The following is a 57,671-nucleotide window of genomic DNA, read 5'->3' as shown; positions in this document are numbered from 1 at the left end:
TTTAAGTCGAAGGAAACGTCATAAAGAATATGGCTATCTCCATAAAAGGCATTTAAGCCCTCAACCCTCAAAATAGCATCAGTGGCCAAGATATATCTCCTTGGTACGTGGATCATTCACCACTTCTTGACGCGTGCCACTTGTAATCACTTCACCGTAGTGCAATAGCGTCACTCGATCTGCAAAGGCCAAGGCAACTGCCATATCGTGCTCAATCATCAGTATGGTGATGCTACGATTGATCCCCTGAAGTAATGCGGTAATCGTTTCACGCTCTTCGGTAGACAGGCCTGCTAAAGGCTCATCAAGCAATAAAATAGTTGGGTTTTGAGCTAGAGCCATAGCAATCTCAAGTCGACGCTTCTCACCGTACGATGTTTGCTCTAAAGGTAAATAAGCTTTGGAGACCAGCCCCACCTTTTTTAAAATATCTAGTGCTTTTTTGTCTAAAGCACGTTCCGTCGAGAATGCACCCCAACACTTCCAACGTAGCGGCATTTTTCCTAACAATGCTAATTTCACATTCGAGATTAAATTATCCTTACCAAAGAGTGTCAGGATTTGATAAGTCCTAGCCAGATCGAGTTGCGCACGCTTGGCAGTCGTGAGCTTAGTAATATTTTTTCCATTTAATTTAATGGAGCCTGAATCGGAAGCCAAATCTCCTGCGATTAAATTAAATAATGTTGTTTTGCCTGCGCCATTTGGCCCAATTAATAGATGCCGCTCTCCTGGGTTCACAGTGAGGTTAACTCCTTTGGTGACCTTGAGGCCACCAAAAGACTTACTTAAATTAGAAACTTCAAGAATAGGACTCATTTTTACTTGGGCGTATTAATTGCGTTTTTAATGCGCATGAATCCAGCAACAATCCCACCTGGAATAAACATCACAATGAAAATAAATACTAAGCCGAGGAGAGTGACCCAATGGTCAATATATTGACTTGCCACATTCTTGAGTAGCATCACCAAGGCAGCACCAATGACTGGCCCAGCTAAAGTGCCAGCCCCACCAGCGATTACCATTAGTAACATTTCAGCAGAATTGGCTAATGACAGACTATGCGGGCTGATAAATTGGTGATAGTAAACATACATGATGCCGCCAATGGATCCAAAGAAGCCGCAGGCGGTAAAGGTAATCCAGCGAATTAACCAGACATTAAAACCAAGTGCACTCATGCGACGAGGTTGATCTTTAGTTCCTCGTATAGTGGCTCCAAAAGGAGATCGCACTAAAATTGCAATCGCAATCCAAACCAACAAAAATATGAGCAGAGTAAAGTAATAAAAATAACTGGCCTCTCCCAAATCTAAACCAAAAAAGTGAGGTCTTGTAATGCCAGATATTCCATTATCACCACCGGTAACGCTAGCCCAGCGATAAGCTAAGCCCCACAGAATTTGACCAAACGCTAAAGTAATCATTAAAAAGCTAATACCTGTTGCACGTAAAGCAATCAAACCAAAGATGGCTGCGATCACGGTAGTACCAATGATTGCAATCGCCGCAGTACTTGCATGATCCCACCCCAACTTTACTGTCAGCCAGCTGCTGATATAGGCAGCCAGGCCAAGGTATCCTGCATGACCTAAAGAAGTTAAACCGGCATATCCCACAAGTAAATTCAGGCTCATTGCAAAAATTCCAGCAATGAGAATTTGGCTTGCTAAGTTAGTGTAGTAAGTACCCCCTAGAATCAAAGGGAGGGCAAGTAATACCGCAAGAATGGCAATGTAAAAAATGCGGTTCAAGCAGTTATCCTTCCGAACAAGCCACGTGGTCTAACAGCCAGAATGATGAGCATTGGTAAAAACAAGATGATGTAAGCCAAATCTGGAAAAAGCGCTTGGCCAAAACTGTAGATAAATCCAATGAGGAAGCTACCAATGAATGCGCCCATTAAGCTACCGAGACCCCCAAGGATTACGACTACCAACGCAATCGGCAGCATATCGGCATCCAAACCTGGGTAGACTGAAAGAATCGGGGCTGCAGCAATACCACCTACCCCCGCTAATGCAGCACCCAAACAAAAAACAATTGAAAATAATTTAGTAGCCGGCACACCAATACCTTGTGCCATTTGACGATCATCAACACTGGCACGAATCATGACGCCGAGTTTGGTTTTTTCTAATAAAAGCCATAATCCAAGCGCAATAAAGATACTAAAAATTACTAAAGCAATTCTGTAAAGAGGAAAGGTTTGTCCGAAGATCTGAACACCGCCACTCAGAAAACTAGGAGCGGCAACAGGTCGAGGATCTCCACCCCAAAACCAAAGACTGCAGTCGGCAATCACGAAAGCAACCCCTAAAGTTGCTAACACTTGAGACAAGCTATTACCAGCAAGGCGACGCAAAATTAACCACTCAACAATACAACCCAAAAGACCAATCGCTAGCCCTGCGGCCAAAATGGCCAAATAGAAAGAGTGCCCCGCCTCGATTACGCTTAAGCCAACATAAGCGCCCAACATGAAATAAGCACCATGCGAGAGATTGGCGATACGCATTAATCCGAAAATTAATGAAAAGCCTGCTGCTAGGGTGAAAAGGACTCCCCCTAGAGCAAGGCTATTAAGACTCTGAATTAACCAAAAAGACATAAGTAAAGAATCAGTTTTCTAAATTCGTCGCTAGTGGGTAATCTCTTGAATAGACAGGGTTTGAGAGGAAGTCTTTAGTTTTGTATGTCCAGAACTGACTAACCGATGGATAAGTCTTAATCACAACGTTGCTGAGCTTACCGTCTTTTTTCTCAACCTTGCGAATGTAGATATCCATAATCGGATTGCCTAAGGCATCCAAGGTAACCTTGCCCCTAGGATCATTTGGTAATTGAACTGCACGCAATGCAGCCATGAAGGCATTCTTATCCTCAATATTGCCTTTGACATCCTTAAGCGCTTGTTCAAGCATCAAAGCTGCGCCATATGCACCCATAGAATAGTAGCCAGGATCTTTTTTATACGCTGCATTAAAATCCTTAACAAACTTTGCATTCGCTGCATTGTTGAGGTTCGCAGAGTACCAGCCCGTAGAAATTACGCCCAGAGCATCATCACCCATAAAAGGCAAGATGCCTTCGTCAACAGTAGTCATTGCACCTAAGAGAGGAATTTTTCCCTTTAAACCGTACTCGCTATATTGCTTTACAAACTTCACACCGTTACCGCCAGCAAAGGCCGCAAATACCGCATCCACGTTTGGCTTAATTTGACCAATATAGGTGCCGTAGTCAGCCACGTTTAATGGAGACCATAGCTTTTGCACTACCTTGCCGCCATTTTCTTCAAAGGTTCTCTGAAATCCAGCGGCAATCTCATGACCAAAAGCAAAGTCATCGGCAATGATGGCAATACGCTTGTACTTCAAATCTTTGGCGGCATACTCACCGAGGGCATGACTTGGTTGGGCAGATGTTCCAACGCCCCTGACAAACCAGGGATTTGGCTTGCGCTGTGTTAGATCTTCAGCTCCAGCAGAAGGGGATATCACTGGAATCCCTACCTTCTTAATGTAGTCATCCACAGCCAACGCCTCAAATGCTGCCAATGGTCCAATGATCACTTGAGCTTTATCTTTTTCAACAAGCTCTTGCATTTTGGTTTTAGTAATTGCTGGCTGACCAGAGGTATCGGCAACAAAAAGCTCAATCTTTCTACCTGCGATCGTATTGTTACGCTCTTTCATGAACAAACTAATCGCTTCTTCCATCTGCTTTCCACCAGCAGCAAGGGCGCCAGATTTGATGGTTAGAAATCCGACCCTAATTGGCGCCTTTTCAGCGGCAAAAGAGCTTGGCGCCAATAACGCGCCTACTAGGGCAAAAGCTACAGCCTTTAAATGCATCTTATTCAACATGAATGTCTCCTCACGATGTTTGGTAGTCTTTTAATATTATTTTGTAGAGCTAATTGATATACTACAATAAAATAAAATTAAATCAATAAATCTCTTGAAAATTTATTTATTTATTTAAATCAATAACTTATAGTTTTACATATACCTGTCAAAAGCTCTTGTGATATATTACGACAAATAATTAAGGACTACCTAATATCTTTAAACTCATGGCAAGCACCACCATAGAACCCATAGAAACTGAAGGTCGACTGCTGCGAGAGCAAGTCTACGAAGCCTTGCGCCATGACATTCTGACCTGCAATCTCATGCCTGGTGCGGAGATACGGGAAGCTGAGTTAGCGGTTCGTTTTGAAGTAAGTAAATCCCCAGTACGTGATGCGCTCATTAGCCTGGAACGTGAAGGCTTAATAATCACTACCCCCCGCCAAGGCTATCGTGTAGCCCCAGTCTCTATCTCCGACATGCTCGATATGTTTCATTTGCGCGCCGCCTTAGAGCGCGCCAATATGGAACGCATCATTCGTAATGCTAGTGATGAGCAACTTCAAGAGCTTGATCAATTTAAGAACTTTCATCGAGACCAATGGTCCGATGGTTTTATCGGCTACAACAAAAAATTCCACCGGCTCCTAGCTGAATTAGGTGGTAATCCAAGAATGCGTGATCAACTGATCGACCTCATTGATTTAATGGAAAGAGCAGTACAAATTAGCGTTAGTAATGTGGATCATGGAACTCCAGAAGCATTAGTAGCAGAACATCGCGAGATCATCGATGTTATTCAGTCTAGATCTATCAAGACCGCCCAAAGATTAGCGGAGCAGCATGTACTTGCAGCAGGTAAGCGTGTCAGTAATGCTGTGTCACGCGGAATGATCGTCAGTTAATTCAATACATAATTTTTCAATAAGGATCCTCATGTCAACAACTCAGAAGCAAGTACCTATCCGCGGACTATTTATCGATGGTAAGGAAATTCCGGCTTCCCAGCCTGATTTATTAGATGTATTGAATCCAGCGACCGGTGAGATGCTTGCGCAAATTTCACATGCAACTGATGCCGATGTTGATAAGGCAGTGAAGAGCTCAGCAAAAGCATTTGCCAGTCCTGAGTGGAGTTCAATGTCAAACCGTACACGTGCTAAGTTAATTAATAAATTAGCAGATGTGTTCGAAGCTAACTTAGAAGAGATCTACACTTTAGAAACTGCCAATAATGGTCGCTCGTTAAATGAAACGCGGGCACAAGTTTCACGTCTACCTGACTTTTTCCGCTATAACGCAGGCCTCGCTATTGCGCGTCGTGACTCCGTCATTCCAGTCGATGGCAACTACCTTAACTACACCTTACGCACTCCAATTGGGGTCGTGGGTAACTCCACCCCATTTAATCATCCCTTGATGATCATGGTAAAAAGTTTGGCTCCTACACTGGCATCTGGTTGCACTACAGTAGTTAAACCATCTGAGTACACCCCGCTAACAACGCTTCGCCTTGCAGAATTATTTGTTGAAGCAGGCTTGCCACCAGGAGTATTCAATGTGATCACCGGACTTGGGCCCTCTACTGGTAAAGCCTTAGCTGAGCATCCTGGTTTAGCAAAATGGGTGCTTACTGGCGGTACCGAAGCTGGACGCATTACTGGGGCTTTAGCGGGCAGTAATTTCGCACACCAAACCTTAGAGCTTGGTGGCAAAACTCCTGTTCTCGTGTTTGATGACTTCAATATTGATCAAGCAGTGAACTACGCCGCTTTCGGTGCCTTCATTGGCGCAGGACAAACCTGTATTTGCGGTAGCCGTCAAATTGTTCAGGCAAACATTTACGATGAGTTCGTAGAAAAGTTAGCAGCTAAAGCCAAATCGATCCGCATCGGCAACCCCATTGACGCTAAAGTGCAACTTGGACCAGTAGTTTCAGCTCGCCAGCAGCAGCGCGTTCTGAAATATATCGACATTGGATTAAATGAAGATAAAGCACGCTTAGTTGCCGGAGGCAAGGTGCCTACCGACCCAAGTCTTCAGAATGGTTTCTTTGTAGAGCCGACTGTTTTTGCTGACGTAACTAGAAATATGCGCATCTTCCAAGAAGAGGTATTTGGCCCATTTGTCTCTGTTACTAAATTCACAACCGAAGAAGAAGGTCTTGAATTGGCAAATGACTCTCCATTTGGTTTAGCTGGTGCAATTCGTACGAATGATGTCACTAGAGCCCACCGTGTTGCTGCAAAACTTAAATGCGGCATTGTCTGGGTAAATGACCACCACCGCTTAGACCCAGCATCACCTTGGGGCGGCATCAAAGACTCAGGAATTGGTCGCGAGTGTGGAACAGAATCATTTGATCAACATTTTGAAACCAAGAGCGTCATGATTCGCTTGGATGACGCTCCATTTGACTGGTACAAAGATACTGCTAGTCAGCCACGACTTAACTAATACGAAAAGTAATTCTTGGAATATAAGAGCTAAAGGAACAATTTAATATGGCACACCAAACGCTAAATATCGATAACAAAAAGTTGAGTCTGGAAATTACAGGCGTAGGCACTCCAATTATTTTGTTCCACTCGCTGCTTGCAGATAGCAGTTCTTTTAAGCCATTGGCAGATGATCTAGTAAAAACCCATCAAGTGATCTCTTTAAATCTTCCCGGATTTGAGGGTTCTGAATTTGTGGGTGGCGACCTTAATCTAATCGCCGATCATATTGCTAAAGGCATCGAATCCCTCAAACTCACTGAAAAGCCAATTTTTTTAGGTAACGGTTACGGTGGATTTATTGCCTTGATCACCAGCATTCGCCACCCACAATTAGCCTCACGCTTAGTATTGGCTGATTGTGGCGCGATGTTCTCCGAACCGGGTCGCGCAGCCTTCAGGGGTATGTCAGCCGCAGCTAAGGAGAAAGGTTTAGAAGCCATTGCGGATGTTGCAATGCGCCGCTTATTTGCTCCAGAATTTCAGGATCAAAACCCAGGATTAGTTGCGGATCGGAAAAAGCGTTTCTTAGCCCTCGATACAGAAACATTTCATGGTGCATGCTCCGCTTTGGCTGGTCTTGATATTCGCGATCAACTTGTAAAAGTGTCGCAACCAGTACTAGTACTGGTTGGAGAATTAGATGAAGCTACCCCGTCATCTATGTCTGTAGAGCTCCACGCCGGATTACCAAATGCAACATTGAATATCCTGGCAGGTTTAGCTCACGTTCCGCAGCTTCAGGCACCAGCAATTTTTATGGATGCTATTCGTAACTTTATTAACGCTAAGTAATGAAAGTTACTCTTTACGGATACTGGCGATCCCTAGCCGCCTATCGAGTTAGGGTTGCGCTATCACTAAAGGGGGTTCCCTTTGAAGAGATATCGGTCAACTTAGCAAGTGGTGAACAATTTGGAGAAGCCTACAGCTTAATCAATCCACAGCATGTGGTGCCACTGCTTAAGCATGATGGCCATGAGATTGGTCAATCGTTAGCGATTCTTGAATACATCGAAGATATTTGGCCTAATCCAAAACTGATGCCAAGCATTCCCATCGACAAAGCAGAGGTTAGGGCGCTAGCTTTAATAGCCATTGCAGATACGCATCCCCTCATCATCCCGCGAGTCAGAAACTTTCTAAATAAAGAATGGGATTTAGATGAATCTCATCAAACTAAATGGGCTCAACATTGGTTTTCTGAAGGTAATGAGGCTATCGAAAATACGCTGAAGAAGCTGGGGAAGTCTAAAACTTACTCATTTGGTAATGAGCCAACGATAGCTGATATTGCCCTAGCATCTCACGTCATTGGCGCCAAACTATTTGGTGTTGATATGAGTGTGGCCCCCATTCTGAGTGGCATCTTTGAAAACTGCATGAAGCTAGACAGTTTCTCTAGCGCTCATCCACTCAAACAAGCAGGTGCGCCTAATTAAGTCTAATTATCACAATGCACATCTGATTAGAGTTTCCTCGTTTCCAAAGCGCTATCACCGCTATTGCTTCAATCAATCCATACGGGATGCTTACTCATTACCATACCAAACAACTCAGACCTCAGATGCTGATTGAGCCATTCCTGGAGCGCAGCAAATGGCAAACTCTCAAATCGCCGAGCATTAACTGCAGCAAACTGTCTAACAAATGGAAAAATAGCTATATCTACCCAAGATATTTTGTTACCCAATAAATAGGGACTCCATTGAAGAGCATCGTCCATGGGCTCAATCATGAGAGCTATTGCGCTATTTAAAACACTCTCATGCTCAAGGTCTGGAAATCGGTTAGGGTATTTATATTGATCTAGTAAAACCTTAAATGGGCCATCGTTTTTTTTGATCCAATATTGAGAGCTCGATTGGTCAACCTCTCCCCAGCCATCTGGATCGGACTGCTGTAGCGCCCAACGCATGATATCCAAGCTTTGATCTAGAACGAATCCATTAATGCATAAAACCGGAACGGTTCCCTTGGGCGAAGCGAGTAGCATGGATTTCGGCTTATTTTTTAGCTCAATCTCCCTATGCTCAATCTCAATGCCCGCATATTTCAGCGCCATACGCGCTCGCATGGCATATGGACATCTTCGGTAGGAGTACAAAATTGGCATCATGCTACCAGTTTATAACGGGGATTTATTCATGGTCAGATGAAGACTTGAAGCAAAGATTGGATAACAAGGCTCCTGTTAAGGCCAAAGACAGGCCCCATATGCTGATCTATTAAATAGATCATTAATATATAAATAATTCATTATGCAAATAAATAATTAGCCTCTAGAATGGTCTCAGTTGTAAATCAACTAACTCATTTTTAACAGGAGAAACCATGTCATTAATTAACACAACAGTTCCGCCATTCAAAACCCAAGCCTTCCATAATGGTAAGTTCGTAACCGTTTCCGATGAAACTTTGAAAGGCAAATGGTCAGTATTGATTTTCATGCCAGCAGCATTCACATTCAACTGCCCAACAGAAATTGAAGATGCGGCTGATAACTATGCTGAATTCCAGAAGATGGGTGCTGAGGTATACATCATTACTACTGATACCCATTTCTCACATAAAGTATGGCATGAGACTTCACCTGCAGTAGGTAAGGCGAAGTTCCCATTGGTTGGCGATCCAACACATACATTGACACGTGGTTTTGGTGTGCATATCGAAGAAGAAGGTCTCGCATTGCGCGGCACATTCATCATCAATCCAGAAGGCGTTATCAAAACAGCTGAGATTCACTCAAATGAAATCGCTCGCGATATCTCTGAGACATTGCGCAAGCTTAAGGCTGCTCAGTACACAGCTGCTCACCCAGGCGAAGTATGCCCAGCCAAGTGGAAAGAAGGCGCAGCAACATTGACTCCATCTTTGGACCTCGTAGGCAAGATCTAAGGATCCATTTAGTAGCAATTAGCAATTAATAGACTCTCTTCGGAGAGTCTATTGGACAGGATGAGTAAGAGTAGCCCTGCCCAATAGACTCATCAAGATTCAACACTAAGGAATACAGCATGTTAGACACTAATATCAAAACCCAGCTCAAAGCCTATTTTGAAAAAATAGAAAGCCCGATTGTTTTAGAGGCTACATTAGATGAGGGTACCCAATCAGCGCAGATGCTCGAGCTATTGAATGAAGTTGCAGAGCAATCTACCAAGATCACTGTAAAGACTTCAGGTAGTAGTAAAAACATTCCTAGCTTTACTGTAGGCAAGGCAGATGAAGTGGCTCGTATCGCATTCTCTGGTCTCCCAATGGGTCATGAGATGACCTCTTTTATTTTGGCTATTTTGCAAGCTAGCGGTTATCCACCAAAGGTTGAGCAAGATGTGATTGAAAGCATCAAAGGCTTAGAAGGTAAAAAACGCTTTCAGACCTTCATTTCTTTGTCATGCCATAACTGCCCGGATGTAGTACAAGCCCTAAACCTCATGGCGGCACTGAATCCAAATATCGAACATGAAATGATTGATGGCGCCCTCTTCCAGGGTTTAGTGGATCAATACCAAATCATGGCTGTGCCTACAGTCATTCTGAATGGCCAAGTCTTTGGTCAAGGTCGTATGAGCGTTGAAGAAATTGCTGCGAAATTAGATACCAAGACCTCAGCACGTGATGCTGAGAAATTAAGTGCTAAACCTGCCTACGACTCTCTGATTATTGGTGGCGGTCCAGCAGGTGCTTCGGCTGCAATTTATTCTGCCCGCAAAGGAATCAGGACCGGTGTTGTAGCTCAACGCTTTGGTGGACAGGTGGCAGATACAGTAGGCATTGAAAACTTCATCTCCGTGAAAGAAACTGAAGGCCCGAAACTAGTCACAGCTCTTGAGCAGCACGTCAAAGAGTATGAGGTAGATGTGATGAATCTACAAACCGCCAAGAGCCTAAGTAAGACTGGCGATGAGATTGCGATCACCTTAGAAAATGGTGCCGTGCTGAAGAGCAAAACAGTCATCCTGAGCACGGGTGCACGCTGGCGCGAAATGAATGTGCCTGGCGAGCAAGAGTACCGCGGCAAGGGTGTAGCCTACTGCCCTCACTGTGACGGCCCTTTATATAAAGGTAAACGTGTCGCAGTGATTGGTGGTGGAAACTCGGGTGTTGAAGCTGCAATTGATTTGGCGGGCCTTGTGAGTCATGTCACCTTAATTGAGTTTGATACTCAATTGCGTGCCGATGCCATACTACAGAAAAAAATGTATAGCATGTCCAATGTTACGGTAATCACTAACGCCTTAAGTAAAGAAGTGTTGGGTGCCGATGGTAAGGTAACTACCTTGAGATATGAAGATCGCGCTAACAATCAAATGCATGACATTGCCCTTGAAGGAATCTTTGTGCAGATCGGCTTGCTACCTAATACGGATTGGCTCAAAGGGATGATTGATTTATCCCCCCGGGGAGAAGTGATCATAGATCAAAAAGGTGAAACTTCGATGCCCGGTGTATTTGCAGCGGGAGACTGCACCACTGTACCCTACAAGCAAATTATCATCGCCATGGGCGAAGGGGCGAAGGCATCACTTTCAGCATTTGATTATTTAATTCGCTCATAGGCGGCAGACTCGCTCAGGTCTAAATCAGGCCTGAGCCCAGTCATCTAACTCTCGGAAGCTACCTGTGCCTCAGCGAATCTCATTTCTAAGGCGAGGCGCTTGAAGGCCGATTGATCTGGATATTGTTTTGCCAAATAATAAATAAGCTCCCGATCGGTTTTGCCAAACTGATGATCCTTAAGCATGGTTCTTAAAGCCCAAATTAATTGCAGGGAAGCGCGCTCATCCAACAAAATGCTCGCCTTATCTTCTGCACCCTCATCTAACTCTTGAAGATTAATTTCTTTAGCAAAGGACAATAGCTTTTGTGGCATATCCCACTTGACAACATTGTGAGCCCAATACAAAAAACGTTTTAAGTCTACCCGCATATTCTGAGCGGAAAAATTTTGCATCCAGGCATGCTCGATTAGCAGATCCAGCTTAAGCTTAAAGTCAGAATAGAGGTCTTCGAAATTATCCCGCTCAAAATGCAGCTCTCCCGCAGAATCCCTTCTTGGAAATTTAATTTGACGGGGATTTATTCCGAACACTAAAGCAGCTGCTTGCCATGTATAAACATATTGCCTAGAAATCCAATGATCCCAATCCAATTCAGTCATAAATTTCGCTTTATTTGATATCAATAAGAGCATAGCTTACTACGCCTTAGATGCTCAATATTGAGAAATGGTGAGGTCTGGGTCAGATAGACGCCTGATAACCCAACTCATTTGTATCTGCGTAGGCTCGGCATTTAGTAAATATAGCCTTGAGGCTCATAAAAACCTCAAGGTACGACACCTTGATATGGACTTAGTTCTTTGAAACTCCAGAGGTTTCAGAAGCCTCAGAAGCATATTTTTCAGCGATCAAGGAAAAATGTTTTTTGGCGTCAGAGTCTATCGCAACATCTTCAGCTTTATGAGGCCCTGATGTTGGCTTAGCCTCATCAATAAAAAAGTAGAGGCCAACTATCATCACTAATAAGGCAAAGATAACTGGGCCAATATATGTCCTCATGGGCTTTTCCCAGCTTAAGATATCTTGACAATATCAGCCTGAAGAGGATGAATCACATTGGGCAAGATTTCTGTGGGCTTGAATGATCTTGCAAGCTGCTCCTGCCAAAGCAAGCGATCCCTCACCAAGTCATCGATTTCTAATTTAATAAATGTTGCTGAGACCGCTGATAAATCACTCTTCGCTTGGAACTGATTCATGACCCTATCTCCTAATAAAAAAGCGTCCACTTCTTAGTACCATCCTAGACGCTCTCGCAAGCAAAATAAAGTGATTTGCGCAAGTCAAAGTGATTTTCTCGCCTAATGAAATTTTTTCATAAGTAATTGATTTATATATATTTTATTAATGAAAATGAAAATAATTGCCATCCCCGCAATACTCTTTAGGTAGATAAATGAATAACTTCATTAACCTATCGAAAGGTTTAAAAAAATATATAAGGTAAGTATTAGAACTTGTTGATAAATATAGAATTTTATCGTTCTGGGTATTTCAATATAAATAAAAGTAGTGCGGAGAGGCTTGCTTATACCCAAATTGTCTACATATAGACTGAAATCAAAATGACGGGGCTATGGGTCTATGTCTTAGACATTAATCATTTCCCAGCCACCTTTTAATTTCACATGAAAGGCATCGGTATAGCGATAAAATTCAATTTCATTAAAGCGTCCATCAGCATCCAAAAGATGATTAAACAAAGCGGAGATATTCCAAGGCTCCCAATCAAAGGCTGGTTTTTCCGCCCATACCTTTGTACCCTTTTCCTGCTTAACAAACTGACTCATAAAACCAATCATCGTGGCAACATCTTCGCCATAGGTCACGACTGCACGCAAATATTTAGGCTCATCTAAAAACTTCATTTGTATAACTAAATAGGGTAAGGCAAAGGCTAAACATTTATGTCTGCGAGAGTTGCGGAAATAAACTTGTTTGGTGACCGACCATGGCTGATCTGAGTTATTTAAAGAAAAATCAAATACCCAAGAAGTATTATAAAAAAAGATGCATTGGCGACCAGCTATTTCATTAATGACTTTTTGTAGAGGAGTGGTCTCGCGAAGTAATCGTAAATGCTCTATTGGATGAAGCTTGCCTTCTTTTTTTGATGCTGGATTATCAATATCACTCACTCTTGCCTCTTAAATTGCTCAAAGATGAATGCTGACTTATCGCCTACGTCTCTACTCACACGATAGACATAATTCTGATCATAGATAAAGAAATATTTTCGCAGGAATGGATCGGCCAATACAATCTTTTTAAAATTACCTTGGCCAAGGTTATTCACCAGAGCCACAATCTTCTGAAAATCATTTGTAGGGGTTTCAAGTAAAGCTTGCTGAGCTTGCACTCTTATCAATAATTCAGCTTTATTGGTTGACCCCTCATAAAAGGCTGGACAACACTTTACAACGCCCTTGGGCCGAGCTCCAAGCCACACAAACTCATCGTTGCCATACTTCATTGCGGCAGGAGTAATCGACAGCTTTTGAGTGCTGCCTTCTGACACCCATACCCCGAGCCAGCGCTCATTGATGGCCACAGTTTGAGCATTAAGCTCAGCTTGAGCTGCATCACTACCAGATGGTTCTGTACTAGCGTTTGGATTACTAGAACTAGTCTCTACAGGCCCCTGAATTTCTAAGGCCTTAGGGGCCTCGACAATCTCAGGACCAACTATATTTTGAGAAAGTGCGTAAAACATGCCCCCTAGAACAATTAAATACAGTAGGGAGCCGATGATCATGGTGATGGGCAATGAATTTCTAGATTCTTGCCCGACTCTGAGTGAAGTATTCTCAGGTAATGGGGTGTGAGCAACTTTTGCTGATTCAGAAGTAATTTCAGAGAAACTATCCTTCAAGGAATCCAGGGAAGGGGCTTTATGGCTAGGATGCTGTGATGGACACTCTAGCGAATGTGCATAAGATAAAGCCTCCTCCAAACTTGCAAAGACTTTATTGCGGCAGACCAATTGATTTAAAACCGCATTTCTCTCTAGATTGTATTTAGTAACCAAATACAACTTATAGGCATCATGTTGCAAGTCTTTGGAGCCAGAGTATCTCGCACCACTTTTTTGGGGCATCGGAAAAAAAAACCCCGCAACTAAAAAAGCTAGACCTACCAGTAATTTGAATTGCACTGGATTGTGTATTTGACTCAGAATAAATTGCTGCAATCCCTCAATATCCAGTCTAATAACTTGACTTTGGACTGCAGCGAATAACAAAGTCAGACCGCACAAAACTGCAGTCACCTTCAATGCAATTTGAAAATAGCGAGAATATGTCAGATTGTCGGACACTTAAATTCCTTAATAAAATCTAGGGAGAGCACATATTGAACTCAAGAACTCCAAAAATGTTACTACCAATTAATCTATTTGGCGACTCGCCGTAGGATCAAACCAGTGCCATTATTTCCATACCGAGAGATCTAACGGAAAGCTAGGAAATACGTTTAGGAGTAGTGGTATCCGCTGCTTGATGTTGGTCAGACTCTTCCTTTGGGCTAGCTGGGGGATCAGGCTCCTTGGGAGCCTGTTTTGGAACTTCTACAAGCTCTTCCGGTCTTACAAAAGTATCGGTTGTGCCAAAGTTATCTACCCAGTGAAAGACTTCCATAAACTGTTCTTTAGGCATAAAACGCAAAGCAGAGTCATCGTAATTTTTATACTCAACATAGCTCACGCCCAACTCATTGGGAGTATAGAGTCGCTTCACGGCAACTCGATGTCCATGCTCATCTTCAAATACGTCGTTTCTGTACGGATCTTTCGTGCTTGTCATGAGTTAATTATCACCCCTTCTCAAGAAAGAGGGCACCAAGCCTCCCTTTTTCAAGCGCTGTTCTGTTGAGCCTTCATTTTTTAGCTCCGGCACAGGTAAAGTGTTTGCAATGCCGCCGTAAAAATTGAGGCCACGTGCTCTTTCACGATAATCATCTAGGACGCTCACTTTTTTCACGATCGCACGATTTAAAGAGTTGCCACTAATCGAAATTGATTTTCTAACAATGTTCCGTTCCATGATTTTTTTAGAAATATATTTTCCAAAAATAGAAAAATTCTCTGCAATTTTTTGATCAGGACAGACACATAAAAAATCCTCATACACATAACTGTCAATTGCTGGTGTTCGATAGACAGGTGGAGTAATGTGGCAATTCATGAGAAATTCTAAGTTGGTAAATGTTGCATGGGAAGAGTACCCCTCATCCACTTTACTAGGAACCACCAAAATAAACTGTTTGTTGACTGCCAGACGAGACATACACTGTTGCGCATATTTCAGAATGAAAATTTCAGTACTTGCCATTTCAAATTTAGAGTTTGAGCTAGGCACTAAAACCATATCAAAATCTAAGATAAATTGTTCAGACATGGCCGGCGTCCAAGTGAGATCACAAATGCAGACCTCAACTCCGGATGAATACTTGCGAACACCCGAGCGAGCACTGAGAAGAGCCGCACCACTACTTTCATAATTGACGTCAAGGCAATGGACTTGGACACCGATATCCGGTGCTTTCTTAGCCCAGCGAGAAGAAGATGCTTGAGGATCCATGTCAATCAAGGACACTTTGATGTTTTCTTGTATCGCAAGATAAGCTGCTAGGTTAACGGCAATCGTGCTCTTACCAACACCACCCTTTTGGTTGGTCACTAGAATTTTGATTGTGCCATTGGTATACATGTTAATTACTCTTTATCGCCAACAATACCCGGTTCCTATTTGTCATCATGATCATCATCGTTGATGATTTTGGAAAGTAGTCCGCTCAAACGTGCACCCTGTTCGATACCAATTTGAGCATAAATAATATCTCCATGGACATCTGCACCACTATGCAATTCCACTCTTTCAGTTGCCAGCACATTACCTTCTACTCGACCAGCAACCAACACTCGTACCCCAGAAATATTACCCTGCACTAAACCAGTTTTACCAAGAGCAATACAAACGTCTGCGCCTGCCTTGGTTTTAATATCACCAACCACCGTGCCATCAATTCTGAGGGACTTTGTTGCCAATAAACTACCAGTGATTTCTAAATCAGATCCGATAATTGAGCCAAAGGTTTCTTTAGACGGATCAAGTAAGCGTATTACGGTATTTTGTTTCAAAGCAATATTAGTTGCAGGTTAGTTTTTATTAAATTTGCCGCTAATCTTGCCACCACGTTGAATATGAATATATTTGTAATTGATATTTCCGCTGACATGAGCAAGGGGACCGACATTCAAGTCATCGCAGTTGACGTCTCCCTTCAGGTTCCCCTTAATCACCAGATTTTCAGTATTGAGTTCACCGTCAACTTGACCAGAGGAATCAATCAAAATAGATTTAGCGGTAACCTTGCCGCGTACAGTCCCAGAAATATTCAATACCCCATCAGAAACTATCGTGCCTTCAAAGGTAAAGCCCTCACTCAGAATCGATGGCTTACTGTTGATGGAAGAACGAACAGGAGACTCACTTCGAAAATTTTGCTCGACTGGTTCAGAGTCAAATTCTTCAGGCATCGTTGACTGAGAAAAGTTATCAGGCTGCTCTTGCATATCTTGCTCTGGGTTATTTTGTGAAGTGGAATTTTTTGAAAAGATAGACATCGTTGTATGTTCTGCTTGAGATAATTAGGAATGGGGATTGAGATTATGTAATTCACCATGCAAATGGCCACCTTTTTCAATCTCAATTTCCGAATAATTGATAGAACCACTAACCTTGCCGGTGGAACGAATAATCAAACTGCGGGTTGAAGAAATATACTCATTTACTTCACCACGAATATCGACTGACTCACCAGATAATTTTCCGCGCACGACGCCTGTTGCTTCTATGATGACTTGTTTTGCAGTAATCTCACCTTCAACAACTCCTGAAATGGAGGCAATATCGGGAACTTCAAAATTTCCTTTGAGAACTACACCTTCACCTACAAATAGGCAACCTTGTTGATTTGCTTCAGCCATGCTTAACACTCCTTGGGGGCAGTACTTCTATTATTGGTATAAATTACAGCGATTTTATCAGTTGAAACTCCCTTTAAGGGCTTAAACGCACTATATATGAACAATTTAAATATTTCACACCCCAATATTTACCCTCTTTTTATGACAAAAAAATGGATCTTGACGGTTTTAACGGCTTTTTTACTAAACCCGCTTAATGCCAGCTATGCTGGGTGGAGCTTTATCTCCTCTGATGCACTGGGAAATAACTACTACTACGATGTCAGTAAAACTGTTAAAGAACCCCAATCAGAGCAAGTGAGCACCTGGCTTTTAACAAGCTATTCTCAGGCTCTCTCTGGACCGAATGGAGAGCCCACCTTTTCTGTCATTCAGGATTTATCCTACTTTTGCCGAACCGGCTACGAGAGCTATAAACAGTTTTATATTGGTTATTACGCAGGTCCGGAGGGCTCTGGCACCAGTTTGGGCGCTGAAAATACCCCGGACTCACCCTGGGAACGCGTCATTCCAGAAACGATGAGTGATGTCTTATTTCAGTTTTTTTGTAAACCAGGTCAGTCCAGCAAGGACCAAAGCGGCAAGTAATCGCTTTTACGGTTTCACTTCTGGCGCAGCGTCTGGTTTGTTTTCAGCGGCACCAGCAGGTTTGGAGAAGTAACTCATTGGATAAGTAGTTTCCGCTCCAAATGGCCCCCGAATCCAGATTTGATCGTTATATCTCACATAGCAACTGCGGCTCACGCTACCTGTGGCACTGACGCTGTAAGAAAAAAACCAATTTGGTTCAATCCTACCTGTTTCAGAGGTACAAGGCTCGGCGGTAATGTACAAAATGTCGCCATGGGCTGGCATTTGGCCAATGATCGCCCCTTGAGCCATTGGATTGCCCAACAGAAAGAGGCCGGCTAACAGTATTTTAAAAGTGGGACGTAATAAATTCATAGGGAGCGAATGACAGAGTCGCTGTAAAGTAAACTTGTTGGTATTATAGGTTACCTTGCAGCTCAGCTGAGAAATTTTATTTAAAAAAATCAAGTACTTATAGAATATCAATGCAACTATTTTGGGTTTCGGGATCGACTGGCTCGATTAAACAAATCAATATCACCCAAAAGGGTGTTTTACGCTTGTTGGCTCTTGTCAGCTGCGCGTTTTGCGCCTTTGGGATTTTGATTTTTTATACCGGTATCACGATTGCATTTGAAGTAAACCCCGAGCTGGCTAAAGAAGTGACTGGAGTGGTAACACCTGAAGAGCGCTCAAGACTAGACGGCCTGTATCGTCGAGAGCTGGCCTCTTACCAAGAGCGTCTTAAGGAGGCTAGCGCTACCTTTAATGAACTCAAGGCCAGTAAAGATCGCTATCTTGCCATCTCAACCCCAAGTACCATCAAAGAGAAACTCTTAGACCCTGCGCACCTTGGTGGCCCTCTCAAGCCGGTCAACTTTCAGCTAGATCCCACTAAAGCATTGGTAGATAACTTAGAGGATCTTGCTAACAAGTCCAATGAAATTCTGGATATCGCCACTAAGCTAGAGCCTGAATGGCAAAAGCAGTACAGCTGGCTTAGAGCCCTACCCATTGGGCCACCAATTGATGCTAGGCTAGGTATGACCAGCAACTTTGGCGTTCGTATCGACCCCATTACACAGCAATTGGCGCAGCACTCTGGTATTGACTTTATTACTCCAACGGGCACCCCCATCGTAGCGTCGGGTGATGGTACGGTGCTTAAGTCGGCATTTGATCCAGCGTACGGCAACTTTATTGAAATTGCCCACAACGAAGGTTTTATTTCTAAGTATGCTCACAACAGCAAACTCTTGGTCAAAGCGGGGCAAGTCGTCAAGCGTGGTCAAGTGATTGCACAATCAGGCTCGACCGGCAGATCGACTGGCCCGCATCTTCACTATGAGATTCACCAAAATAGCACTTACCTAAATCCAGCCAAGATTTTGGTCTACGCCCCGCCCGCAAAGTACTGGTAATCCCTTTTAGCACCTTCTTAAAATAGGCGCTCAACACTTGTCCCAAAGCGCATCTCCATCTGCTTTAATCATTCATTGAGAATAAAGCCAATGTATAAAAACCTGATGCGCGGCGCCGTCATATTGTTAATCTTTTTAGGCTTGGCACTATTGATTGATCAAGGGATCTGCAGTAAATGGGTCTATCATGATTACGCCGCTGGCATGGATCGCAAGCTTTCCTGTTTTTGGAAATCCTAAGGTTTCACTGATGCTTCCGCTGAGTCATGCGCTGAGTAATTCGCTGAGTTGTTCACTTCAGTAAAACTAATCAGCTTTCAAATGACTTTGTAACTTAAGATAAGCTAGCACTCATGACAGTGAAACATGCCGCCGCAATTTTGGCGCACCTTCAGCAAACCCAAGTAGATCTGGGTGTACACCATGTCAAGACTCATGATGCCCAAATGGCCAGCGCCATTTTAGATCAGCTCTACAGCTTTGAAGACTTGGTGTTTTTAACTGGGCTTGATATGCAAACACTACTGCAAAAGATTTCGGATAAAAGCGTGGTGATTTGTTTAAAAAAAGCCAGCAAACCTTTGGGCATCAAAATCCTAAGCGCCATGACCAAAGCAAGAGCCAGAACCATCGGGGAAGATTTGCAACATAGCGAGAGGCTGCGAATCTCAGAAATCGATGCCATTCAGTTGGAGATTTTGCAAGAGGCGTACAAGCTACACCAAGCGCAACAAATTACCCTACGCAAAACGGCGTTGGATGAGAAGTATCTCTAAATGTCGGAACGTATTGGTAGCAAGTTTGAGCAACTCTAGAGCAGCTCAGGGGAACTCAGAGGAACTTAGTGATGCACGCCAGCTTCTTCCATCGCCTTCTGATGGGCTTTGCGCTGAGCGATTTTTTCAGTCATTTTTTCAATTTCATGATTGTGCAATAACACCTCATGCAAACTGCGATAGAGAAACTCTAGAGCAATAGCAATGACCAGCAACACAGTAAAGGTGAGCCATTTGTCATGCACCAGACAAATATCAGCCACCGTTAAAGCGATTAGGGCTTTAAAGCGGATAAAAGTTGTTTCCGGAAAATGAGGTAAATGCATGCTCACGATTTTTTTAAAAAGCTTTGTAGTTGCAGGATTGAGAAAAGTAACAGAAAAAATAGGTAAATAAAAGCCGCATTGCACAAAAACAGGGCTAGGCAGGGTAAAACGCCGTTTTGCAGCCCCAATGATGGTTTACGGCTTTAATTACATAAGCGCTTAGCAATTCAAAATTAGCGCTAATATTTATAATCCTTATTATTAGTAAGGTCTTTTATATGCCGCCTGATGGAGTGCTGATGGTGCGTCCCTCGCCTTACTAATCACCTTTACTGATCACCTTTACTGCTCACCTTTACTGCTCGCGATCAAGCAAGATGGGGCTGTTCTGAAGATCGATTAATTTGACTAAGCCAGCTTGCAACACATCACACAAATTAAAGGGAAATGATTTTTGTGCGCTGATCTGTTGCGCGCACTGCGTAATACTATTGAAGGACGCCCTCGTTAAACTTGGTAGAGCAATCACAATCTTATTGCCTGCCGCGCGAACCCGTAAGGTATAGACCTCAGCAAAGACCTCTTGATAGGTACGCAGCATTGATTTAAAGAGCGGATTGAGCTTGGGAGTACTCCACAGATTGGCAATGATGACACCAGAAGGCTTGAGTGCTTTTTTCATGGCCGATAAAAACTCTTTGGTTACCAAATGATTTGGCGTCCCGGATACCGAAAATGCATCTAGGAAAATGAGGTCATATGGCTGATGAACATGTTCAATAAATACTTTGCCATCTTGAGCGTGTGCATGCAATAAGTCATCCTCAACTAAATTAAAATACTGCTTAGCCAATCTGATGATTTGCGGATCAATATCTACTACATCAATATGCGCGCTGGGGTAGTGTTTGCGTAAAAACATCGGTATCGAGCCACCACCTACTCCAATGACTAAGATACGTTCAGGATACTGGCCAAACGCCAGGCCGATCATGGCGGATTTAGCGTAGGGCAAACCCAAGTAATCCAGATCGCCCATTTTGACCACGCTCTGACGAGTTCCCTGTTTTCCAAAACGCAGAGTACGAAGGCCATCAAGATCTTGAGTCACTGTTGTTAACCCAGACATGGTTTGACCTTGATATAGCAAGCCTTCTTTTACTGAGGCTAGTCTGAACTCTGCAGCAGGAAGCACTTTTGCTAAGGCGGTCTTAATCTTGGTAAGCATGGCTAAGTAGTGATGACGCTAGTCGATAAAGGCATGTTAAACATCAAGAAAAATGCCTAGAAGAATGCTAAGGCATGGAGCATTGCAGCAGTGTGTGTGAGGTTAGCGATTGCTTAGCAAATAAGGTTGCGACCTTTGAAAAATCAAGAATGTATTTGGATTAGACCAGTCTAGCCACTGATTAATCCGTTTCATTAGTCCTCCGTTACAAGTTTATAACAAAAGTAGTCGTTTATTAACAATTGAAGCCTATACTAATCTCAGTTATCTTGCGGTAACCGTGGTAGCAGCTCTCACTTATTTCTTAAACTGATCCATTGGAAGGTTTGTTATGTCAGGTGCCATTAGTTCCTCATTTCCACAGCCGCCTCTTTTGGTCCCAAAATCATTAAGCGTTATTAAAACCCCAGCTACTGACCCCGATACTAACGGCAATAGCCAGGCATCTACTAGTAAAGTTCCAACGACGGCTGAAATGACCGCAAGCACACCGCGCCAGATGGGGTCACCTGGCTCTATCAACTTAAAAGCATAAAGCGGTATCTTTTGGGCCTACTTAGCTAAAGTTAATATTCAACGCAGTTTAGATTTAGAGTTCATTCGCAAAGAAAAGACTCTTCGGCTCTTAGAGCATGAACTCACTACGAAAAGAGTTGAAACATTCGACAACTTATTAAGTGCTAGATTAATTTTTAAGCATATAAGTTAGGATATAAGGTATTGAATTGAGTTTTCACAAAATCTGTTGACACATCTGGTAGTGCCGCTATTTGGTAAGCAGATAACATTCTTGCTCTAGTTGAACCGAGACCAGTCACTTGGGCAAGAGTCATTCCTGCCATCGCACTAGTTGTAATCGCGGCAAACTCCTCATTCGTAAACGTATTAATGTCTGCACTTGGAAGGCTCTGAATCTGCGTTGAACTAAACGTTGCAATCTGCTCTCTAGTAAGCGCTGCTGCATTGGCAGTAGAAAGAGCTGCGAGTTGAGTGGTGGTTAAACCAGAAATAGCAGAAGTGGTAATTGCGGCTATGGCCTCTGGAGTAAGGCCATTTAATGCAGTAGTAGACAATCCAGCAACTTGGGCCGAGCTAAGTTTGGCAGTCTGTTCAGGAGTCAATGCTGTGGCTTTTGCAGCAGAGAGAGCTCCGAGTTGTCCAGTAGTTAAGCCAGAAATAGCAAATGGAGAAATTGCGGCCATTGCCTCTGTAGTCAATAGATTTAAGGCAGTGGTGGTTAACTGGGCAATTTGGCTAGTTGACATTGTACTGACACTAGGGGCTGCTATGTTCGGAGCCTGCGTATCTGTTACACCATGCATTGCAGCTGCTGTAATAGCTGACCCTGACTCTTGAATCAAAATATTTAAGGCTGTAGAGCTTAATTGACCAATTTGAGTAGAGCTAAGCTGGGCAACTTGGCTATCTGTTAAAGACTCAGCATGTGCTGTAAAGAATGCTCCTAGTTGGGTGGTATTTAATCCCGGAATAGCCGAGGTAGAAATTCCTTGGATTGCCTCTGTACTCAAAGAAGATAAATTAGTTAAGTCATTAATTTGACTTGAAATCAAATAACCCACTTGCCGACTAGTTAGTTCCGAAGCGCTAGTAGTAGAGAGTGCATTGAGTTGTGCAGTTGTTAAACCGGTAATAGCCGAGGTTGAAATCGACGGTAGTGCAGTTGGGCTCAGGGCATTTAAGGCTGTAGTCGACAAGCCACCCACTTGGGTGGAGTTCAGCGTAGCAACCTGCTCAGGAGTCAATGCTGCCGCATTAGCAGAAGAGAGAACTCCCAGTTGTCCAGTCGTTAAACCCGAAATAGCCGAGGTAGAGATCGCTGCCATTGCAGCGGGAGTCAGGCCATTTAATGCAGTAGTAGAGAAGGCGCCAATTTGAGTTGAGTTTAGTGCAGCTATTTGAGTACCGACCAGGGCTCCAGCTTTGCCTGCTGTCAGGTTGGTTGCTTGAGTAGTGGTAAGGCCCGTGATGGCGCTGGGGGTAATCGCCGCGATTGCTGCGTCAGACAGACTGTTTAATGTGCCATAGGGCAGAGCGCCAATTTGGGTATAGTTCAGCGCCCCTACTTGAGCGCCAGTCAAAGCCCCTGCATTAGTCGTAGATAAACCAGCTAACTGCGTGGCGCTCAATCCTCTCATGGCGTCTACCGGAATACTCGCAATCGCGTTAGTGTTCATCGCATTGAGATCAGCGAAAGGTAATTTACTAATTTGCACATAGTTTAATTTAGCCGCTTGATTGACAGTAAAGACTGTCGCTTTAGCAGTTGTTAAATTGGTGAGCTGGCTAGTATTTAAGCCTTGGATTGCATTTGGATCAATTGCAGCAAAAGCGGTGGTGGTTAAGGCATTGACATCTGCGCTACTCATAGCATTAATTTGCTGATAAGAAAGCGCGGCAACATTGGCGTCAGATAATCCAGTTGCCTGTGCGGTAGTCAAATGAGCCATAGCACTTAAGGAAATGGCCGCGATTGCTGTGGTGCTAAAGGAGTTTAACCCAGTAGGAGTGAGGGCGGCAATTTGGGTTGAGTTGAGCTGAGCTACTTGAGCGCTCACGAGAGCGCCAGCATTGGTATCGGATAAGGCAGTCATTTGACCGGCAGTGAAACCACGCACAGCCGCCGTTGAAATCGCTGCCATCGCCGCAGTACTCAACACATTTAATGCATCGTTGTTTAAGGCGCCAATTTGGGTGGAGTTGAGCTGTGCCACTTGATTGGCAGTAAAGACCGTAGCATTGGCGGTAGTTAGGCCAGTCATTTGCGCCGTATTTAGACCCTGAATTGCACTTGGCTCAATCGCGGCAAAGGCGGTGGTAGTTAGGGCATTTAGATTGGTGCTAGTAAACGCATTGATTTGCCGAGCAGATAGTGAGGCGGCATTTGCGGCAGACATACTGGTTGCTTGTGTAGAACTCATGCCAGCGATCGCATTTAAGGAAATGGCGGCTATCGCATCATCTCCCAGGGAATTGAGATTGACCAAGGCAGCTACTTGAGCTGAGTTGAGCTGAGCCACTTGGGGACCTGTTAAAGCAGCAGCATTGGCAGTTGATAAAGCGGTTAGCTGTCCGGTACTTAAGCCGCGGATAGCATTTGTCGAAATCGCTGATATTGCTGCTGGAGTCAGGCCGTTTAAGGCGGTGGTCGATAAGCCGCCAATTTGAACTGCGTTGAGCTGGGCAAGTTGGTCAGCAGTCAAAGCCCCCGCATTAGTAGCAGATAAACTACCCAATTGCGTGGTGGTCAATCCCTTGATTGCTCCAGTCTGAATGCTCGCAATCGCATTTGTTGTCATCGCATTTAGATCACCGACAGACAATTGACTCAACTGCGTGGCGTTTAATTTAGCAGCTTGCGCTGTTGTGAGGGCCGTAGCATTTGTCGTCACTAAAGTATTGAGATGAGTGGCATTAAAACCCTGGATTGCGTTTGGATCAATCCCCGCAAAGGCAGTGGCTGTTACGCCGTTAATACCGGCGCTGGTCATGGCATTAATTTGCCGATAAGACAGCGCTGCCATATTGGTAGAAGATATTCCAGCTGCTTGTGTGCCAGTAATCCCTGCCATCGCTTTTGTTTGAATCGCTGCAAAGTCAGCGACGTTAAAGGCGTTTAATGCTGTGGGAGTCAAGGCGCCAATTTGCACGGAGTTTAACTGAGCCACTTGAGCGCTAGTTAAGGCGCCAGCATTGGTATCGGATAAGGCAGTCATTTGCGCGGTCGTTAAACCACGAATGGCGGTAGTAGAAATGGCCGCGATGGCCGTGGTAGTTAACCCATTTAAAGCAGCGGTAGATAAGGAGCCAATTTGGGCTGCGTTGAGCTGAGCGACTTGTGAGGCTGTCATTGCGCCAGCATTGGTAGCCAATAAACCGGCTAATTGTGTAGTGGTAAATCCTCTGGCGGCAGTCTTAGAAATGGCCGCCATTGCGCCGGTGCTCAGTGCATTAATATCGGCTGCTGATAATTTACCAATTTGCGCAGAGTTTAATTTTGAAATTTGGGTGGTTGTAAAAGCACCTGCATTAGCGGTTGATAAACCTGTCAGCTGACTGGTAGTCATGCCTGTTACTGAAAAAGGATCAATCCCAGCAAAAGCATCTGTCGTTAAGGCATTCATGCTCGCGCTGGTAAAGGCGTGAATTTGGATCGCCTTGAAAGGGGCGATCTGAGTCGAACTGATCTGAGCAGCCTGGTCGGTAGTTAGCTGCGCAATCTCCAACGTGCTGCGCTTGGAGACGTGACTGCTATCCCATAAGTTAACTCCGTTAGAAGTTATTGATAAAGTCACTGTATGCCTAAAAATATAGTTCTATTGAACTTATAACGGCTAAATCAAGGGTTTCATTTACCTCCTAAATGACTAAAAAACTACAAATTTGATATTAAAAACGTGATTTTAGCCATATGATGAGCAAAAGACATGGATGGGGAGTCAGGCCTTAAATAACCCTGCCCCAGGCAATATCACAACGCCCTTGAACTAGGTTAAAAAAGCAGGTTTTTTGGGGCAAATGGCAGACTAAGAGAGTGATTTGGAGCCATATCCACCCCAATTAATTGAGCTAGATCAACCTAAAAATCCCCCATAAAAAAACAAATTTCCTCCAATAAAAAGTTTAGAGGCTTTTTTTAGATTGTCATAGTGAAATTAGCCACTGCATTTCAATGGTTGCAAGACTCATTTTTCGCCTAGGAATTAACTAGTAATAGTAAATGATTTGACTTTTGTGTTTTGATCATTTCGCGTTCCGCCACCATTGGCACCGGTATCAGCAAAATAATTCTTAATATTGGTCCACGAATCGGATACATTGATTGAAGTTACCTTTGGCTTAATGGCCATGGCTGCAATATTGGTAATCAGTATTGAGTTTGCAGTAATTTGATTGAGTTTTGCATTGCCCATAATAGTATCGGTAATCCCGTTGATATTTGTTAGAGTGTCCGCTATGTCGATTGATGTGATCTTGCTATTGGTTAAATAATTACTGACACCAGTTCCAGTTAGCGATGCAGTAGCGACTCCGGTTAAAGAAAAACCAGTGATTCTTGAATAAGCGACTAGAGAGGCATTAGTCGCGAGTTTAAAATTCGCATCCGTATCAGTAACCGTAATACCACTGACTTTAGGGTTTGATTTAAGGGTTGTAATGTTGGCAATACTTGCGCCTGTTGCATAGATATTTTTCACTAGATTATTATTTCGAAGGGTCGCCAATATAGTAGCATTTCCCAATAAATTAGCAGCTGTATCTGTTACTGTTACTGCATTGAATTTAGATTTTCCTATAGTTAACGACAAATATTGTGAATTGATTGTGCTCACGTCTGCAACAGCTGCGCCTGTTATCTTCAGACCCATTAAATTAGTGTCACTTAACAATGTTGATAAATCTACTGACGCAAGATGCGTGTAGCTATCCTCAATGCTATATTTCATGACGTTCGTATCATTTTTTACCGTGTTGTAATTCGCATAGGCAACTGCACTCAAAATAAAAGTATTCTGACCAGATAACTTGGTTTTTAACGCAGTGTATTGCGTGTTAGACATATATAGCACTGATTTTTTCAGTGCCGTACCATCAGTCACCGCAACCGACAATAAACTGCTGGCATTAGTTCCAATGACTGAATTGGTTGCCGCTAGATCTTTATTGAGATTGGCTGCAGTATCTGAAACGGATACTGAAATATTATTATTGTTAGCTGATGCAGTTGTCAAAATGGATGTCAGGGCTGTAGATGATGGTATTGCAGATATTTTGATACTCGATATTTTTGCAGCCGTCCAGGCCGTGATTGCATCTCCTAGAGCGGTGTGATCTGTACTTGTTGTTTGTACTAGATTTGCACCAAAGTCTGCTATACCGATCGATGTGAACTTACTTTTGAGGCTACTTAAAGAAGTTAAGTTTGCAATTGAGGCCGCAGTGCCCGTGATGGATGAGACTTTACTACCTAATACGGTGATATTGGCAGCATTTCTGACAAGGTCTGTACCACTTCCCGTAATGGTGATGCTCAGATTACTTTTAAACCCATCTGGCAGCGCATTAATTATGGCAAGGTTAGTCGTAGTTACATCGCTAGCTGCCATCGCTACCGGAATTGAACCTGTTGAATTACCAGTGATATTAAAAGTGACTTTTGATTTAATCGTCTCTGGCAGAGAAAAAATGGTTTGCAGATTTGTAGAGGTTACAGCTGCGGCATCCATCGCTATGGCAACTGAAGAAACTTTACTTGCTAGCGTTGATCCAATCAGCGTTTTAGCGGCGCTCGCACTAATGTTGGCCAATGTATCTGTGACCGTAATTGCATTAGAGCCAATCCTACTGCTGCTATTGATTAATGTTGAGCTTGCAGTGAGGTTAGCAATATTATCGCTGATGCTAATATTTACTTTTGATTTAAACGCATCTGGCAGAGCATTAATCACCGCGAGATTGCCAGTAGTCACATCCGCAGCAGACATCGCTACTGCAATTGAATTTGGCGCACTACCGGTAATATTAAAGTTGACTTTGGATTTAATCGCATCCGGTAATGCATAAATGGTTTGCAGGTTTGCAGAGGTCACATCTGCGGCAGCCATATTGATCGTAACGGAAGATACTTTACTTGCTAGCGTTGTTCCGACCAACGTTTTAGCGCTACTGGCATTAATGTTTGCTAATGTGTCAGTAACCGTAATAGAGCTTGAAGCAATCTTGCTGCTACCATTAATTGCTGTTGCATTGGAAGACAAATTTGCAATAGTGTCGCTTATCGATATAGTCTTTACGTCAGAATCACTGATTAATGTACTTAAGGCTGCGCTATTTCCGGAGAAATTTGTTACTGCTACGCCATGATTATTACTAGATCCTATTAAGGTCTCTAAACCTTGTTCATTTGAATTTGCGCTATAAACACTGTAGGCAACTGACACAGGACCTGAATCGCTTACCGTGATTGCATGAATTTTTGAGTAAACCGCATCCAGACTTGAAAAATTGCTGCCGCCTATTCCAGCAGCAGTGTCTGCAACATCTAATTTGGCACTAGTGAGCTTGAGAATGACATCTTTGTAAGACGTCACCTTCGAACCTGTTAGGGATACGTTCGCATCGGTAGTGAGCGATAGAGAGGCAATCTTGGATTGATTAGTTTCAAGCGCAGTCAATACATCGTCAGTCAGGTCACCAGCAACACCACTTACTACAATACCGCTACCTGCGGCAAGCGCTGTGTTGAGGCTAGTTAGTGAGGTACCCGTTAAATTTATCGTCATCTTGTTCCCAATGACACATTTAGAGTGCCTACTGATAGTTAACGGCTAAAAATGAGCAATTCATTAGAGTTCTAGACTCATTTAATGAGGCAGCAATAGAGCGTTACATCTCTTCAAATGCCTAGATATTTTTCCCCAAAACTATTTACCGCTCCGATGATATTTATTTTAGAATAAGTTAGTAATTACTAATATATTTCGGTATAAAGTAATTCCTAATTTGCCAATATCTTAATTTTTTAGGGATCCATATGGCTGCTATCAACACTTCAATCTCCCATCAATCCCAATTTGCTCCATCTGGCGTTGCTTTAAACGATATGCGCACTAAAAGTGGTGCCCAATCGCAAATGGAGAAGATGAAAGGGGTAGAACTTAAACCTACTAGCACTAAATTTCAGGTTCAGAACACAGTCCCGCTAGGCGATCTTGGGAAGCATGTGAATTTAAAGGTATAAAGTCGATCGTTGAAGTCTCAAGAAAATCTCCTTGAAAAAAATCCAACTTAGTGATCCTTTATTACAAGCCAGGTGGACTCATCAAATATTTGCATCAATGACTATTAATAAAAATTAAGAATTATTTTTATATATCGAAGTATTGATAGAAATCAAAAAACTCGTGATCTTAATCAAAGATCACGAGTTTTTAAGAGTCAAACTTACTTAAGCAATTGCTATCTTTAGCTTAGCTCTATCTGCTGCGCTACCAATTTGATTCAATAGATTTGTAATTGAAACTCTCGTAGGCGCATCAGTAATAGCTTCTGTTGTTATTGTCTTCAACTTTGAGTTGCTCAACATATCGACCAAGTTAGTACCCGTCAATAGATAGGATGCTGTTACACCAGTTACTGCATATGATGAAACATTCACATCACCCTGGAGGGCAGAAGGATTCAATGTGTAGCCATTTGTAGCAGCTGTCACTGTAAATGAGTAGTTCTTATTTGTACCATTTCCACTAATGCCATTACCATTTACATGATCTACACCATCATTAAATATTAATTTCAAAGCATCGTAGGCGACCTTAGATAGAGAGAAACCCTTCTTGCCTGAAACAGTGCCATCTGTGACAACAATTTCAGTCAATTTTTTAGTAGCCGTAGTGTTATCAACTAATGCTTGTAGGTTTTTGCTTATTTCAACTGCTTTGGCTGCATAGGTCACCATTGCATTTGAATTACCATTTAGCGCTTTAGAAGCAATACTACCAAGAGTTAGTGCTGTAATAGCACTAGAATCACCCTTAATTGTTACCCTTGCTACAGACCCAGTATTGTCTTTCATTTGGCTCGTAGCGATCATTGTCTTGAACAAATTGCTGGTATTAAATTGTGCATCTGCAGCTCCTACACTTTGGCCATATGCAAATGTTATTGCTCCACTTTCAGCTGCAGTTGTAGCGTTTGTTAAAGTTGCTGTTAATGCAGCGGATTTTGTATTAAACAACGCAAACTGTGTAGTTGATCCAGTAATTTTACCGACATAGTATGTATTACTATCGGTTAATTCTGCAATCTTGATTCCGCCCGAAGCTGTATTGTAAGTAACAGCGTCACCTGTGTCGTATCCATGGCCACCAGAAACACTGATAACACCAGCTGTTGAGGCGACAAATTTATTGTTTGCAAATATCGGATTTTGACCTGCATTTAAATTTAGCGCACCCCCAGTTTTTGCAAGAATGGCAGTAGATGTGTCAGCAGCAAGCGCAGCGGCTTTACTAGTAAATAAGTAAAAGCTATTCCCAGTATTATCAGCAGAGTCTAAACCAACAAAGTAGGTTGCTCCATTACCTAATTCATTAAGTCCACCGGTTGTCTTGCTGTAGGTAACTGCTTGTCCAGTAGTAAAAGCATTACCAGAGATTGTGATTTTGCCAGCAGAGCTACCAATTCCAGCGGTATATGAAGCAATTGCTGTACCAGCAGAAGCTAGATATGCTATTCCAGTTGATGTTTTTGTCACGCCACCGGCGTCCAGTTTTGCCGCAGTATCAGCAATCTCTACAGAGCTGATGATATTTGATAAATCTCTATTAACGACTGCAGGATTTGCGGGGTCACTAGGAACACCGCTCTTAATCGCAGTCAAAGTAGTTAGTCGATCTGCTTGAGCTAATGTTGCCTTTGTTACCTTGACGCTATCTAATGTAGTATTTCTAAGCGGGTAATTACCTACCTGGCTTATGAAAGTTTCAGCAGAAGCTATACCTGTGGGGTCTACAATTCCAGTAGTGGTTGTTGTATTAACTGCCTGAGCAAAGCTTGTATAGATAGAGAAATGTGTGTCATCAATCTTTCTAGCATAGTAGGTAACCCCATCCTTTGCCGACTGAGCACCATTGTAAGTAACCGCATCGCCAGTATTGAAACTCTTATCAGCAAGAATTACATTGCCAGATACACTTGTTACAGTAGCTTTAGTAGATGGTGCGTTGATGTTGGTATTGTTAAGTCTGTTAATCAAACTTAAAGATGCAGTTGTAAGTATATTATCAGCAGTATCATTTAGAACTACTTTAGTAGTTACGGCATTTTTTTGCAGCTTATCGCCCAACACTGAAAGCTGTGCAGCTGTAAATTCAACACTCTCACCATCCGCGATTACAATTTTATTAATTCTAGAAACGTTTTTCAACAACGAATCCATGTTTGCTTTAATTGTTGTCGCATTTCCAGAAACATCAAAGTTTTGCCCTGTCAGTGCCTCTAGCCCTCCCAAGTTCACAGCAGTTGCCAATTTTTCTATAGCAATTTTTGGTTTTGTGGCTGGATCAGATAAAGTGATCGATTTAATTTTTGTGTAGACAGCATCAAGACTGTTGAAATTAGATACGCCAAGATAACTGCCTTCAATAGCAGTATGGTCTGTAGCAGAGTTCAAAACAATACTTTTAGTACCAAGTTTAATAAGAGCAGCCTTGTACTGGGTTACTTCATCAGCAGTCAAATTAAGATCATTTGTCGCTTTAATAGACCCCACATTGGCCGCTATGTCATTACTGAGGCGTCCAGAAGTTAGCTCTGCTTTAATTTCCTCACCAGTTCCAACGATTGAGAGCTTTTGATAGCCTCTCATTGAATTAGCCAATGATAAGTTGTCGTAAACCTGTGCACTTGCGCCGATTTTGATTGCTAAAGTCATCTTGTACTCCTATTAATTAATTTCTTACCTACTTAAACGGATAAACACTCTGAACTGATTAGTAAAAATATATAAAATATATAGGTATATATTTTATATATTTTCGTAGGACCTTTAATTACACTTTTATTGAGATATCTAACTTTCATATCTCTTACCAAAACCAGTTTTGATGTGTACTCTTTAGGTCCTTAATTAGTCTCCTACTTATTGTTTCGGCTTTTTTTAATATTTTGTTTAGCTTTATCTATCTATCTAGTATTGCTAGTGTGCTTACTATAATTTTTTATATCTATAAATTAGATATACAATCTAGTTTAATTAACTCTATTTCTCTAAACCTATGAAATATGTCTTCTCAAGCCCCTATTTAGTGCCTGCAGAGTCTCTTTGGCGTTTTTTTCCAGAAAAAGAGCTCCAAGGCCAATATTCGAATATCCCCTTAGGGATTGTCTTGATTGTTTTGGATAAGCAAAAACAAGGCGAAGAGCTCTCTTTGAAGGGGTTATATAGCTATTTTTCCTGTAGCCACCTCACAGTGAAGAAGTCTGTTGATGCGCTATGTGCCGCTGGATATCTTCAAACCCTTAAATCGAGCACGGATTCTAGGGTAAAGTACCTTTTAATAACAGATAAATGCAGTGTTTTATGCCAACCTTTAATGCCTAAACCCCTAATTAGCCAACCGTAAGCTGCCCCCCTGCCTCAAACAACCACTTAAGACTGAGAAATAACCGTGATCAGGATTCAGACTCTTTCCGTTTTAGCGCTCTGCGCCACCCTCTTTGCCTGCGGCAATAATGATTCTGCTCCTAAAGCAGAGATTTGGTTACCAGATACTGCAGTAGTCAAACTGCCAATAGAAGAATATGCAGGCATTCCCTTTAATACCAGCGGGCAAGATGCGGTTGAGAAATTTAAATGTACCCAATATGACCTCACTTATAGCTGCAAGGTCAAAAATGGTGAAAAGGAAGAAGATCTTTGGTTAATCTATAACGAAGTCGGCCGTATGGTGCTCATGAAAAAAGAGTTGGGCTACTATAACAAAGAGGTGGCAGATACCATTATTGAGCGCCTGACCATCAAATACGGCATGGATTACAGCCCCTCTGAGGGCCAAGAAAGTGCCTTTGCCGCTGGAGTTCGAAAGACTAAAAGTTATGTTTTTGGGGGTGGGCAAGTTGCCTTTCAGATTGGCAGAAGCCTAAATAACCGCAATGAACTGATGCTGGTGTACTTTTTCCCTGAGGATGTTGGCGCTACCTTTGCCAAAAGCGTCATGAACTAAGTGGGGCTGTAGGAAATATGCCCGCATAGTCTGGCTTGGGTTAATTAAAGCAAAGGCTTGTTAGGTTTAAGCTGGGTAGGAATGAACTCCACTTGGGGAGCATCCCCTGCCAGGCCTGATTCCTTAGTGTCATAAGCCCAGGCCAAGATTTGGGCGATTGCCTCAAATAACGGTAAAGGTATGGTTTCCCCAATTTCTAGCTGACTATATAAATAGCGCGCTAATGGTGGAATTTGGGCGATGGGCACATTAAAGTCTTTAGCCACCTCCTGTATGCGTAAAGCGATCTGGTCCGCCCCTTTAGCCACCACAATCGGCGCTGCCATCTTTTCCATGTCATAACGCAGCGCAACAGAGTAATGCTCTGGGTTGGCTAATACTACGTCTGCCCGCTCAATGGCTGCCATCATTCGCGATGAGGACATTTGTCGTTGCATTTGGCGCAAACGCTGTTTGATCTCGGGCGAGCCGTCTGATTCCTTCATCTCCTGCTTCATCTCTTCAGGGCTCATCCGAATTTGCTTACGAAAGTTGAACCACTGAAGCCAGGAGTCCCCAACCGCAATTAATAGCAATGGCATCATCAAAAGCATAAAACCATCGAGGATAAAAGTGGAGGTCTGCACTAACGCTGCATCAAAGCCCTGATTGACAATCATCCGAATGTAAACAAACAAACCGGATAAATAGGCAATACCGACACCCAGCATTAGGGTAGTTTTCAGTAAGTTCTTTAATAGCTCGCTTAAGGCATTAATCGAAAACATCCGCCCTAGCCCGGCAATGATGTCTAACCTGCCCAAATTAAACTGGGGGGCAAAATAGGCGCGAAAGCTCACTAAAGACAAAGGTGCTAATACACCGACAATCCAAAGCGGTACAAAAATCAAAGCCAGAAGGGTCAGCACAACTAAGAACGAACCGCCCACCCACTCTTGAACATGATCCATCAGTTTGGCGGGCTCTGAAAACTGAAAAATGGCTTGAGTCATTGAGACCATCTGCTTTAGTAACAGAGGGCCAACTGCGGATAAAAAAATGACTACCACCACTAAGGTGGCAAAAGTCGCCAAATCACGGGATTGGGGTAATTGACCTTGTTCGCGGGCACGCTGAATGCGCCGCTCACTCGGTTCTAGTTCCCGTTCTTGGGAGTTATCTCCACCTTCAGCCACTCTATTACCTCATCCAAAATCAAACTATGGCTCAAGCTTACACCCTGTGAACCTTTTATTACCCAGAACCGATCTGGGCTAAAGTTTGGGGATAGATTTGGGGATTAGATTGAAGTTGGTACGAGTTCGGCTTGGGATTTAGCTAGGGCAAGGTCTTTTTGATAAGCGCGATTTTTTCTTCAGCAGCTAAGAGCTCTTGGGTACTTAAATCTGCTTTTAGCTTGGCAAGCTCTGTCATGGCTAATGGATTACCGGTTGAGTCAGATATGGACATCCAAATATACGCTTTTGGAAGATCTATCGCAATTTGCCCACCCTCCATATAAATATGAGCCAAGTTATATTGGCCTACTGCACTTCCAGCCATGGCTGCTTTTTCAAACCAATGAAGCGCTAATTGCGGGGCATTATCCAAATTGTCGATCTTTTGGTACAAGACCCCCAACTCGAGCATCGCCTCAATATTGCCCTTCTCTGCTGCACGATTTAACCAGACCAAGCCTTTCTCAATATTTTTCTTGGTGCCAATGCCTTGGATGTACATCAAGGATAAATCGTACTGAGCCTTGGTATCGCCAGACTCTGCTAGAGCTTGAAATAATTGATAAGCTTTAGTGTAGTCGCCTGCTGCATAAGCCGATCTTGCATTTTGGTAGTCTGAACAAGCCATCAATATGCTTGTCAGCGCTGTCAAGATTGACATTTGCACGCATGTGCGCCAATTCAGTTGAGTCATAGCCATTAAGAATCACCCCTAGTCAATATTAATACCGACTGGGGGTGATTAATTTTTTGATCACTTTTACTTTACTTTTTATTCGATGGTGCTGGCTTTTTCTCTTCAGGCTCATCAGCATCCTCATCTGCCGGCGCATCAGATGCCTTAGGCACGGCGACTGGTGGAGGAGGTGCTACATAGTAGCTCGCCCCTAGATCACCACCAATCATTCTGGCAAAACCTCCGAAATAACGGCGCGTGAGATCGGGGTAGTGAGGGGCGTATGACAAATAACCTTTGGAGCGGACACAAGCATTCGTATTCATACTACCCTCACAACTAGCGATCGCTGCTAAACGACCAACCTCAAACTGCTCACCTAAGATAAAGGCGAAAACCACCAAAACTAGGGGCAGAATAAGCCACAGCAAGAGCTTTTTAGCCAAGCGTATTAAGGGTTCAATTTTCTCATTCATAACAGTTACTTTCCGCTCAATGGCGTATCAATGTTGCTCAGCCTTTTTTGGCGCACCCTGCACTAAATCACTGGGTAACTTTCGCCAAGTCGCAATAGGTTCCTTATTATGCAACTTTGCATACATCTGAATAATTCTAGGGTCTGCAGGATCGATATTTTCTTTCATGGCGTTGTACATTCGCGCCGCAGCAATTTGATTGCCCTGTTCAATATAGGCATTGGCAGCGTTGTAAAAGTATAGCCCCGCTTTTTCTTTTTGCGGATTGCCTACGATAGCAATTAAATACAGATTACCCAAATACTCACAGGCACTGGGATTATTGATCTTAGCGGGCACAGAAAAGTACTTTACTGCCAATCCATATTGCTGTTTGGCATAGCGCCGAAAAACAGTGTTGGTGAGAATAAAGTCAGGATGTGTGACGATTTCAGCTTGACGATCGTAGTACTTCATACGCTCAAAGGCAATTAAGCCCCGATAGTAATTTGCCTGCACATCACCTTCTGACGCTAAGGCATCTAGTTTTTCTAATATTCTTAAGGCATCCTTACTGTAACGCAGCACCTCGTCTTCCGGGTCAATGCATTTTGGATCCTTTACACAGGCAATCGCAACGATCGTTTTGTCATAAGCACGCTTGTAACGTTTATATAGTTTTTTTGCTTCGCTTGCAGGTCCTAGAAAAGGCTCATTTGAAGTGGTGGTCTCAGAACTACTTTTTTTATGTGAACCATCTTCATGAGACTTTGGGTCTGAGGCGTTGCCTAGTACCGGCGCAATCATTAAAACAAGAAGGAGAATTCTTAAGAGTGGTAACAAGGCCTTACCTCTCAGGCTTGCCTGTAGCTGGTTTGTCTGGTTTAGAGATATCCATCGCTGGTGCTATCGGTTTATCTTTGGATAAAAATTGTGCAGGCGCTCTTAAGTTGGCTGGAATATCTTGAGCCCCTTTTGGCAATTCCTCCTTCTGTCTCTCAATCGGTCTTTGGATTGGCTTCTCTTCTTTCTTCGGCTTTTTATTTAAGAGCGTAATAGAGATGCGTCGGTTTAAGGGATCGCTCAAGTCAGATGGATTTAAAGGAATCGTATCTGCAAATCCGATCACTTGCGCCACATTGGAAGGTGCCAGGCCCCCAGCAATCATTTCTCGGCGAGCCACATTCGCGCGCTCGCTAGAAAGCTCCCAATTGGTATAACCTGCATCTCCATTGGCATATTTTGAAGTGTCAGTATGGCCCTCAATGCGAATCTTGCCAGTGTTGTCATTTAATGACTTACCAATCACGCGCAATAAACGACGTGCTGCCACACTAGGTACTACACCACCACTATTAAATAGCGGCTTACCTTTTTCATCAACCACCTGAATACGCAGACCCTCTGAGGTGATGTCCATAAAGAGTTGTCCTTTGATATTTTTTAACTCTGCATCAGCCTCAACGCTTTTTTCAATATCTGATTTGACCGCTTCATTTTTGGTTCTGTCTTTACGGGCATTTTCAACATCCGTTACCGACGAATCGCTCACGCGGCGCTGCTCAGTATCGGCATCCGCTTTGGCTTCGACCCCAGAAACTTTTGAGATGTTATCTCCACCGCCCTTAATAATCCGGGTAGTCTCGCCAGACCCTTGGCCGCCGCTCATGGAAACACGCATTGGATTTTGAAAGTAGGAGGAGATACCCGCCAAGTCACCCGCTGTGGTAGATCCTAAAACCCACATGAGCAGGAAGAAGGCCATCATCGCCGTTACGAAGTCAGCGTAAGCAATTTTCCAGGCGCCGCCATGGTGACCATGACCGCCTTTTTTAACGCGCTTTACGACAATAATTGGCGCGTCGGACTTAGCCATCGTGCTTACTTCCCTTTAGCAGCTTTGGTACCTTCATCGAGCTCAGTAAATGTTGGACGCTGATATGTAAAGAGTACTTTACGTCCAAATTCTACGGCTGCTGCAGGTGGAAAATTATTTAAGCTAGCAAGCAAAATCGCTTTAATTGCCATGAAAGCCCTTGTTTCAGATTCAGCTTGCTGCTCTAGAACCTTGGCGACTGGCTGGACAAAAGCGTAGGCCAACAAAATACCCAAGAAGGTACCAACAAGAGCAGCGCCAATGAGCTTACCCAACTCTGCTGGAGGCAGGCCAATGGAACCCATGGTGTGGACCACACCCATCACCGCCGCCACAATACCAAAAGCAGGCAGGCCATCACCCACCATCGTCACCGAAGACACAGGAATATGACTCTCTTGATGATGGACATCTAGCTCTTGCTCCATCAAGCTTTCAATCTGAATGAGGTCTAATGAGCCGCCAAGCATCATCCTCAAGTAGTCAGTTATAAAATCAACTAAGTGGTGATCCTTCAAAATATCTGGATAACTCTCAAACAATGGGCTTGCTTCAGGTTCTTCGATATCGCCTTCTAAAGACATCAAACCATCGCGTTTTACTTTTTGCAAAATCTCAAACATCAAGCACAACAAATCTAAGTGTTTTTTCTTTTGGTCGCCAGCGCCCTTAAAAGCGCCTCCTAAGGCCCCTAAGGTTTTTTTCAGATTGATGATGGTATTCGAAGCAATCATCGTGCCAAGGGCGGCGCCGACAATGGTCAAAACCTCAGTTGGCTGCCATAGAACCGCGATATGGCCGCCATGTAAGGCATAGCCCCCAAGGGCACAACCCATCGCAATAATCCAGCCTAATGGAATATTCATACTTCTATTTACTCAGTTTAAAGTTTGGAAAATAAGTTACTTTGCTGAAGTTTAGCAAACATCGCCTGAGCTGCGTTCAATAAGGTCTGGGCTTTAGTATAAGCGGCTGTTGCTGCAGCCATATCAGTATCCAAGAGATCTGAGGAGGCAGCCTTAAACTGTGCACCCATGGCGGTAGTAACCCTTTTAGAAACATCCAACTGGCTAGAAATAGCCCCACTCGTTTGCTGGGCAGTCATTAATTGTTCATAAGAGGCATTTAAGTTTGCTGAAAGCACCGCTGCGTCCCCAGATATAGCCTGAGCACCATTAGCGCGCCCATCTAGGTAGCTAACAAAACTATCGATGCTGGTATATAGCTCTGACGATTGTGGATTGCTGGCTGAACCACCAATACCAAAAGCCAAATTAAATTGAACTCCAGAATCAACCATTACATTAGGTTCTATTTGGACTTGATTGACTACATCGGAAAAAATGGCATGACCACTAGCGTCTTTGGCTGCCATTTGACTCACAATAGTGTCGCGGATTGACTCTGCTTGAATTTTTAATGCACCATAATTGGATGGGCTTAAAGCGGTATTTTGTGACTGTACGAATAACTGCTTTAGGGTAGTAAATTGGTTCAAAATACTATCCATCTGGGTTTGAGCATTATTGTGGATGCTCGTAACGATATCTTGATTACTCTTGAACATCTGCAAACGAGAGGTATCAAAATCCAGCTCTACGCCTCTTGATACAGCATAAATGCTATCTGAGGCCTTACTGTAATTTTTGCCAGTATTAATTTTTTGTTGCCATTCAGTAGCATTGACCAAATTATTATTCATAGAATCGACGCCGGCGTCTAATACTTGATTGGTACTAATTCGGATAGTCATAATCTATGCTCAATTCATGATTGATAGAAGTGCATTAAACATTTGATTGCCGGTCTGCAATACCTTAGTCGAAGCCGTATATAACTGCTGATACTTCAATAAGTTTGCAGCTTCCTCATCGAGGTTGACTCCTGAAATAGAGTCTTTTTGACTTTTCAGATTAGCCATCACTGCTGTATCCGCTTTTTGGGTGCTTTTCCAAGTTGCTACTTGAACACCGACATCACTGACTAAACTTGCGCTACTACCAATAAATATCGAACTTTGTTTTTGTAAAGTATTAGCTGCATCTGATGTAATGAGCGAATTACCCATCACGTCAAAATATGCGGCAGTGTCAGTTGGTGCCAGAGAAATAAAATTAGCGGCCTTAAAACCGGATGCGGTTAAGCTGTTACTTGAGTCAGCTAGATAGTTATAGAGTCGATCAATATTTTCTTGTGAATTAATCCCTGATACCAACTGCCCATAGGAATCTGCGACACTATTTATATCTGCAGTGATATCTCCCTCTAGACTAGGTAATTTTTGAGAACCTACCTGAAACCCAAAAATAGCTAGCAATGGATTGGTCTGGAATCCGATATTGTCTGCAGTTTGACTGGCCGTATTGGCAGCAGATACTAAACCCAATGCAATCGTATCTAATCGCTGGTCAATTTTAGGTACAAAAGTATTGACTAATTCTAGTAACGCGCCTGCTTGACCACCATCTAAATGCTGAATGCTCGTAAGAGTTGTGTTATCTGACCCGCTCTTTAATGAGTAGACTGCAGTATGCATATCTTGCCCACCATTCATGACCAACTTATTGGCTACTGTACGATCAACTAAGGGCATGCCAGCAATGAAATGGGTAGCTGTTCCATCACCATTAATGAGGGATTGTCCGCCTACCAATTTTTGTAGCTGCGACAACAAGCGATCTCGCTCATCCAATAGATCTGCTGAAGGGTAGGAATTACCGGCAGTAGTGCCTTTTATAATTTGAGCATTGATTTGTGCTAACTCAGGTAGCAATGTATTGACCTGCGCAGCAGTATCAGCCAAACCTTTTTTAGCGTCACTCGTAATTTGTGAGGTTAAGCTGCTCATCCCAACAATGCGTCTTGCTACCTCATTAGCTGATGCTGTAATCGCTGCGGCTTGCGGTTTACTAGTGGGATCCGCTGCATAGGTGCCTACTGCATTAAAGAAATTACTAATCGCAGTATTTAAGCCTGTAGACTGATCCGCCACCAAGGTATCGATTCCTTGGGTGTACTGCACTAAAGTGTCTGAATAACTTGACTTAGCTTGCTGACCCAAAACCTGAGAATTTAGCAATGAAGAATATTGACGTGTGAAACCTTCAACGGCAAAACTCGTGCCATTGAGCATCAAAGAATTGGGTGCGAGCGCATTAATTGTGGCATCTGCAGTGCGACGTGTGAAGCCATCAACTGATGCACCAGCCACGTTTTGTGAAGTTGTAAGAATGCCCGCCTGCGCGATATTTAAGGCAGACATTGCAGAATCAGTGATGGAGTAGACGCCCATATATTTACCTTAGTGTAGGAGTACTCTCAAAACCATTTGGTCTTTGCAAAGCTTGTGAATTTTCTGCAGAAGCAGGTGCTGAACGAGGAGTATTTAATGGTTTTACGGCTACTTCTTGAATTCCACTTAGTTTTGCTCGATTGGACTGGGCAATCAGCTGTTCAGCCATTTGCTTCCCAAACCCAACGCCTTGCCCCTGAGAGAGAAGGTCAGCTACATGGTCGTCCATAATCTCTAGATAAGACTTGGAAGTGCTACCTTGTTCATCCATGCCGTTTAAATTCGTATTGCGTGCCGAGCTGAGCATCTGCCTCAATAGTGTGCGCTCAAATCCCTGTGCAGCCTGCTTTAATTTGGCTTCATTAGTTGATGCAGAAGATGAAGTCTTAATGGTCACACCCTGAAGCATTCTGGCGCTACTGGGATCAATTGAAGGTGTTAGTTGATTAACATCCATCAAATCACCTCTAATTCTGCGCGCAATGCTCCAGCAGCTCTCAGAGATTGCAAAATAGAAATGAGGTCTTGTGGTGTGGCACCCATCATATTGAGAGCCTTAACTACTTGATCCAAAGAGGCTCCGCCGGGAACAGCAATGAGGCTATTTTCCTTACCGCTATCACTAATGGTTGCAGTATCTTCTGTGGCGGTAGTGGTCTGTCCACGACTAAACGGTAATGGCTGACTCACAGTTGGCGACTGTTGAATTTTAATCGTTAAATTACCGTGCGCTACAGCAGAAGGGGAAAGCCTCACTGCTTGATTCATTACCACGGAGCCTGTACGAGAATTCAATATTACTCTTGCTGGTTGACTACCCATTGGTACGTCCAGATCTTGCAATGCTGCCATAAATGCAGTTCTTTTTAATGGCTCTGTTGGTACGCGCACATTCAGTGACCTAGCATCAATAGGTAACGCTGTGCCAACACCAAAACGACGACCAATGGTCTCTGCCGTTCTTTGCATTAAAGAAAAATCAGCCTGACGTAAATCCAATTGTACGAACTCGTCTACCAGCAATGCTGGGACTGCTCTTTCGACAATACCGCCAGAAGGAATTCTGCCTGCAGATAAATGGTTAACAGAAGTTGCGGCGCCGCCCGTTGCAGCTCGTGAACCTCCAATAACAACGTTTCCTTGAGCTTGCGCATACACTTGACCATCAGCAGCTTTAAGCGGCGTCATTACTAAAGTACCACCCTTTAGGCTGGTGGAATTTCCTAAAGAAGAAACTGTCACGTCTATCTGCTGACCAGGTCTAGAGAGCGCTGGGAATTCTGCAGTCACCATCACTGCCGCTGTATTACGTAGCTGAGTTTGATTACCGGTGGATGGCAAAGTAACGCCTAATACCCCAATCATTTGCAACACACTTTGTAAGGTAAATGGTGTCTGGGTTGTTTGGTCACCCGTACCATCTAAACCAACCACTAAGCCGTAACCCACAAGCTGGTTTGATCTTTGCCCTGCGGTATCTGCAATATCCTTAATACGATCAGCAAAGCAGATGCCACTAAAACAGCTTAGGCTTACTAAAACCAGTAAGCCTTTGGTGCACCAGGAGAAGAAGTGATTGTTCTTCATCAGAATGGCGCCAGCTTTAGCATCAAACGTGTAAACCATCCAGTTCCCTGAGTATCATCTGTCGCTCCGCGACCACGGTACTCAATACGAGCGTCTGCAACTTGTTGTGATGAGACCTGATTAAAGACCAAGGTGTTCGGATTAACAATACCGCCAAAGCGAATAATTTCTTCTTCATTACTAACGGCAACTTGCTTTTCACCGGCAACCACTAAATTACCGTTGGACAGAATCTCCACAACGGTGACTGTAATTGTTCCAGCAAAGGTATTGCTTGCAGCACTCGAGCCTGAACCCTCACTCTTAATATCTCCAGTCCCTGAAAAATTGGCTGCGTTAGCAAGACTAAACATTGCCCCATTAAATGTTGGGCTATTGTTACCAAAAGTTGAAGTACCGTTTGCTTTGCGAGCTGCCGCCATGCCAGAGTTTTTCGCTGCACTCGTTGTTTCATTCAGCAGTACAGTAAGAGTGTCGCCAACGTTTCTAGCGCGGCGATCCTCAAACAGTGGTCTATGACTCACCGCATTTATATAAGGCCCGCCTGAATTAGCTGGATACAAACTACCCATATTCGCAGAGGTTTCCTGAATAGGGCGTGGTCTTGCAGTCGTTGGGGTAGACAATAAAGAAGGTCGATCGGCACTAGCGCAAGCGGCCAACAAAATGACGCTTACTGCGCTTACCAAGCCATAACGAAAAAGTCTACCCAGTTGAATCATTATTGCCCCAAATTGCTGACGCGTTGCAAAATTTGATCAGAAGCAGTTACTGCTCTGGTATTAATTTCATAGGCGCGCTGTGCTGCGATTAAATTAACTAGCTCTTCAGCAACGTTCACGTTGGATTGCTCGATGTAGTACTGATTCATCGTACCCATACCATTGAGACCAGGCAGACCGTTTGTTGCATTGCCAGAGGCTGGCGAAGCAATATAGTTTCCACCACCAAGAGCAACTAATCCTGCTGGGTTAATAAAGTTGGCCATCGACAATTGACCCACTTGCGTTACATTTCCAGCCTGGTCAGTAGCTTGGACTTGACCAGTCAAGCTAATCGTAAGAGAGGTTGCGCTAATAGGAACTGTCAATCCCGGAGAAACGACATTCCCTGATGAGGTCACAATTTGTCCAGTAGCGCTTTTACTAAATTGACCATTACGGGTATAAGCAGTAGTTCCATCAGCTAATGCAATTTGAAAGAAGCCATTTCCGTTAATCGCAATATCTAGTTGATTACCTGTTTGATACAAGGTACCTTGTAGATTATTTCTTTCGGTTGAAGTAATTGCCGATCCTGATCCCACTTGAAGACCAGTAGGTAAAAGATTTTGTGCATTAGCTGCAGAACCAGAAGCGCGGATAGTGGTGTAGAGCAAATCCTGAAATAAAGGCTGGACTCGCTTAAATGCTGTAGTGGACGCGTTAGCTAGATTATTAGATATCGTATCTAAATTCATCTGCTGGGCGTCCATGCCCGTTTTAGCAATCCATAGTGAGCGTAACATTTTTTATCTTTCTTTTAATTAGCTACGTGATAGGGATAATAGCGTTGTCGCTGATCTAGAATTTTGATCAGCTAATGTGATAGATCGTGTATTTAAATCGAATAGTCGATTTTGAGTAATCATCTGCACCATTGCCATCGTAGGGTTCACATTACTTAACTCATAAGCACCCTGAACTACCTTAACGCGTTGATCAGCAGCTGCCTGCTCACCTGGTAGATCAAATAAGCCATCATCACCACGCACTAAATTATTCGTATTGGGGTTGACTAGCTTTAATCTCCCAACTTGGTTGAGGTACTGTGTTCCTGGAATTTGCGTATAAACTGAGCCGTCTTCTGCAATATTCATAGTTGACCCAGTTGGGATGGTGATACTACCGCCCTCACCTACTACCGGTATTTCCTTACCAACGCTTAATATTCCTTGGTCATTGACCATGAATTTACCAGCGCGCGTATAAGCCTCTTTTCCATCTGGTCGGCGTACTGCAAAAAACCCATCGCCCTTAATTGCAACATCTAAAGGATTGGATGTGGTTTGTATTTGTCCGCCGGTAAAGTTACTGCCTGGTGTAGTTTCAACAGCAAATACTCTAGTATCTGCGCCATTACCGGTAAAGGGCTCACCATCACCCTTTAATGGTACAGCCCGAAACGCGCTGATAACCTCTCTGAAACCTGGCGTCAAACCATTAGCTAGGTTGTTGGAAGTAACAGCCAACTGTTGCGTTGCGGCTGTTGCCCCTGTCATTGAAGTGTAAGCGTATCGGTTAATCATAGATTAGTACTTACTGCTTATCGGCTCATATTGATAGCATCATCAACAATGGTCGCTGCTTGCAGTTTTAATGCCTGAGAAGTAGCGGAATATTGTCTTTGTAAAACCATCAATTGGACCAACTCTGCAGTTAAGTCTACGTTTGAAGCTTCTAAGGATTTTGAACGTACTTGACCTAATAGACCAGTTCCAGGGGCACTTAAAATCGGATCCCCTGATGCAGCAGTGGCTGCAAAAGTATTACTACCATTTGGCATCAAACCATCTAAGTTATTAAATTGCGCCAAAATGAGCTGACCCTTTACTGCCTGTACACCATTGTCATAGGTTGCCGTTAACTTACCAGAACTATCAATTGAATAGGCTGAAAGATTCGATACAGTATGGCCATCCTGAGAATTGGCATAAGTTTGGGTTGGTGCAGTTAACGCTGTGGTGATATCACTTGCAACTGTGAATTGCATAATACCGTTCTGGTTAGTACGGCCATATGCAGCTACTGGAGAAGCGCTTAATGCGTTGAGCTTAAAGCTTGTTGTTGCAAAATTTGCAGGCTTTCCATCAGCGCCTGTTGCTAGAGTATCAATGTTTTGACCACCTAAAAATGCCATAGTGCCGATTGACATTTGCTGAGTATTTAATGAGCCATCGCTCACCTTTCTGAAACTCATATCGCCATCCATACCTGTGTCTGGATTATGACCAACTTTATTGCCGTCAATCGTAGCGTAGACTTCAAATCGATCAGTAGTTGCCTCAAATTTCTCTAGAACTTCTGTTACAGCAGTTACAGCCGTTACACCGACAACCGGAGGATTAGCGTTTGGGTTAGCAGTTACACCAGTTACACCTGTTACAGGTGCTACATACTTAACAGTTTGTTTGATTGGAATATGTGTACCATCTGCCAGTCTTAAATCATAGGTTGAACCCACGTCACCTAGAACACCACCAGTCAAAGTTTTTTGTGCTCCCACAATACTTACTGTTTCGATATTAGCTGGGTTGTTAACAGAGTCAATAAGTACTTTCTTACCAGCAGTCACCTTATATTTGGCATCTTCACCTTTATAGGTGCTAGCAATAAAACTTGACTGCTCATTTTTTGGCCTGTGATCAGTGTCATATTGCAATGGATGAACTGCTTCATCAGTATTAGCTGGGATTGGCTGCGTAGGACTATAGGAATAAGCACCAGTCCCTTGAAGTGTTAATGTTAAGGGTTGTGAAGAAACCCGTTTATAGTACATACTAAAAATATGCCCATTACCATTTTGGTCATAAATTGTTTGCGATGTTGCTTGGCTATAAGTTGTACTGTTAGTTGGATCGAAACGAATATCCATTGGAGGATTTCTTGTATCTAAGTTCAGATCTATTTTTGAATTGATCGTTGGCTGCGATGGAAGCGGCTCTGGACTTAGTACCATTGTGGATTTTGCGCCAGAGATAATGTTGCCGGCGGTATCTGCTGGGTAACCTACCACTAATAAACCACTTTGATTGACCATCCGGTTTTGGCTATCAGTACCAAATTGACCGTTGCGGGTATATTCAAACTTACTTGGACTCTCGGTTGGAACGGTTCCCACTACATTTTTTGCCAGCATAAACATTCCTGGGCCAGTAATAGCTAAATCCAGTGGATTTTGTGTAGTTTGCAGAGTTCCATAGGACTGATCTCTTCTGATAGCCTGTTGCTGAGATCCCATACCAATACGATCTTTCGCCTGTGCATCATTTGCTTTGAAGTACATATCAGCAAAGACAAACTGGGCGGACTTAAATCCGACGGTTTGCGCGTTTGCGATGTCATTACTGACTACGTCAATAGCTTGTGCTGTTGAGTCTAAACCTGCTAATCCGATTCCATATCCCATTTTTTGCTCCTTAGCTTATTTTCTTAATTGATTTAATTGATCCACTGCTGGATTGTTGATGCGTTAATCTGTCTTCCATCTACTAAAGTTAGTAGCGAATCGCCATTTGCGCCTTTACTAACAGCGGCCACTGGTGATGCTACGTAAACTGTTGGTGACTCTGTTGCTCCTGCGGTATTGGTACCGCTAATACTTATGCTGTAGTTTCCTGCAGCCACTTTATTACCGCTCGCATCGACGCCGTCCCATGCAAAATTCTTCATTCCAGCCACTAAAGTACCTAGGCTAGCGGTGTTAACAATATTTCCACTAGCATCCGTAATCGTTGCCATTACTGCAGTCAAAGGATTTGCTGCATTTGCACCGAGGACGACTGAATTTGTGCCATCAAAAGAAATGCTATTACCGGCTACCTCTGGACTATGACCAATGAGTGAAGCTTGGTTCATGAAATTCACACTTTGCATTTGATTGAGCATGGCTGTCATGGAGGTATTCATATTGCTCATACTCGTTACCATATTGAGCTGAGACATTTGCGCTGTCATAGTCGATGCATCCATCGGTGACATTGGATCCTGATTTTTGATCTGCGCTATTAATAGCTTTAAAAAGTTCTGAGTTTGATCTGCCGCAGAAGTTCCACTCGATGAACTCGTGGCAGAACTAGCCGCTACGGTTGGATCGTAGACAGGAATATTGCTCATTGGTCCGGTTGTTGTCATTTTCTCTGCTCTTTATCTATTGATCTGTTTCAAAAAAATTCTAACGACCTAAATCTAAAGTCTTTAACATCAGTTGGCGTGTGACATTCATGGCTTCAACATTCATTTGATACGAACGAGATGCTGAAATCATATTGACCATCTCTTCAACTGGATTGACATTGGGCATTTCTACATAGCCTGCAGCATTGGCTTTTGGATGTCCCGGGCGATATTCCATCCGCAGTGGGGCATCACTTTCAACAATTTTGCTCACAGCCACACCTGCGCCAGGTGAATTGGGACTAGTAATCGCACTAAACTCAACCTGCCGCGCGCGGTATGGACGGCCATCTGGACCAGACATACTTTCTGCGTTGGCAATATTTGAGGCGGTAGTATTCAGACGCATCGCTTGCGCCGTCAATGCCGAAGAGCCAATATTAAAGGTGGCTAATAAACTCATGATGCTTGACCAGTAATAGCAGACATCCGCGAGCGCAATGTACTACTTAATAGACTTAATGCTGACTCAGTAAATACTGAGTTCTTGGTAAATTCGCTAAGCTCAACGTCACCATCGACCGTGTTGCCATCTTTAGATGGCTGATTTGGCACTCGATACAGTAAACGTGGGTCTTCTTTTGTAATTTTTCCTTCAATATGTCCAGCATGGGTTGTCGCCATGGAAACATCCATTGACGGCAGAGTGCCTTCCATCTGAGCCTTCAATACGTCAGCAAAGCGAATATCTCTAGCCTTAAAGCCAGGGGTATCTGAGTTTGCTAAGTTATTACCCAAAATTTGCTGGCGAAAGGTGCGCAACTTTAGCGCGGCTTCGCCAAAACTCAATGGGTCGTATTGCGGCACTACGTTCATTTCTACTCCTCCCTAATTGGGAATGACATACCAGAGGGAAAATTCTCATGTGTAGATATGCAAAGAGCGTGCCAGTTTTAAGGATTGCCAGAAATTTCAGATAAGTGGTATTGATTGAACCCTGCATTAACCCAAAAAGACAAGTTTTAGGTCAAAAATGGAGGGTCATAATCAAAAACGGCAATTTTTGCCGTTTTTGATTAAGGCAGTTGGTAATAGCTGCCCTTTTATTTACTACTAATTGATTTTAGGCCTCTAGCGCCTGCCCAATGAATACTGAGCCAAGAATTTGTGAGCAGCTACTCACTTTAAAGCCAGTAAATCCTCTCGAACTTTCGTAAAGACAGTGAACCAATCGCCAGAAACTGGCTGTCGATATAACTTGACCGTTGGGTACCAAGGGCTATCTTCTCTGTTCAGTAGCCAGCGCCAATCCGGATCATTGGGGAGAAGTATCCAAGTTTTCCTACCCAAGGCGGCAGCCAAATGAGCCACGCTCGTATCTACAGTAACCACACAATCTAAAAGTTCAGTCAAAGCAGCGGTATCGCTAAAGTCGTGCAAATCATCAGCAAAGTTCAAAACTTGGGGATTAGCCTGAAGTGTTCTGCCATCGTCAAAAGTAGCGCCTTTTTGCAAACTAATATATTGGCAATTATCTGGCAGATATAACAACAACTGCTTTAAAGAGATACTGCGATTGTGGTCATTTTTATGACTGCGGTTACCACTCCAAGCAAGCCCTACACGCGGCTTAATTTTAGGTCCCAACTTGGCTTCCCAAAGCGCCACTTTAGCTATATCGCCAAAGAGATAAGGGTTGCGCGTGGGGATTGTATCGACAGTGGTTTTAAATGCAAAAGGCAAGCTCATGAGGGGGCACTGGAAATCAAACTCAGGCAGTTTTTCACCTTTGTAAGTAGCCAATGCAATACCGTCTAAATCTGCCAGTAAGGCGATCAAAGGCTTTTGCACTTCTACAATCACCTTTGCGCCTAAATCAGACACCAACTTTGCATAACGAATAAACTGAATCGTATCTCCAAAGCCTTGCTCTCCATACAATAAGATTGACTTATTTAATAAAGAGGGAGTGCCAAGCCATAAAGGTTGAGGGAAATCCCTCTTGAGTGGAACAAATACATCTCTTTGCCAGCGCCACTCGTAAAATTTCCAGCCGTTAATGTAATCACCACCAAGCAATAACGCTAAACTCTTATTCCAATAGGCTTCTGCAAAATTAGGGTTGATTTCAATGGCTTTGTCATAGCTTGCGATAGCACCTCTTAATTGCTGTAATTCTTTTAAGCCATTGCCCCGATTATTAAATGCCTCAAAACAATCAGGCTTTAAATCAATTGCCCGACTATAGCTTTGGATTGCTTTATCGATTTGCCTTTGCTCTTTTAAGGCATTGCCAAGATTGTTATAGGCTTCGGCATAGTCTGGTTTGATTTGTATAGCCGTGGAGTAACTACCAATCGCCTCATCAAATTTCTTGAGATCTTTTAAAGCGTTGCCAAGATTGTTATAGGCTTCGGCATATTCTGGCTTAATTTGAATAGCCGCAATATAACTTCCAATTGCCTCATCAAATTTCTTGAGATCTTTTAAAGCATTACCACGATTGTTATAGGCTTCTGCAAAATCGGAAGAGAGCGCAATCGCTCGGTCAAAACTGGCTACTGCATCTTCTAGTTTCTTCTGGATATGCAGGGTATTACCACGGTTGTAATACGTATAGGTAGAGTTTGGTGTTAATTGAATTGCACTATCGTAACTAACAATAGCAGCATCATATTTTTGCTTTGCTTTTAAGACATTCCCTAAATTCGAATGATAAGAAGAGTTATTGGGATTGAGCGTGATCGCTCCTTGCATCAAATGTTCTGCAAGGTCAAAATTAGCCGTTTCATAAGCAATCAAACCCAGTAAATGCATTGCATCAACGTGATCAGGTTGAGCTAATAATGTTTGCTCATATAAATCTTGAGCCTCTTTGAGCTTACCGGTACGATGACAAACAATCCCTTGCTCAAACAAATCTTGAGTCTGATCCATTTGCTCAGCAGCCTGAGTGTGACCAGAAACTAAGCTTAAGTTGCCCCCCGCTTTTACAGATTTTTGATTATTAGGGCGCATTGATGGGCTCTTTGTCTATTTAGCTATTAGCGAGTAACTAAATTAACGATCTTTAGTTTCTTTAACCAGACGATCACCTTTAGGCTGCAACGGTCGCGCATTCATAGGGTACATACGGTCAAAATTCTTTACTTGTGCCTCACTTACATAAATAGGATTTTTTAGAACCAGCCACAGCACGTTTTCACTACACGGTGGCGTTGTCAAAGATCCCATATAAGTGAAATAGCTTTTGTCCGCTGGCAACATTTGATTGATGTCAATCATGACCCCAGGATTCTCAGTCTTGCCTTTGACTAGTGGAACCTTATTCCAGAGGGTATTAATTAAAGCGTTCTCTTGCCCTGAATCGTCACCCCACCAATATTTTTTCAGTGCCGCTGGTTTTATGGTACTCATTAAAACGGCAACAACTGCTAAGCTGCCGTCGTAATGTTGATGAACCAAGTGCGCCACCATGTCGGTACGCTCACCATTAATCGCTTCTTCACTAGGCTTGTGAAAGTGGAATTGAATCAATCGATATTGCCTACCATCGACCATCAAATTGCTACCCTCGCCGTAGTTCACCATGATGGTATGTCCATTATCGACAATGGATAAAGGTGAAGCTCTATACATAAATTCGAGAGGGTTCAATTCTGCTTTGACTGCTCGATCAATATTGATATTGATCGGTGATTGGGTCTTACCCTTCAGGCAGGCCAAGTTATCTTTACTTAAATTACCCCAGTCATCTGGACCGCCAGGTCCATCAAAATACGACCAATGAGGTGCATGTGTTTCTTTTTCCGAAGTCTTGGCTGAGGCTTTCACTGCGGGTTTAGGTTTGGCTTCTGTAGAGAGCGGCGCATTGCCTGCAACAGACAGATCACTGCTACGAATCACGATATCGCCAGATCCCTTGCTAATTTTATTAGTCAGAGCCTTGCTCATCTCTTCATCACTGGATGGGCCTGGGGACACTGTCACCTTGGCTTTATCAGCTGGCTTTTCCGCAGGGGCAGCTACCGGAGCGTGGTCAGACCCCATTACTGGCTGACCAAGCAATAACAGGAGGATGGCAGATGTTGCCATAGCGATAGGGTTGAAGATTCTATTCATCATGAGTCCGCTTACGGAAACATTTGCCATTTCGTTTAAGAAAAATGGATAAATATATTTTCAGCGACCCCATTGATGACCTTAATGGTCGGCCTTAAAGGACTTAAATGGCCCTACTTTGGCCATTTAAGTCACAAAAAGGCTATTTGGCCTGCAGTCAATAAAAAAGGGGCTTACTTCTTGGCAGGCTTTTTAGCCGGGGCCTTTGGGGTGGGTTTAGTCTCAATATTACTATTGCTAGAGCTTGGCAAGAGATCTACCTGAGGGGTACGGCTAATATTAAACATCCACTCACACTTCATTAAGCCAGCACTATCTTGTCGGCTATCTAGCGGTGTTGATTGTTTTAATGCCACCTCAAGGGCCGCATCGGTTGGCGGTGGAGTCAAATCATTGCTGGTATACCACTTTAAAAAGCGTTGATACCATCCGAGCCTTGGGAGCTTACCAGGATCAGCATAATAGTTTGAGCTACAAATTTGTAATCTTCTTTCAATTTCGCTAGCAGGCAGATAGTAGCCCTCAATTAGCAAATTAGCCACCTTGCTATTGCAACGAGACCAAGCAGCTAGCTCAATTTTGGCACCTGTTGTATTGGATGCAGGCTTTTCTTCTAATAAAGCATCTACTTCACATTGCATGCGCTGCCCACGAATTTTTAGCTTCTTACAGATATCAGCGCCCCTGTCACTATATGGGTCGCTCTTCTCTGCGGTCACTGGAAAAGGAAATTTTCTATCGCAATCATCCAAAGAATCGAGGGATTGATTTAGCGAATTCTGCTGTATGGCGATCTGCTCTTTTGGAGTAATGACTATTTCGACTGAGCCTGTTTGAAATGTTGATTGATCAGATACATCAATGCTCTGACCCCCAGCAGAAAAGCTAGCAATAATAAATAAAGTACCGCCTGCAAAATGCATCAGGGATTTCATATTGAGCTTATTGTGCATTAGGCAGCTCCACACCTTGTCGAATAAGCTGTAAAGGGTTCTCAAGCGAGCGCTCCAAAATCATTTGCAAGTCAGGAAGAATCATAAAGATAACTATAAACGCGAGGGGTATGCTGACCGCAAAACCAATTGAAAATAAATTCATCTGTGGACTAGTTCTTCCCAAAAATGCTTGCGTTAAATTAAACATCGTGTAAACCAGTAACACTGGCATTGATAGCACTAAGCCCAAACGAAATGAAGCGGAAAATAAATCGACCAATCCTTTGGATGTCCAGGATTGAGGCCACACCCCTAATGGTACCGTTTTAAAGCTGGTCAACACTAAATCAATTAAGACTAAGTGAATATTCAGAGAAAATACCAGCGCCAATACTGTTAAAGCTATAAATTGGGATACTAGGCCAGAATCTAAAGTGGGATCCCGAAAGCTCGAAGAGGCAAAACTAAAGCCCGATAAAAAAGAAAGTACCTCTGCAGCAATGTCAAAAACCATAAATGCTACACGCACCACAAAGCCAATGAAGGCGCCAATCGCCAACTCAATTGCAGAAGCAAAAAAAGTAATTTCACCTGGGTAAGGAATTTTATCGGTCCCCAGTACCGGCATGAGATAAATACCAAATGCCAAAGCAATAAATAAACGAAATTGCATCGGTACAGTTCGCATAGCAAACATCGGGGCAGTGAGAAATAGCCCAAAAACTCTTAGTGAGGCAAACATAAATATTGCCATGTATTGCTCAATTTGTAGACCGGTAATGGTCAACATAAATTAATTCACTAAACCTGGTATGCGGGCAAACAGTTCTTTAATGTAGTCTGTAAATAAAGATAGACTAACCGGCCCGATGATGACAATGACAGCAGCAAACACAATGAGTTTTGGAACGAATGCAACGGTAGATTCATTAACAGAGGTGGCTGCTTGCAAAATGCCAATAATTAAACCAACTACCAGTAATGCCATTAATACAGGTCCCGCTAACACCGCTGCCATCCTCAATGCCTGATATACCAAATCGAGAATGACTCCGCTCTCCATGGTAATTAATTAATGTAACTTTGTACTAATGAGGTCGAGAGCAAGGCCCATCCATCTGCCAAGGTAAACACAATTAATTTGATCGGCAAGGAAAACATCATCGGCGAAACCATCACCATACCGAGTGAAGTCAGGATGCTGGCTACTGCAAAATCTATCACCAAAAATGGTAGAAAAATTACAAAGCCAATTAAAAATCCCGTTTTAATTTCTGAAATCGCAAATGCTGGAATTAAGACAGTAAACGGAACATCTTCACGCGCTTGGATTTCTTTGCCATACATCTTCACGAATAAATTTAAATCATCTTTACGAGTTTGCTTCAACATAAACTCTTTTAAGGGCTTTGCACCAACCTCAACTGCTTGAGGAAATCCCATCTTTCCTGCTGAGTAAGGCTGATATGCAGTTTTATAAATCGAATCAAAGACAGGATTCATAATAAATAAAGTCAGAAATAGCGAGAGCCCAATTAAAACAATATTGGGCGGCATCGTCGTTAAACCCAAAGCCTGACGTAATAAAGAAAATACAATGATGATTCTCGTAAAGCTGGTCATTAGTACTAGAGCGGCTGGCAAAAAACTGAGCGCGGTAATAGCTAACACCGTTTCAACTGGAACGGAATATAGCGTGCCACTACCAGCCTGCTTAGCCGTTACGAGGGGTAGAGTCTGACCCCATGCTATTAATGGGAACAGTCCCAAAAGCCCTATCACTCCGCTCATGAGGAAGGTGATTCTATTTTTCAACCGATATTCCTCTTGACCAACTGTCTTAACTGCTTTGCAAAATCAACATTACTAGGCTGTGGCTTTAAATGGGCCACATCTTCAGGGTCTAGTTCGGTCAATAGATTAATTTGAGTGGGTGTATGGCCAATGACTAAGATACGATTGAGAACGTTCACAATGATCACTCGCTCTCTTGGACCTAAAGCCTGTTGAGCCAAAATCATGACATGGGGATTGCTTGCGCGTACTGCGGAGTCACGCTTAACTAAATAAGCAACAACCCAAATAAGTGCAGCTGCTAGAGCCAGCCAAATGAACGAGAAAAGCAACATGCCTCCAACTGAGGTGCCCATTTAAGATCAGCGATTAATTTTACGCAAACGCTCTGCGGGAGTCACAATATCAGTCAAGCGAATACCGTAGCGATCATTGACAATAACTACTTCTCCTTGAGCTACTAGGCAACCATTTACCACGACTTCTAGAGGCTCTCCAGCCAAGATATCCAACTCAATCACTGATCCATAAGTCAGATTCAATAGATTACGAATTTGCATCTTGGCACGACCAAGTTCGACTGTGACTTGAACTGGTACATCCATCACTAAATCAATATCGTTAAAGTCCCCGCCAGCCTTAGCGCCATCTTCTAGGTTGTTAAATGTCGCCTTGCGAAGGGATCCAGAAACATCAGCGCTCGTCAGTGTTTTTGCTAAATCATTATCGTTTTCAGCCATTTTGATCCTCTTTTATTCTTGTGCTGAGCCTGCTTGATCCATGGATTCATTGGGCTCAAGTGTATTCGCGAATTGGTCCATTGTATCGTTTGAGACATCTCTTTGATTGGGTTCAGGAGCCCTCATTGCGGCAGGCGCTAGAGGATTTTCTGCAAGTTGCTCATATAACTCGCCTTTTTCAGCACTTCGCATCATGCTTGGTCCAAGGCGAGCCTTCTCTAGAGGACTCTTGAGGAATTCTGCAGGGTGCTGAATCGTACTCACCTTAACTGAATAACGCCCTTCTTTGACGCCATATTGCCCCTTGATCACAGGTAATCCGTCCACATAAACAGTAACCGGATCATTAATTTCTATGGGAATGATATCCCCCACTGATAAGGAGGTAATTTCACGCAAGAGCATCTGCTTACGAGCCAATACAGCTACTGCAGTGACTGGGGCTTCATGAACCTGGTCGTTTAATAAGTTCGTCCAATGTTCATCTGGCTCACTTGCAAAGCCTTGCATATTGTTATACAGGATTGCTTTGATTGGCTCCATTACCCAGAATGGAATACAGAGGTCAACGTCACCTGGTCTGCCATTAATCTCAATAGTAAATTTTGAATGCAGCACCATCTCGCTAGGGGAAGTTATTTTGGCAAACCCAAAATTAGTCTCTTGGCGCATGAAGTCAAACTTAATCTCATAGACCGCTTTCCAAGCTTTCTCATAGTCGTTGAGCAGTGCATCGACTAGGCGACGAATAATACGCAACTCCGTCGGCGTATATTCCCGCAATGCAAGCCTTGGTGCCAACCGACCTTCACCGCCAAACATATTATCAATCGCGATATAGACAACTCCGGGATCGACGATCCAGCACCCTACGCCACGCAATGGGCGAATACCTACGATATTGATATTGGTACGCTCAGGAAATTCAGACACAAATTGCCCATAGCTTTTGACACTTGGCATATGCATCTGCACCTCAATCGGTGCGCGGATCATATTAAACAGAGATAAACGTACCGCCCGACAAAAGCGTTCGTGTATAAGCTCCAATGTCGGCATGCGCCGACGAGCAATAATCTTCGATTTGTCGAACATTGACTGCTGGTCTTCAGCGGCAATGTTCATCTCGACATTGATTGCTCCTGTCGCCATATCTTCCTAAGTGGACTGTACAGCCACTATTTTACTGCATTACAAAGGTATTGAATAGTACGGCCTGAACAGGTAAATCCATCTCCGTAACATTCCAAAATTCTGCTGCAGCCCTAGCAGCCTCACCAGTAATCTTCTGACCTGAAGAGGTTTCTTTTGGCACAGCGCCAATTCTCTCTAGATTTTGAATATCAGCTGTTGCTGGTTGTTGCTGGAGTATATAAATAGCAGTTAGTTGGGGCGCAATGATGGAATTAATGACTAGTGCGACCTCACGGGCCATCATTGTTTTGCCTTCTACAGTAGCCAACTCTTGCATTTGGCGAGAGGATAAAACCGTAATAATCTTATCTCTAATGACGGGCATGAAAGTCTTGATTTTATCTTCAGTGGATCCATCGTTTGTCCTGAGGACCATCTTAGTCTGCAAGTAATGCTCACCCCCTCTGCCAGGGAGGTTTACGATCATTTCGTCTAGGGCAATGTAAATCGGAGCAGCATTATCTTTGCGCTCCATTAATTGCTTCTTCAGAATATTTTCAGGCCGTTTATCTTCGGCCTCTTGCTGTCTTTTGAGCTCAGCATTATGTTGCATGTAGAAATAGCCACCAACTGCTCCAGCCAGCACTACTATTAATCCAATGATCAAAAATAGCATCTTTTTGCTTTTAGGCTTTTCTTCTTCAACCTCTACTTGCTCTACGACAGGTGGGGGTGGTATTCCGCCGTTTACATCTAAGGTAGGCTCTACGCGTTCTTCATCAGCCATGCTTATTCCCTTTATTCTTCATGATATTAAGCGAACAGATGCACTGTACCGCTTGCAGTCCTATTATGACCTGAACCTATAAAACCAGTGCTTGTCATGGTTTTAGGAGTTGAATCAACATTCTGCTGCTTAGCATAATAGTCCTGACGGGCATTGGCAAAGGACTGTCCTGAGGTCTGTTGTGACTGATTGCCCTGCCTTAGATCTAGCGAGAGATTTAAACCCATTTGAGCAAACTCTTGCTTCAGATTTTGGCCTCCCTGATCTAAGCGAGATTTTGTAGCGTCGCTGGCACCTTCGACTATCAGATGGGCCTGGCCACTTTGATTGATGCGTAAGTCAATCCGAATCGTGCCTTGCTCAGGCGGCGTTAACTCAAACATGATGCGACCGCCACCCGACTTAGCAGCACTCATAATCTCGCTATGTAAGGGACCACTCACTAGGGAGGTCTCTGTTTGCTTGATTTGAAACTTTTGTATAGCTTCTGGTGTTTGATTGTCTAAACGTGCCAGACCGCTATTTGGAGTGCTTAGAGTATTGGCATCCTGGGCACTTAAATCAGCCACTTTTTCTTGTTCGCTGATCTGATAATCGGACTCCGGTGCTGGACGGATGAAATTATCACCGCCGATCTTTTCTTTAGATGCCTGACCTGCAAACAAGGGGGTGAGCGTGTTCTCAGAATTTTTAGAATTTTGAATGCTTAAAGCTGAAACATTTTTACTATCAGCTCGAATGCCGCTGTCTGCAAGAGTCTTCGTGGTGAGCTTTTCAACTACAGGTTGAGTTGGAGTAACAGCCGCATTAACAAGATTAAGCTCTGCTGTTGGTTCTTTTGGCGTTTCCTGAGCCGCGTTCACGGGTTTAGCTTGTTGCTGTAACTCCCGAATCGCACTTGCGATCTCTGGGGTGAGCGTAATGATCGGTGTTTGGTTGGAGGCTGCTTGGGCTGCTTGAGCTGCTGGGTTTACCAGGCTAGCCAATTGGGGTGCTAACGGTAGATTGCTTTGCTGCGCCAGATCACGAATCGCATTGACCTGGTCTTGGGTCAGTGTGATGGTAGGTGCTTGCTGAGGGGCTGCCTGAGCTGCCTGAGCTGCTTGGTTCACTAAGCCCTTTAACTGCTCTAAGGCACTGGCTTGAGCCGCGTTCACGGGTTTAGCTTGTTGCTGTAACTCCCGAATCGCACTTGCGATCTCTGGGGTGAGCGTAATGATCGGTGTTTGGTTGGAGGCTGCTTGGGCTGCTTGAGCTGCTGGGTTTACCAG

General features: G+C 43.4%; 63 protein-coding genes (1 of these 63 only partly in view). 13 read left to right on the top strand and 50 right to left on the bottom strand.

What is annotated here, in order from left to right; genetic code table 11:
* The 5 genes in view from FD977_RS02555 to FD977_RS02535 are tightly spaced (at most 10 nt apart) and all read right to left on the bottom strand, a layout consistent with a single transcriptional unit that may run on beyond the window.
* Positions 1-116, bottom strand: the 5' portion of a protein-coding gene (locus FD977_RS02555; RefSeq protein ID WP_251369521.1) for an ABC transporter ATP-binding protein. Its footprint begins 631 nt before the window's first position; 116 of the gene's 747 nt are visible here — the first part of the coding sequence; the start codon lies at positions 114-116; its stop codon lies beyond the left edge, outside the window.
* Positions 79-819 carry an ABC transporter ATP-binding protein gene (locus tag FD977_RS02550; RefSeq protein WP_215306067.1) on the bottom strand — a complete coding sequence of 247 codons (741 nt, stop codon included), beginning with the start codon at positions 817-819 and terminating at the stop codon, positions 79-81. Before FD977_RS02550 ends, FD977_RS02555 begins: the two co-directional genes overlap by 38 nt.
* Before the next feature lie 2 nt (positions 820-821).
* Positions 822-1,757 (bottom strand): branched-chain amino acid ABC transporter permease, encoded by a 936-nt coding sequence (locus FD977_RS02545; RefSeq protein WP_215306065.1) that lies wholly within the window; start codon positions 1,755-1,757, stop codon positions 822-824.
* Entirely contained in the window at positions 1,754-2,614 is an 861-nt protein-coding gene (locus tag FD977_RS02540) for a branched-chain amino acid ABC transporter permease (protein ID WP_215306063.1), read from the bottom strand. The genes FD977_RS02545 and FD977_RS02540 overlap by 4 nt, the downstream gene beginning before the upstream one ends.
* A 10-nt stretch (positions 2,615-2,624) precedes the next feature.
* On the bottom strand, positions 2,625-3,872 hold the full coding sequence (locus FD977_RS02535) for an ABC transporter substrate-binding protein (protein WP_251369520.1): 1,248 nt from the start codon (positions 3,870-3,872) through the stop codon (positions 2,625-2,627).
* 209 nt (positions 3,873-4,081) lie between these two features.
* Here FD977_RS02535 and FD977_RS02530 point away from each other — a divergent pair, with 209 nt between their 5' ends.
* The 4 genes from FD977_RS02530 to maiA are packed head-to-tail and all read left to right on the top strand — an operon-like array spanning position 4,082 to position 7,797.
* Positions 4,082-4,762: a GntR family transcriptional regulator gene (locus FD977_RS02530; protein ID WP_251369519.1), complete on the top strand. Its 681-nt coding sequence runs from the start codon at positions 4,082-4,084 to the stop codon at positions 4,760-4,762.
* Between the two features lie 31 nt (positions 4,763-4,793).
* Positions 4,794-6,314, top strand: a complete 1,521-nt coding sequence (locus FD977_RS02525) for an aldehyde dehydrogenase (protein ID WP_215306061.1) — start codon at positions 4,794-4,796, stop codon at positions 6,312-6,314.
* Between the two features lie 47 nt (positions 6,315-6,361).
* On the top strand, positions 6,362-7,150 hold the full coding sequence (locus tag FD977_RS02520; protein WP_215306060.1) for an alpha/beta fold hydrolase: 789 nt from the start codon (positions 6,362-6,364) through the stop codon (positions 7,148-7,150).
* On the top strand, positions 7,150-7,797 hold the full coding sequence (gene maiA, locus FD977_RS02515; protein WP_215306058.1) for a maleylacetoacetate isomerase: 648 nt from the start codon (positions 7,150-7,152) through the stop codon (positions 7,795-7,797). The genes FD977_RS02520 and maiA overlap by 1 nt, the downstream gene beginning before the upstream one ends.
* Before the next feature lie 68 nt (positions 7,798-7,865).
* Here maiA and FD977_RS02510 read toward each other — a convergent pair whose 3' ends face one another.
* Positions 7,866-8,474, bottom strand: a complete 609-nt coding sequence (locus FD977_RS02510; protein WP_215306056.1) for a glutathione S-transferase N-terminal domain-containing protein — start codon at positions 8,472-8,474, stop codon at positions 7,866-7,868.
* A gap of 215 nt (positions 8,475-8,689) precedes the next feature.
* Between FD977_RS02510 and ahpC the strand changes: the two genes are divergently transcribed.
* Together ahpC and ahpF are read left to right on the top strand one after the other, a co-directional pair.
* Positions 8,690-9,253 (top strand): alkyl hydroperoxide reductase subunit C, encoded by a 564-nt coding sequence (gene ahpC, locus FD977_RS02505; protein WP_215306054.1) that lies wholly within the window; start codon positions 8,690-8,692, stop codon positions 9,251-9,253.
* 119 nt (positions 9,254-9,372) lie between these two features.
* The gene (ahpF, locus tag FD977_RS02500; RefSeq protein ID WP_215306052.1) at positions 9,373-10,917 is read left to right on the top strand and encodes an alkyl hydroperoxide reductase subunit F; all 1,545 of its coding nucleotides are present in this window, start codon (positions 9,373-9,375) and stop codon (positions 10,915-10,917) included.
* Between the two features lie 44 nt (positions 10,918-10,961).
* Here ahpF and FD977_RS02495 read toward each other — a convergent pair whose 3' ends face one another.
* The 10 genes from FD977_RS02495 to FD977_RS02450 all read right to left on the bottom strand — a co-directional run bounded on the left by FD977_RS02495 (position 10,962) and on the right by FD977_RS02450 (position 16,906).
* Positions 10,962-11,519 carry a hypothetical protein gene (locus FD977_RS02495; RefSeq protein ID WP_215306050.1) on the bottom strand — a complete coding sequence of 186 codons (558 nt, stop codon included), beginning with the start codon at positions 11,517-11,519 and terminating at the stop codon, positions 10,962-10,964.
* Positions 11,520-11,712: 193 nt separating this feature from the next.
* Complete coding sequence (locus FD977_RS02490) at positions 11,713-11,919, bottom strand: hypothetical protein (RefSeq protein WP_215306048.1); 207 nt, start codon at positions 11,917-11,919, stop codon at positions 11,713-11,715.
* Between the two features lie 14 nt (positions 11,920-11,933).
* Positions 11,934-12,119: a hypothetical protein gene (locus tag FD977_RS02485; protein WP_215306046.1), complete on the bottom strand. Its 186-nt coding sequence runs from the start codon at positions 12,117-12,119 to the stop codon at positions 11,934-11,936.
* Between the two features lie 390 nt (positions 12,120-12,509).
* The gene (locus FD977_RS02480) at positions 12,510-13,058 is read right to left on the bottom strand and encodes a hypothetical protein (RefSeq protein WP_215306044.1); all 549 of its coding nucleotides are present in this window, start codon (positions 13,056-13,058) and stop codon (positions 12,510-12,512) included.
* On the bottom strand, positions 13,055-14,236 hold the full coding sequence (locus tag FD977_RS02475) for a hypothetical protein (protein WP_215306042.1): 1,182 nt from the start codon (positions 14,234-14,236) through the stop codon (positions 13,055-13,057). The genes FD977_RS02480 and FD977_RS02475 overlap by 4 nt, the downstream gene beginning before the upstream one ends.
* Before the next feature lie 142 nt (positions 14,237-14,378).
* Positions 14,379-14,720 (bottom strand): hypothetical protein, encoded by a 342-nt coding sequence (locus FD977_RS02470; RefSeq protein WP_215306040.1) that lies wholly within the window; start codon positions 14,718-14,720, stop codon positions 14,379-14,381.
* A gap of 3 nt (positions 14,721-14,723) precedes the next feature.
* Positions 14,724-15,626 carry a ParA family protein gene (locus tag FD977_RS02465; RefSeq protein ID WP_215306038.1) on the bottom strand — a complete coding sequence of 301 codons (903 nt, stop codon included), beginning with the start codon at positions 15,624-15,626 and terminating at the stop codon, positions 14,724-14,726.
* Positions 15,627-15,661: 35 nt separating this feature from the next.
* The gene (locus tag FD977_RS02460) at positions 15,662-16,057 is read right to left on the bottom strand and encodes a polymer-forming cytoskeletal protein (RefSeq protein ID WP_215306036.1); all 396 of its coding nucleotides are present in this window, start codon (positions 16,055-16,057) and stop codon (positions 15,662-15,664) included.
* An 18-nt stretch (positions 16,058-16,075) separates the two neighbouring features.
* Positions 16,076-16,543 (bottom strand): polymer-forming cytoskeletal protein, encoded by a 468-nt coding sequence (locus tag FD977_RS02455; protein WP_215306034.1) that lies wholly within the window; start codon positions 16,541-16,543, stop codon positions 16,076-16,078.
* A gap of 24 nt (positions 16,544-16,567) precedes the next feature.
* Complete coding sequence (locus FD977_RS02450) at positions 16,568-16,906, bottom strand: polymer-forming cytoskeletal protein (protein WP_215306033.1); 339 nt, start codon at positions 16,904-16,906, stop codon at positions 16,568-16,570.
* 141 nt (positions 16,907-17,047) lie between these two features.
* Here FD977_RS02450 and FD977_RS02445 point away from each other — a divergent pair, with 141 nt between their 5' ends.
* On the top strand, positions 17,048-17,494 hold the full coding sequence (locus FD977_RS02445; RefSeq protein WP_215306031.1) for a surface-adhesin E family protein: 447 nt from the start codon (positions 17,048-17,050) through the stop codon (positions 17,492-17,494).
* 6 nt (positions 17,495-17,500) lie between these two features.
* Here FD977_RS02445 and FD977_RS02440 read toward each other — a convergent pair whose 3' ends face one another.
* The gene (locus FD977_RS02440; protein ID WP_215306030.1) at positions 17,501-17,851 is read right to left on the bottom strand and encodes a hypothetical protein; all 351 of its coding nucleotides are present in this window, start codon (positions 17,849-17,851) and stop codon (positions 17,501-17,503) included.
* Between the two features lie 110 nt (positions 17,852-17,961).
* Here FD977_RS02440 and FD977_RS02435 point away from each other — a divergent pair, with 110 nt between their 5' ends.
* The 3 genes from FD977_RS02435 (at position 17,962) to FD977_RS02425 (ending at position 19,673) form a co-directional block, all read left to right on the top strand.
* Positions 17,962-18,897 (top strand): M23 family metallopeptidase, encoded by a 936-nt coding sequence (locus tag FD977_RS02435; RefSeq protein ID WP_215306028.1) that lies wholly within the window; start codon positions 17,962-17,964, stop codon positions 18,895-18,897.
* 90 nt (positions 18,898-18,987) lie between these two features.
* The gene (locus tag FD977_RS02430) at positions 18,988-19,137 is read left to right on the top strand and encodes a hypothetical protein (protein WP_215306026.1); all 150 of its coding nucleotides are present in this window, start codon (positions 18,988-18,990) and stop codon (positions 19,135-19,137) included.
* A gap of 113 nt (positions 19,138-19,250) precedes the next feature.
* Positions 19,251-19,673 carry a FliG C-terminal domain-containing protein gene (locus FD977_RS02425; protein WP_215306024.1) on the top strand — a complete coding sequence of 141 codons (423 nt, stop codon included), beginning with the start codon at positions 19,251-19,253 and terminating at the stop codon, positions 19,671-19,673.
* 65 nt (positions 19,674-19,738) lie between these two features.
* Here the strand turns inward: FD977_RS02425 and FD977_RS02420 are convergent, their stop codons facing one another.
* The 4 genes from FD977_RS02420 to FD977_RS02405 form a co-directional block, all read right to left on the bottom strand.
* Positions 19,739-19,999 (bottom strand): hypothetical protein, encoded by a 261-nt coding sequence (locus FD977_RS02420; protein WP_215306023.1) that lies wholly within the window; start codon positions 19,997-19,999, stop codon positions 19,739-19,741.
* A gap of 295 nt (positions 20,000-20,294) precedes the next feature.
* Positions 20,295-21,167 (bottom strand): spermidine synthase, encoded by an 873-nt coding sequence (locus FD977_RS02415; RefSeq protein WP_215306021.1) that lies wholly within the window; start codon positions 21,165-21,167, stop codon positions 20,295-20,297.
* A 692-nt stretch (positions 21,168-21,859) separates the two neighbouring features.
* The gene (locus FD977_RS02410) at positions 21,860-25,480 is read right to left on the bottom strand and encodes a hypothetical protein (RefSeq protein WP_215306019.1); all 3,621 of its coding nucleotides are present in this window, start codon (positions 25,478-25,480) and stop codon (positions 21,860-21,862) included.
* Between the two features lie 408 nt (positions 25,481-25,888).
* Entirely contained in the window at positions 25,889-28,468 is a 2,580-nt protein-coding gene (locus FD977_RS02405; RefSeq protein WP_215306017.1) for a hypothetical protein, read from the bottom strand.
* A 251-nt stretch (positions 28,469-28,719) separates the two neighbouring features.
* Between FD977_RS02405 and FD977_RS02400 the strand changes: the two genes are divergently transcribed.
* Positions 28,720-28,926, top strand: a complete 207-nt coding sequence (locus FD977_RS02400; RefSeq protein WP_215306015.1) for a hypothetical protein — start codon at positions 28,720-28,722, stop codon at positions 28,924-28,926.
* A 207-nt stretch (positions 28,927-29,133) separates the two neighbouring features.
* Here FD977_RS02400 and FD977_RS02395 read toward each other — a convergent pair whose 3' ends face one another.
* Entirely contained in the window at positions 29,134-31,620 is a 2,487-nt protein-coding gene (locus tag FD977_RS02395; protein ID WP_215306014.1) for a hypothetical protein, read from the bottom strand.
* A 343-nt stretch (positions 31,621-31,963) separates the two neighbouring features.
* Between FD977_RS02395 and FD977_RS02390 the strand changes: the two genes are divergently transcribed.
* Both FD977_RS02390 and FD977_RS02385 read left to right on the top strand, forming a co-directional pair.
* Positions 31,964-32,311, top strand: a complete 348-nt coding sequence (locus tag FD977_RS02390; RefSeq protein ID WP_215306012.1) for a hypothetical protein — start codon at positions 31,964-31,966, stop codon at positions 32,309-32,311.
* Positions 32,312-32,356: 45 nt separating this feature from the next.
* Complete coding sequence (locus FD977_RS02385) at positions 32,357-32,911, top strand: hypothetical protein (RefSeq protein WP_215306010.1); 555 nt, start codon at positions 32,357-32,359, stop codon at positions 32,909-32,911.
* Positions 32,912-32,955: 44 nt separating this feature from the next.
* Here the strand turns inward: FD977_RS02385 and FD977_RS02380 are convergent, their stop codons facing one another.
* The 28 genes from FD977_RS02380 to FD977_RS02245 form a co-directional block, all read right to left on the bottom strand.
* A complete protein-coding gene (locus tag FD977_RS02380) occupies positions 32,956-34,086 on the bottom strand; it encodes a flagellar biosynthesis protein FlhB (protein ID WP_215306008.1) in 1,131 nt (376 codons plus the stop codon).
* A gap of 142 nt (positions 34,087-34,228) precedes the next feature.
* Positions 34,229-34,789 (bottom strand): tetratricopeptide repeat protein, encoded by a 561-nt coding sequence (locus tag FD977_RS02375; protein ID WP_215306006.1) that lies wholly within the window; start codon positions 34,787-34,789, stop codon positions 34,229-34,231.
* A 104-nt stretch (positions 34,790-34,893) separates the two neighbouring features.
* Entirely contained in the window at positions 34,894-35,280 is a 387-nt protein-coding gene (locus tag FD977_RS02370) for a hypothetical protein (protein ID WP_215306004.1), read from the bottom strand.
* 27 nt (positions 35,281-35,307) lie between these two features.
* Positions 35,308-36,102, bottom strand: a complete 795-nt coding sequence (locus tag FD977_RS02365) for a hypothetical protein (protein WP_215306002.1) — start codon at positions 36,100-36,102, stop codon at positions 35,308-35,310.
* Between the two features lie 4 nt (positions 36,103-36,106).
* A complete protein-coding gene (motB, locus tag FD977_RS02360; RefSeq protein WP_215306001.1) occupies positions 36,107-37,135 on the bottom strand; it encodes a flagellar motor protein MotB in 1,029 nt (342 codons plus the stop codon).
* A 5-nt stretch (positions 37,136-37,140) separates the two neighbouring features.
* Complete coding sequence (gene motA, locus FD977_RS02355; RefSeq protein ID WP_215305999.1) at positions 37,141-38,001, bottom strand: flagellar motor stator protein MotA; 861 nt, start codon at positions 37,999-38,001, stop codon at positions 37,141-37,143.
* A 17-nt stretch (positions 38,002-38,018) separates the two neighbouring features.
* Positions 38,019-38,888, bottom strand: a complete 870-nt coding sequence (locus FD977_RS02350) for a flagellin (protein ID WP_215305997.1) — start codon at positions 38,886-38,888, stop codon at positions 38,019-38,021.
* Positions 38,889-38,897: 9 nt separating this feature from the next.
* Complete coding sequence (gene flgK, locus FD977_RS02345) at positions 38,898-40,427, bottom strand: flagellar hook-associated protein FlgK (RefSeq protein ID WP_215305995.1); 1,530 nt, start codon at positions 40,425-40,427, stop codon at positions 38,898-38,900.
* Positions 40,428-40,431: 4 nt separating this feature from the next.
* Complete coding sequence (locus tag FD977_RS02340) at positions 40,432-40,884, bottom strand: hypothetical protein (protein WP_215305993.1); 453 nt, start codon at positions 40,882-40,884, stop codon at positions 40,432-40,434.
* Positions 40,884-42,053, bottom strand: a complete 1,170-nt coding sequence (locus tag FD977_RS02335) for a flagellar basal body P-ring protein FlgI (RefSeq protein WP_251369518.1) — start codon at positions 42,051-42,053, stop codon at positions 40,884-40,886. The genes FD977_RS02340 and FD977_RS02335 overlap by 1 nt, the downstream gene beginning before the upstream one ends.
* Positions 42,014-42,736 carry a flagellar basal body L-ring protein FlgH gene (locus FD977_RS02330; protein WP_215305991.1) on the bottom strand — a complete coding sequence of 241 codons (723 nt, stop codon included), beginning with the start codon at positions 42,734-42,736 and terminating at the stop codon, positions 42,014-42,016. The genes FD977_RS02335 and FD977_RS02330 overlap by 40 nt, the downstream gene beginning before the upstream one ends.
* Positions 42,736-43,521: a flagellar basal-body rod protein FlgG gene (gene flgG, locus FD977_RS02325; protein WP_215305989.1), complete on the bottom strand. Its 786-nt coding sequence runs from the start codon at positions 43,519-43,521 to the stop codon at positions 42,736-42,738. The genes FD977_RS02330 and flgG overlap by 1 nt, the downstream gene beginning before the upstream one ends.
* An 18-nt stretch (positions 43,522-43,539) precedes the next feature.
* Positions 43,540-44,301, bottom strand: coding sequence for a flagellar basal body rod protein FlgF (locus tag FD977_RS02320; protein ID WP_251369517.1), 762 nt, complete (start codon positions 44,299-44,301; stop codon positions 43,540-43,542).
* Between the two features lie 17 nt (positions 44,302-44,318).
* Positions 44,319-46,181, bottom strand: a complete 1,863-nt coding sequence (locus FD977_RS02315; RefSeq protein ID WP_215305988.1) for a flagellar hook-basal body complex protein — start codon at positions 46,179-46,181, stop codon at positions 44,319-44,321.
* Positions 46,182-46,213: 32 nt separating this feature from the next.
* Positions 46,214-46,906, bottom strand: a complete 693-nt coding sequence (locus tag FD977_RS02310; protein WP_215305987.1) for a flagellar hook assembly protein FlgD — start codon at positions 46,904-46,906, stop codon at positions 46,214-46,216.
* A gap of 40 nt (positions 46,907-46,946) precedes the next feature.
* The gene (gene flgC, locus FD977_RS02305; protein WP_215307011.1) at positions 46,947-47,354 is read right to left on the bottom strand and encodes a flagellar basal body rod protein FlgC; all 408 of its coding nucleotides are present in this window, start codon (positions 47,352-47,354) and stop codon (positions 46,947-46,949) included.
* Positions 47,348-47,764, bottom strand: a complete 417-nt coding sequence (gene flgB / locus FD977_RS02300) for a flagellar basal body rod protein FlgB (RefSeq protein ID WP_215305985.1) — start codon at positions 47,762-47,764, stop codon at positions 47,348-47,350. Before flgB ends, flgC begins: the two co-directional genes overlap by 7 nt.
* Before the next feature lie 303 nt (positions 47,765-48,067).
* A complete protein-coding gene (locus tag FD977_RS02295; protein WP_215305984.1) occupies positions 48,068-49,906 on the bottom strand; it encodes a tetratricopeptide repeat protein in 1,839 nt (612 codons plus the stop codon).
* Between the two features lie 42 nt (positions 49,907-49,948).
* Positions 49,949-51,013, bottom strand: coding sequence for a carbonic anhydrase (locus FD977_RS02290; RefSeq protein ID WP_215305982.1), 1,065 nt, complete (start codon positions 51,011-51,013; stop codon positions 49,949-49,951).
* Between the two features lie 170 nt (positions 51,014-51,183).
* The gene (locus FD977_RS02285; RefSeq protein WP_215305980.1) at positions 51,184-51,963 is read right to left on the bottom strand and encodes a hypothetical protein; all 780 of its coding nucleotides are present in this window, start codon (positions 51,961-51,963) and stop codon (positions 51,184-51,186) included.
* Complete coding sequence (locus FD977_RS02280; protein ID WP_215305978.1) at positions 51,953-52,735, bottom strand: flagellar biosynthetic protein FliR; 783 nt, start codon at positions 52,733-52,735, stop codon at positions 51,953-51,955. Before FD977_RS02280 ends, FD977_RS02285 begins: the two co-directional genes overlap by 11 nt.
* A 3-nt stretch (positions 52,736-52,738) precedes the next feature.
* A complete protein-coding gene (locus FD977_RS02275) occupies positions 52,739-53,008 on the bottom strand; it encodes a flagellar biosynthetic protein FliQ (protein ID WP_215305976.1) in 270 nt (89 codons plus the stop codon).
* Between the two features lie 5 nt (positions 53,009-53,013).
* Positions 53,014-53,760, bottom strand: a complete 747-nt coding sequence (fliP, locus tag FD977_RS02270; RefSeq protein WP_251369516.1) for a flagellar type III secretion system pore protein FliP — start codon at positions 53,758-53,760, stop codon at positions 53,014-53,016.
* On the bottom strand, positions 53,757-54,095 hold the full coding sequence (gene fliO, locus FD977_RS02265; RefSeq protein WP_215305974.1) for a flagellar biosynthetic protein FliO: 339 nt from the start codon (positions 54,093-54,095) through the stop codon (positions 53,757-53,759). Before fliO ends, fliP begins: the two co-directional genes overlap by 4 nt.
* A gap of 6 nt (positions 54,096-54,101) precedes the next feature.
* Positions 54,102-54,479, bottom strand: a complete 378-nt coding sequence (gene fliN, locus FD977_RS02260) for a flagellar motor switch protein FliN (protein ID WP_215305973.1) — start codon at positions 54,477-54,479, stop codon at positions 54,102-54,104.
* Positions 54,480-54,491: 12 nt separating this feature from the next.
* A complete protein-coding gene (fliM, locus tag FD977_RS02255) occupies positions 54,492-55,631 on the bottom strand; it encodes a flagellar motor switch protein FliM (protein ID WP_215305971.1) in 1,140 nt (379 codons plus the stop codon).
* A gap of 31 nt (positions 55,632-55,662) precedes the next feature.
* Positions 55,663-56,400 carry a flagellar basal body-associated protein FliL gene (gene fliL / locus FD977_RS02250; protein ID WP_215305969.1) on the bottom strand — a complete coding sequence of 246 codons (738 nt, stop codon included), beginning with the start codon at positions 56,398-56,400 and terminating at the stop codon, positions 55,663-55,665.
* A 26-nt stretch (positions 56,401-56,426) separates the two neighbouring features.
* Positions 56,427-57,671: flagellar hook-length control protein FliK (locus tag FD977_RS02245; protein WP_215305967.1), on the bottom strand; the 1,245-nt coding region annotated here is incomplete at its 5' end.

The organism is Polynucleobacter sp. AP-Elch-400A-B2 (assembly GCF_018688355.1).
Lineage (GTDB): Bacteria > Pseudomonadota > Gammaproteobacteria > Burkholderiales > Burkholderiaceae > Polynucleobacter.
The sequence above is the reverse complement of the archived record's forward strand: the minus strand, read 5'-3'. Positions and strand labels throughout refer to the sequence as shown.

Coding starts and splice junctions, on each gene's coding strand:
- FD977_RS02415 (WP_215306021.1), bottom strand. CDS start 21,167: ATGCTTACCAAGATTAAGACCGCCTTAGCAAAAGTGCTTCCTGCTGCA.
- flgB (WP_215305985.1), bottom strand. CDS start 47,764: ATGAACGTAGTGCCGCAATACGACCCATTGAGTTTTGGCGAAGCCGCG.
- FD977_RS02495 (WP_215306050.1), bottom strand. CDS start 11,519: ATGACTGAATTGGATTGGGATCATTGGATTTCTAGGCAATATGTTTAT.
- flgG (WP_215305989.1), bottom strand. CDS start 43,521: ATGTTACGCTCACTATGGATTGCTAAAACGGGCATGGACGCCCAGCAG.
- fliM (WP_215305971.1), bottom strand. CDS start 55,631: ATGGCGACAGGAGCAATCAATGTCGAGATGAACATTGCCGCTGAAGAC.
- ahpF (WP_215306052.1), top strand. CDS start 9,373: ATGTTAGACACTAATATCAAAACCCAGCTCAAAGCCTATTTTGAAAAA.
- FD977_RS02335 (WP_251369518.1), bottom strand. CDS start 42,053: ATGGTTTACACGTTTGATGCTAAAGCTGGCGCCATTCTGATGAAGAAC.
- FD977_RS02375 (WP_215306006.1), bottom strand. CDS start 34,789: ATGTCAATCTTGACAGCGCTGACAAGCATATTGATGGCTTGTTCAGAC.
- FD977_RS02525 (WP_215306061.1), top strand. CDS start 4,794: ATGTCAACAACTCAGAAGCAAGTACCTATCCGCGGACTATTTATCGAT.
- FD977_RS02435 (WP_215306028.1), top strand. CDS start 17,962: ATGCAACTATTTTGGGTTTCGGGATCGACTGGCTCGATTAAACAAATC.
- FD977_RS02490 (WP_215306048.1), bottom strand. CDS start 11,919: ATGAGGACATATATTGGCCCAGTTATCTTTGCCTTATTAGTGATGATA.
- FD977_RS02485 (WP_215306046.1), bottom strand. CDS start 12,119: ATGAATCAGTTCCAAGCGAAGAGTGATTTATCAGCGGTCTCAGCAACA.
- FD977_RS02320 (WP_251369517.1), bottom strand. CDS start 44,301: ATGATTAACCGATACGCTTACACTTCAATGACAGGGGCAACAGCCGCA.
- fliN (WP_215305973.1), bottom strand. CDS start 54,479: ATGGCTGAAAACGATAATGATTTAGCAAAAACACTGACGAGCGCTGAT.
- FD977_RS02285 (WP_215305980.1), bottom strand. CDS start 51,963: ATGCACAATAAGCTCAATATGAAATCCCTGATGCATTTTGCAGGCGGT.
- FD977_RS02280 (WP_215305978.1), bottom strand. CDS start 52,735: ATGTTGACCATTACCGGTCTACAAATTGAGCAATACATGGCAATATTT.
- FD977_RS02390 (WP_215306012.1), top strand. CDS start 31,964: ATGAAATATGTCTTCTCAAGCCCCTATTTAGTGCCTGCAGAGTCTCTT.
- FD977_RS02340 (WP_215305993.1), bottom strand. CDS start 40,884: ATGGATGTTAATCAACTAACACCTTCAATTGATCCCAGTAGCGCCAGA.
- motA (WP_215305999.1), bottom strand. CDS start 38,001: ATGAATATTCCATTAGGCTGGATTATTGCGATGGGTTGTGCCCTTGGG.
- FD977_RS02350 (WP_215305997.1), bottom strand. CDS start 38,888: ATGACTATCCGAATTAGTACCAATCAAGTATTAGACGCCGGCGTCGAT.
- FD977_RS02330 (WP_215305991.1), bottom strand. CDS start 42,736: ATGATTCAACTGGGTAGACTTTTTCGTTATGGCTTGGTAAGCGCAGTA.
- FD977_RS02290 (WP_215305982.1), bottom strand. CDS start 51,013: ATGATGAATAGAATCTTCAACCCTATCGCTATGGCAACATCTGCCATC.
- FD977_RS02405 (WP_215306017.1), bottom strand. CDS start 28,468: ATGACGATAAATTTAACGGGTACCTCACTAACTAGCCTCAACACAGCG.
- motB (WP_215306001.1), bottom strand. CDS start 37,135: ATGGCTAAGTCCGACGCGCCAATTATTGTCGTAAAGCGCGTTAAAAAA.
- FD977_RS02520 (WP_215306060.1), top strand. CDS start 6,362: ATGGCACACCAAACGCTAAATATCGATAACAAAAAGTTGAGTCTGGAA.
- fliL (WP_215305969.1), bottom strand. CDS start 56,400: ATGGCTGATGAAGAACGCGTAGAGCCTACCTTAGATGTAAACGGCGGA.
- FD977_RS02530 (WP_251369519.1), top strand. CDS start 4,082: ATGGCAAGCACCACCATAGAACCCATAGAAACTGAAGGTCGACTGCTG.
- FD977_RS02455 (WP_215306034.1), bottom strand. CDS start 16,543: ATGTCTATCTTTTCAAAAAATTCCACTTCACAAAATAACCCAGAGCAA.
- flgK (WP_215305995.1), bottom strand. CDS start 40,427: ATGGGCGTCTACTCCATCACTGATTCTGCAATGTCTGCCTTAAATATC.
- FD977_RS02450 (WP_215306033.1), bottom strand. CDS start 16,906: ATGGCTGAAGCAAATCAACAAGGTTGCCTATTTGTAGGTGAAGGTGTA.
- ahpC (WP_215306054.1), top strand. CDS start 8,690: ATGTCATTAATTAACACAACAGTTCCGCCATTCAAAACCCAAGCCTTC.
- FD977_RS02535 (WP_251369520.1), bottom strand. CDS start 3,872: ATGTTGAATAAGATGCATTTAAAGGCTGTAGCTTTTGCCCTAGTAGGC.
- FD977_RS02445 (WP_215306031.1), top strand. CDS start 17,048: ATGACAAAAAAATGGATCTTGACGGTTTTAACGGCTTTTTTACTAAAC.
- FD977_RS02470 (WP_215306040.1), bottom strand. CDS start 14,720: ATGACAAGCACGAAAGATCCGTACAGAAACGACGTATTTGAAGATGAG.
- FD977_RS02540 (WP_215306063.1), bottom strand. CDS start 2,614: ATGTCTTTTTGGTTAATTCAGAGTCTTAATAGCCTTGCTCTAGGGGGA.
- FD977_RS02440 (WP_215306030.1), bottom strand. CDS start 17,851: ATGAATTTATTACGTCCCACTTTTAAAATACTGTTAGCCGGCCTCTTT.
- FD977_RS02465 (WP_215306038.1), bottom strand. CDS start 15,626: ATGTATACCAATGGCACAATCAAAATTCTAGTGACCAACCAAAAGGGT.
- FD977_RS02275 (WP_215305976.1), bottom strand. CDS start 53,008: ATGGAGAGCGGAGTCATTCTCGATTTGGTATATCAGGCATTGAGGATG.
- FD977_RS02295 (WP_215305984.1), bottom strand. CDS start 49,906: ATGCGCCCTAATAATCAAAAATCTGTAAAAGCGGGGGGCAACTTAAGC.
- FD977_RS02395 (WP_215306014.1), bottom strand. CDS start 31,620: ATGACTTTAGCAATCAAAATCGGCGCAAGTGCACAGGTTTACGACAAC.
- FD977_RS02425 (WP_215306024.1), top strand. CDS start 19,251: ATGACAGTGAAACATGCCGCCGCAATTTTGGCGCACCTTCAGCAAACC.
- FD977_RS02510 (WP_215306056.1), bottom strand. CDS start 8,474: ATGATGCCAATTTTGTACTCCTACCGAAGATGTCCATATGCCATGCGA.
- FD977_RS02420 (WP_215306023.1), bottom strand. CDS start 19,999: ATGCATTTACCTCATTTTCCGGAAACAACTTTTATCCGCTTTAAAGCC.
- FD977_RS02550 (WP_215306067.1), bottom strand. CDS start 819: ATGAGTCCTATTCTTGAAGTTTCTAATTTAAGTAAGTCTTTTGGTGGC.
- FD977_RS02315 (WP_215305988.1), bottom strand. CDS start 46,181: ATGGGATATGGAATCGGATTAGCAGGTTTAGACTCAACAGCACAAGCT.
- FD977_RS02400 (WP_215306015.1), top strand. CDS start 28,720: ATGGCTGCTATCAACACTTCAATCTCCCATCAATCCCAATTTGCTCCA.
- FD977_RS02370 (WP_215306004.1), bottom strand. CDS start 35,280: ATGAATGAGAAAATTGAACCCTTAATACGCTTGGCTAAAAAGCTCTTG.
- FD977_RS02310 (WP_215305987.1), bottom strand. CDS start 46,906: ATGACAACAACCGGACCAATGAGCAATATTCCTGTCTACGATCCAACC.
- fliO (WP_215305974.1), bottom strand. CDS start 54,095: ATGGGCACCTCAGTTGGAGGCATGTTGCTTTTCTCGTTCATTTGGCTG.
- FD977_RS02430 (WP_215306026.1), top strand. CDS start 18,988: ATGTATAAAAACCTGATGCGCGGCGCCGTCATATTGTTAATCTTTTTA.
- maiA (WP_215306058.1), top strand. CDS start 7,150: ATGAAAGTTACTCTTTACGGATACTGGCGATCCCTAGCCGCCTATCGA.